This window comes from Gordonia sp. SCSIO 19800 (assembly GCF_018132775.1).
GTDB lineage: Bacteria > Actinomycetota > Actinomycetes > Mycobacteriales > Mycobacteriaceae > Gordonia > Gordonia hongkongensis.
On the sequence record NZ_JAGRQM010000003.1, the window covers coordinates 57,078 to 113,873 of the forward strand.

At 69.1% G+C, this 56,796-nt stretch carries 56 protein-coding genes and 1 pseudogene (2 of these 57 running past the window's edge); 42 read left to right on the top strand and 15 right to left on the bottom strand.

Features of this window, described 5'->3' with window-relative positions:
• Nucleotides 1-456: the final stretch of a glycosyltransferase family 39 protein gene (locus KB201_RS04295; RefSeq protein WP_137809739.1), read on the top strand. Its footprint begins 1,200 nt before the window's first position; only the last 456 of its 1,656 coding nucleotides appear in the window; the start codon falls outside the window, past its left edge; the stop codon is at nt 454-456.
• A gap of 24 nt (nt 457-480) precedes the next feature.
• Here KB201_RS04295 and KB201_RS04300 read toward each other — a convergent pair whose 3' ends face one another.
• Nucleotides 481-1,629, bottom strand: a complete 1,149-nt coding sequence (locus tag KB201_RS04300; protein ID WP_137809738.1) for a beta-mannosidase — start codon at nt 1,627-1,629, stop codon at nt 481-483.
• 13 nt (nt 1,630-1,642) lie between these two features.
• Between KB201_RS04300 and KB201_RS04305 the strand changes: the two genes are divergently transcribed.
• Nucleotides 1,643-2,188, top strand: coding sequence for a DUF2599 domain-containing protein (locus KB201_RS04305; protein ID WP_211538464.1), 546 nt, complete (start codon nt 1,643-1,645; stop codon nt 2,186-2,188).
• Between the two features lie 52 nt (nt 2,189-2,240).
• On the opposite strand, the gene KB201_RS04310 is transcribed toward KB201_RS04305, so the two are convergent.
• The 3 genes from KB201_RS04310 to KB201_RS04320 are packed head-to-tail and all read right to left on the bottom strand — an operon-like array spanning nt 2,241 to nt 4,932.
• The gene (locus KB201_RS04310; RefSeq protein ID WP_058252624.1) at nt 2,241-3,110 is read right to left on the bottom strand and encodes a metal ABC transporter permease; all 870 of its coding nucleotides are present in this window, start codon (nt 3,108-3,110) and stop codon (nt 2,241-2,243) included.
• Nucleotides 3,107-3,949 carry a metal ABC transporter ATP-binding protein gene (locus KB201_RS04315; protein ID WP_211538465.1) on the bottom strand — a complete coding sequence of 281 codons (843 nt, stop codon included), beginning with the start codon at nt 3,947-3,949 and terminating at the stop codon, nt 3,107-3,109. Before KB201_RS04315 ends, KB201_RS04310 begins: the two co-directional genes overlap by 4 nt.
• Nucleotides 3,946-4,932 (bottom strand): metal ABC transporter solute-binding protein, Zn/Mn family, encoded by a 987-nt coding sequence (locus KB201_RS04320; RefSeq protein WP_211538466.1) that lies wholly within the window; start codon nt 4,930-4,932, stop codon nt 3,946-3,948. The genes KB201_RS04315 and KB201_RS04320 overlap by 4 nt, the downstream gene beginning before the upstream one ends.
• 127 nt (nt 4,933-5,059) lie before the next feature.
• On the opposite strand from KB201_RS04320, the gene mshA reads away from it, so the two are divergent.
• The 3 genes from mshA to KB201_RS04335 all read left to right on the top strand — a co-directional run bounded on the left by mshA (nt 5,060) and on the right by KB201_RS04335 (nt 8,785).
• A complete protein-coding gene (gene mshA / locus KB201_RS04325) occupies nt 5,060-6,415 on the top strand; it encodes a D-inositol-3-phosphate glycosyltransferase (RefSeq protein ID WP_211538467.1) in 1,356 nt (451 codons plus the stop codon).
• Nucleotides 6,416-6,474: 59 nt separating this feature from the next.
• Complete coding sequence (locus KB201_RS04330; protein ID WP_065629192.1) at nt 6,475-7,095, top strand: YbjN domain-containing protein; 621 nt, start codon at nt 6,475-6,477, stop codon at nt 7,093-7,095.
• A gap of 82 nt (nt 7,096-7,177) precedes the next feature.
• Nucleotides 7,178-8,785, top strand: coding sequence for a 4-coumarate--CoA ligase family protein (locus KB201_RS04335; protein WP_058252628.1), 1,608 nt, complete (start codon nt 7,178-7,180; stop codon nt 8,783-8,785).
• Between the two features lie 71 nt (nt 8,786-8,856).
• Here the strand turns inward: KB201_RS04335 and KB201_RS04340 are convergent, their stop codons facing one another.
• Nucleotides 8,857-10,302: an APC family permease gene (locus KB201_RS04340; protein ID WP_211538468.1), complete on the bottom strand. Its 1,446-nt coding sequence runs from the start codon at nt 10,300-10,302 to the stop codon at nt 8,857-8,859.
• Between the two features lie 151 nt (nt 10,303-10,453).
• Between KB201_RS04340 and KB201_RS04345 the strand changes: the two genes are divergently transcribed.
• The 4 genes from KB201_RS04345 (at nt 10,454) to KB201_RS04360 (ending at nt 13,835) form a co-directional block, all read left to right on the top strand.
• Nucleotides 10,454-11,200, top strand: a complete 747-nt coding sequence (locus tag KB201_RS04345; RefSeq protein ID WP_058252630.1) for a phosphoglyceromutase — start codon at nt 10,454-10,456, stop codon at nt 11,198-11,200.
• A gap of 79 nt (nt 11,201-11,279) precedes the next feature.
• Nucleotides 11,280-11,600 (top strand): GNAT family N-acetyltransferase, encoded by a 321-nt coding sequence (locus KB201_RS04350; protein ID WP_058252631.1) that lies wholly within the window; start codon nt 11,280-11,282, stop codon nt 11,598-11,600.
• Between the two features lie 139 nt (nt 11,601-11,739).
• Nucleotides 11,740-13,152, top strand: coding sequence for a cell wall metabolism sensor histidine kinase WalK (locus KB201_RS04355; RefSeq protein WP_211538469.1), 1,413 nt, complete (start codon nt 11,740-11,742; stop codon nt 13,150-13,152).
• Complete coding sequence (locus KB201_RS04360; RefSeq protein WP_058252633.1) at nt 13,149-13,835, top strand: response regulator transcription factor; 687 nt, start codon at nt 13,149-13,151, stop codon at nt 13,833-13,835. The genes KB201_RS04355 and KB201_RS04360 overlap by 4 nt, the downstream gene beginning before the upstream one ends.
• A 27-nt stretch (nt 13,836-13,862) precedes the next feature.
• Here the strand turns inward: KB201_RS04360 and KB201_RS04365 are convergent, their stop codons facing one another.
• Nucleotides 13,863-14,723, bottom strand: coding sequence for a hypothetical protein (locus tag KB201_RS04365; protein ID WP_068970362.1), 861 nt, complete (start codon nt 14,721-14,723; stop codon nt 13,863-13,865).
• A 54-nt stretch (nt 14,724-14,777) separates the two neighbouring features.
• On the opposite strand from KB201_RS04365, the gene KB201_RS04370 reads away from it, so the two are divergent.
• The 11 genes from KB201_RS04370 to KB201_RS04420 all read left to right on the top strand — a co-directional run bounded on the left by KB201_RS04370 (nt 14,778) and on the right by KB201_RS04420 (nt 26,896).
• Nucleotides 14,778-15,755 carry a Ppx/GppA phosphatase family protein gene (locus tag KB201_RS04370; protein ID WP_176455923.1) on the top strand — a complete coding sequence of 326 codons (978 nt, stop codon included), beginning with the start codon at nt 14,778-14,780 and terminating at the stop codon, nt 15,753-15,755.
• Between the two features lie 54 nt (nt 15,756-15,809).
• Nucleotides 15,810-17,552: a hypothetical protein gene (locus tag KB201_RS04375; protein ID WP_211538470.1), complete on the top strand. Its 1,743-nt coding sequence runs from the start codon at nt 15,810-15,812 to the stop codon at nt 17,550-17,552.
• Between the two features lie 52 nt (nt 17,553-17,604).
• Nucleotides 17,605-18,507: a sugar phosphate isomerase/epimerase gene (locus tag KB201_RS04380; RefSeq protein ID WP_058252637.1), complete on the top strand. Its 903-nt coding sequence runs from the start codon at nt 17,605-17,607 to the stop codon at nt 18,505-18,507.
• Nucleotides 18,508-18,545: 38 nt separating this feature from the next.
• Nucleotides 18,546-19,403: a thioesterase family protein gene (locus KB201_RS04385; protein ID WP_058252638.1), complete on the top strand. Its 858-nt coding sequence runs from the start codon at nt 18,546-18,548 to the stop codon at nt 19,401-19,403.
• Nucleotides 19,404-19,409: 6 nt separating this feature from the next.
• On the top strand, nt 19,410-20,270 hold the full coding sequence (proC, locus tag KB201_RS04390) for a pyrroline-5-carboxylate reductase (RefSeq protein ID WP_065629198.1): 861 nt from the start codon (nt 19,410-19,412) through the stop codon (nt 20,268-20,270).
• A 188-nt stretch (nt 20,271-20,458) separates the two neighbouring features.
• On the top strand, nt 20,459-20,692 hold the full coding sequence (locus KB201_RS04395) for a helix-turn-helix domain-containing protein (RefSeq protein ID WP_004019963.1): 234 nt from the start codon (nt 20,459-20,461) through the stop codon (nt 20,690-20,692).
• Between the two features lie 293 nt (nt 20,693-20,985).
• A complete protein-coding gene (locus tag KB201_RS04400) occupies nt 20,986-21,087 on the top strand; it encodes a 30S ribosomal protein bS22 (protein WP_003402602.1) in 102 nt (33 codons plus the stop codon).
• Nucleotides 21,088-21,184: 97 nt separating this feature from the next.
• The gene (locus KB201_RS04405; RefSeq protein WP_058252640.1) at nt 21,185-22,237 is read left to right on the top strand and encodes an NAD-dependent epimerase/dehydratase family protein; all 1,053 of its coding nucleotides are present in this window, start codon (nt 21,185-21,187) and stop codon (nt 22,235-22,237) included.
• A gap of 192 nt (nt 22,238-22,429) precedes the next feature.
• Nucleotides 22,430-23,605, top strand: coding sequence for a lysophospholipid acyltransferase family protein (locus tag KB201_RS04410; RefSeq protein ID WP_171011610.1), 1,176 nt, complete (start codon nt 22,430-22,432; stop codon nt 23,603-23,605).
• Nucleotides 23,606-23,676: 71 nt separating this feature from the next.
• Nucleotides 23,677-24,840, top strand: a complete 1,164-nt coding sequence (locus KB201_RS04415; RefSeq protein ID WP_211538471.1) for a zinc-binding dehydrogenase — start codon at nt 23,677-23,679, stop codon at nt 24,838-24,840.
• A 361-nt stretch (nt 24,841-25,201) separates the two neighbouring features.
• Nucleotides 25,202-26,896 (top strand): HNH endonuclease signature motif containing protein, encoded by a 1,695-nt coding sequence (locus KB201_RS04420; protein ID WP_211538472.1) that lies wholly within the window; start codon nt 25,202-25,204, stop codon nt 26,894-26,896.
• A 32-nt stretch (nt 26,897-26,928) separates the two neighbouring features.
• Here KB201_RS04420 and KB201_RS04425 read toward each other — a convergent pair whose 3' ends face one another.
• Complete coding sequence (locus KB201_RS04425) at nt 26,929-28,056, bottom strand: HAD family phosphatase (RefSeq protein WP_068972464.1); 1,128 nt, start codon at nt 28,054-28,056, stop codon at nt 26,929-26,931.
• A 180-nt stretch (nt 28,057-28,236) separates the two neighbouring features.
• Here KB201_RS04425 and KB201_RS04430 point away from each other — a divergent pair, with 180 nt between their 5' ends.
• From KB201_RS04430 to KB201_RS04470, 9 genes are all read left to right on the top strand, one after another.
• The gene (locus KB201_RS04430) at nt 28,237-28,491 is read left to right on the top strand and encodes a glutaredoxin family protein (RefSeq protein WP_055475263.1); all 255 of its coding nucleotides are present in this window, start codon (nt 28,237-28,239) and stop codon (nt 28,489-28,491) included.
• Between the two features lie 150 nt (nt 28,492-28,641).
• Nucleotides 28,642-29,448 (top strand): redox-sensing transcriptional repressor Rex, encoded by an 807-nt coding sequence (locus KB201_RS04435; protein WP_078113007.1) that lies wholly within the window; start codon nt 28,642-28,644, stop codon nt 29,446-29,448.
• Complete coding sequence (locus KB201_RS04440) at nt 29,445-30,824, top strand: glutamyl-tRNA reductase (protein WP_065629204.1); 1,380 nt, start codon at nt 29,445-29,447, stop codon at nt 30,822-30,824. Before KB201_RS04435 ends, KB201_RS04440 begins: the two co-directional genes overlap by 4 nt.
• Nucleotides 30,821-31,765, top strand: a complete 945-nt coding sequence (gene hemC / locus KB201_RS04445; RefSeq protein WP_065629205.1) for a hydroxymethylbilane synthase — start codon at nt 30,821-30,823, stop codon at nt 31,763-31,765. The genes KB201_RS04440 and hemC overlap by 4 nt, the downstream gene beginning before the upstream one ends.
• A 49-nt stretch (nt 31,766-31,814) precedes the next feature.
• Nucleotides 31,815-33,506: a bifunctional uroporphyrinogen-III C-methyltransferase/uroporphyrinogen-III synthase gene (locus tag KB201_RS04450; RefSeq protein ID WP_211538473.1), complete on the top strand. Its 1,692-nt coding sequence runs from the start codon at nt 31,815-31,817 to the stop codon at nt 33,504-33,506.
• Between the two features lie 112 nt (nt 33,507-33,618).
• Complete coding sequence (gene hemB, locus KB201_RS04455; protein WP_211538474.1) at nt 33,619-34,596, top strand: porphobilinogen synthase; 978 nt, start codon at nt 33,619-33,621, stop codon at nt 34,594-34,596.
• 48 nt (nt 34,597-34,644) lie between these two features.
• Nucleotides 34,645-35,376, top strand: a complete 732-nt coding sequence (locus KB201_RS04460) for a hypothetical protein (RefSeq protein ID WP_211538475.1) — start codon at nt 34,645-34,647, stop codon at nt 35,374-35,376.
• Entirely contained in the window at nt 35,373-35,798 is a 426-nt protein-coding gene (locus KB201_RS04465) for a hypothetical protein (protein WP_058252650.1), read from the top strand. Before KB201_RS04460 ends, KB201_RS04465 begins: the two co-directional genes overlap by 4 nt.
• A gap of 5 nt (nt 35,799-35,803) precedes the next feature.
• A complete protein-coding gene (locus tag KB201_RS04470) occupies nt 35,804-36,367 on the top strand; it encodes a DUF3093 domain-containing protein (RefSeq protein ID WP_068971982.1) in 564 nt (187 codons plus the stop codon).
• On the opposite strand, the gene KB201_RS04475 is transcribed toward KB201_RS04470, so the two are convergent.
• From KB201_RS04475 to KB201_RS04485, 3 genes and pseudogenes are all read right to left on the bottom strand, one after another.
• Nucleotides 36,349-37,053, bottom strand: coding sequence for a hypothetical protein (locus KB201_RS04475; protein WP_211538476.1), 705 nt, complete (start codon nt 37,051-37,053; stop codon nt 36,349-36,351). The two genes, KB201_RS04470 and KB201_RS04475, sit on opposite strands and share 19 nt — an antisense overlap.
• A 25-nt stretch (nt 37,054-37,078) precedes the next feature.
• Nucleotides 37,079-37,243 (bottom strand): annotated as a pseudogene (locus KB201_RS04480) (catalase); the annotation flags it as partial.
• Nucleotides 37,244-37,340: 97 nt separating this feature from the next.
• The gene (locus tag KB201_RS04485; protein WP_211538477.1) at nt 37,341-39,434 is read right to left on the bottom strand and encodes an acyl-CoA dehydrogenase; all 2,094 of its coding nucleotides are present in this window, start codon (nt 39,432-39,434) and stop codon (nt 37,341-37,343) included.
• A gap of 157 nt (nt 39,435-39,591) precedes the next feature.
• Here KB201_RS04485 and KB201_RS04490 point away from each other — a divergent pair, with 157 nt between their 5' ends.
• Nucleotides 39,592-40,287: a TetR/AcrR family transcriptional regulator gene (locus KB201_RS04490; RefSeq protein WP_211538478.1), complete on the top strand. Its 696-nt coding sequence runs from the start codon at nt 39,592-39,594 to the stop codon at nt 40,285-40,287.
• A 171-nt stretch (nt 40,288-40,458) separates the two neighbouring features.
• A complete protein-coding gene (locus KB201_RS04495; RefSeq protein ID WP_211538479.1) occupies nt 40,459-41,622 on the top strand; it encodes an acyl-CoA dehydrogenase in 1,164 nt (387 codons plus the stop codon).
• A gap of 142 nt (nt 41,623-41,764) precedes the next feature.
• On the opposite strand, the gene KB201_RS04500 is transcribed toward KB201_RS04495, so the two are convergent.
• Both KB201_RS04500 and KB201_RS04505 read right to left on the bottom strand, forming a co-directional pair.
• A complete protein-coding gene (locus KB201_RS04500; RefSeq protein ID WP_254859675.1) occupies nt 41,765-42,253 on the bottom strand; it encodes a YdcF family protein in 489 nt (162 codons plus the stop codon).
• Nucleotides 42,254-42,448: 195 nt separating this feature from the next.
• Entirely contained in the window at nt 42,449-43,918 is a 1,470-nt protein-coding gene (locus tag KB201_RS04505; RefSeq protein ID WP_211538480.1) for an NAD-dependent succinate-semialdehyde dehydrogenase, read from the bottom strand.
• 135 nt (nt 43,919-44,053) lie between these two features.
• On the opposite strand from KB201_RS04505, the gene KB201_RS04510 reads away from it, so the two are divergent.
• From KB201_RS04510 to ccsB, 7 genes are all read left to right on the top strand, one after another.
• Nucleotides 44,054-44,995, top strand: coding sequence for an SGNH/GDSL hydrolase family protein (locus tag KB201_RS04510; RefSeq protein WP_211538481.1), 942 nt, complete (start codon nt 44,054-44,056; stop codon nt 44,993-44,995).
• A gap of 83 nt (nt 44,996-45,078) precedes the next feature.
• Nucleotides 45,079-46,428, top strand: a complete 1,350-nt coding sequence (gene hemL / locus KB201_RS04515) for a glutamate-1-semialdehyde 2,1-aminomutase (protein ID WP_211538482.1) — start codon at nt 45,079-45,081, stop codon at nt 46,426-46,428.
• Nucleotides 46,428-47,054: a histidine phosphatase family protein gene (locus KB201_RS04520; RefSeq protein WP_058252659.1), complete on the top strand. Its 627-nt coding sequence runs from the start codon at nt 46,428-46,430 to the stop codon at nt 47,052-47,054. The genes hemL and KB201_RS04520 overlap by 1 nt, the downstream gene beginning before the upstream one ends.
• Nucleotides 47,055-47,069: 15 nt before the next feature.
• Nucleotides 47,070-47,663 carry a TlpA disulfide reductase family protein gene (locus KB201_RS04525; RefSeq protein WP_211538483.1) on the top strand — a complete coding sequence of 198 codons (594 nt, stop codon included), beginning with the start codon at nt 47,070-47,072 and terminating at the stop codon, nt 47,661-47,663.
• Nucleotides 47,663-48,490 carry a cytochrome c biogenesis CcdA family protein gene (locus KB201_RS04530; protein ID WP_068971439.1) on the top strand — a complete coding sequence of 276 codons (828 nt, stop codon included), beginning with the start codon at nt 47,663-47,665 and terminating at the stop codon, nt 48,488-48,490. Before KB201_RS04525 ends, KB201_RS04530 begins: the two co-directional genes overlap by 1 nt.
• Nucleotides 48,491-48,501: 11 nt before the next feature.
• Nucleotides 48,502-50,259: a cytochrome c biogenesis protein ResB gene (locus KB201_RS04535; protein ID WP_211538484.1), complete on the top strand. Its 1,758-nt coding sequence runs from the start codon at nt 48,502-48,504 to the stop codon at nt 50,257-50,259.
• A 20-nt stretch (nt 50,260-50,279) separates the two neighbouring features.
• The gene (ccsB, locus tag KB201_RS04540) at nt 50,280-51,299 is read left to right on the top strand and encodes a c-type cytochrome biogenesis protein CcsB (protein ID WP_068971437.1); all 1,020 of its coding nucleotides are present in this window, start codon (nt 50,280-50,282) and stop codon (nt 51,297-51,299) included.
• A 36-nt stretch (nt 51,300-51,335) separates the two neighbouring features.
• Here the strand turns inward: ccsB and KB201_RS04545 are convergent, their stop codons facing one another.
• From KB201_RS04545 to KB201_RS04555, 3 genes are all read right to left on the bottom strand, one after another.
• Entirely contained in the window at nt 51,336-51,812 is a 477-nt protein-coding gene (locus KB201_RS04545) for a helix-turn-helix domain-containing protein (RefSeq protein WP_058252664.1), read from the bottom strand.
• A gap of 123 nt (nt 51,813-51,935) precedes the next feature.
• A complete protein-coding gene (locus tag KB201_RS04550; RefSeq protein WP_058252665.1) occupies nt 51,936-52,154 on the bottom strand; it encodes a hypothetical protein in 219 nt (72 codons plus the stop codon).
• Between the two features lie 136 nt (nt 52,155-52,290).
• Nucleotides 52,291-52,515 carry a BldC family transcriptional regulator gene (locus tag KB201_RS04555; RefSeq protein WP_058252666.1) on the bottom strand — a complete coding sequence of 75 codons (225 nt, stop codon included), beginning with the start codon at nt 52,513-52,515 and terminating at the stop codon, nt 52,291-52,293.
• A gap of 190 nt (nt 52,516-52,705) precedes the next feature.
• On the opposite strand from KB201_RS04555, the gene KB201_RS24765 reads away from it, so the two are divergent.
• The 4 genes in view from KB201_RS24765 to KB201_RS04575 are tightly spaced (at most 45 nt apart) and all read left to right on the top strand, a layout consistent with a single transcriptional unit that may run on beyond the window.
• Nucleotides 52,706-53,083: a DUF4229 domain-containing protein gene (locus tag KB201_RS24765; RefSeq protein ID WP_374193888.1), complete on the top strand. Its 378-nt coding sequence runs from the start codon at nt 52,706-52,708 to the stop codon at nt 53,081-53,083.
• 12 nt (nt 53,084-53,095) lie between these two features.
• Nucleotides 53,096-54,229 carry a PLP-dependent cysteine synthase family protein gene (locus KB201_RS04565; protein ID WP_211538486.1) on the top strand — a complete coding sequence of 378 codons (1,134 nt, stop codon included), beginning with the start codon at nt 53,096-53,098 and terminating at the stop codon, nt 54,227-54,229.
• Nucleotides 54,230-54,274: 45 nt separating this feature from the next.
• Nucleotides 54,275-54,976 carry an ABC transporter ATP-binding protein gene (locus KB201_RS04570; protein WP_065629222.1) on the top strand — a complete coding sequence of 234 codons (702 nt, stop codon included), beginning with the start codon at nt 54,275-54,277 and terminating at the stop codon, nt 54,974-54,976.
• Nucleotides 54,976-56,796: the 5' portion of an FtsX-like permease family protein gene (locus KB201_RS04575; protein WP_211538487.1), read on the top strand. Its footprint extends 744 nt past the window's final position; only the first 1,821 of its 2,565 coding nucleotides appear in the window; its start codon is at nt 54,976-54,978; its stop codon lies off the right edge, out of view. Before KB201_RS04570 ends, KB201_RS04575 begins: the two co-directional genes overlap by 1 nt.

Sequence of the window (56,796 nt, forward strand, 5' to 3'; positions counted from 1 at the left end):
ACGTCACCCAAGTACGCGCCCCAGGAGTTCGCGCTCGGATCGGTGGTCGATCCGCGCCCGGACTCGGTGGACCAGAAGTACCTCGGCGAGCAGCGCATCGTGCGGTCGTTCTCCACCGAGCGGGCGCTGGCGCAGTATCTCGACGGTCTGGACCTGCCCGACGGCGCGGTGTTGTGCGACACCGTGTACGGCTTCGCGGTGGTGGTCCAGTCCGAGCGGCCGCGCCAGTTCGTCATCCCGTCGGATCGCGACTTCGCGCAGCTGCTCAACGACCCGGTCGGCGGCGGTGTGCGCTACTTCCTCACCGTCCCACCGGAAGGTCGGGGACTCTCCGACGCGGTCAACCAGCGGTATCCGACCATCTACGAGAACGGCGCCCAGATCGGGGTTCTCGTCCTCGAGGCGCGCAACCAGGGCGCGGATCTGCCGGACTGGCGGCTGTATCAGCTGGTGTGAGCCCGAGCGGGCCGTCGCACGCGATCAGGAGGCGTTCTCGCGCACCACATTCCAGGCCGGGTCATGCAACCCGATGTCGTACGAGCACTGCGCGCCGCGCGGGTCCGGCACGAAGGACCACAGCAGCGCGCCGGCGACCCCGGCGTCGCGGTGGCGCGCGATGATGGTCTCGAACTGTTCGGCCCGGTTCGCGATCGAGACACATGAGCCGGCGTGTATCCCGATCTCGTTGACCACGAGCGGTTTTCCGAGCTCGCGAGCCTGCGCCAGTCGTGCGCGCAGATTGCTGCCCGCGGGCCCCGATTCGGGATCGACATCGGAGCGGTAGTCGTGGAAGTCGAGCACGTCCACGCCGGCCGAGCCCAGGACCTCGGCATAACCCGCGCCCGCGAGGCCGCACTGGTCGCCGCCGACCACTCCCGAGAAGATCGGACGGTCGGCGTCGTAGGCCCGGAGGTGGGCGCCGGCGCGGTCGAAGAACGCGCGCAACACGGCCGTGGCATCGTCGGGACACGTTCGCGCCTCCCAGTTGCACGAGGCCGGACCGCATTCGCTCGCCTCGGGCTCCCCGACGAGTTCCCAGCCGGCGATCGACGGCTCGTCGTGCCAGCGGGTCACCGCGATCTCGACCCACTCCGCGTACGTCAGCCCGCCGACGATCTCCTGGCTCTGCCAACCGTCGACGTAGAAGTCGCGTTCCTTGAACCGCTCGTCCTCACAGTCGCCCGAGCCTCCGGTGAGGACCGGCAGGACCATCTGGTGATGCCGGGCCGCGGCCTGGAAGACCCGGTCGATCGGCCCGAAATCGATGAGCCCGCTGCGCTTGTCGACGGCGAAGACCGAGTACAGGTTGAATCGGGTCAGCGCGCGGGGCGGGAGTCTGTCGAAGTACCCGTCGGCGTCGACCTGGGCGCCGCAGCCGCGGTTGACCGACCAGTCGGTGCTGAGCTGATACGCATTGAAACCCGCGGGCCACCAGGGTTTTCCGTCGAGTACCAGGCCGGTGGGAGTGGTCGAGGCCCGATGCGACTGGGTGATCTGGGGAGGTCCCGGATCGGGGGTGCGCGCACACCCCGCGAGGCACAGCACGACGACGGCGATCGCGGTGACGAACAACCCGACCGCCCGCTTGTGCGTGCGCCGGCGGACCACAAGGTGCAGGCTACCCGTCACCTAGGGTGTCGGTATGTCGACGGGGTTGCGCAGGGCGGGTGCGGGAGTGGCCGACGGAGGGCGGCGGCGGTGGCGCGCCGCGGCCGGTGCGCTGGCCGTCGCCGCGGTCCTGTCCGCGTGCGGGACAGACGCGGTCGACCCCGGAGCACCGGGTCCGAGCACGACCGCCTCGAGCACGACGAGCCCGTCGCCCACCCCGTATTCATCGGGCCCGTACTCGCCCACCGAGAGCGCGCCGACGATCGCCTACCGCCCGCCGTACATCGAGCGGACCGAGTGGACCGACACCGCGGTCGGTCCGAGCCTCTCGGTGTTCCCCACGAATTCCGGGCGCTACACCACCGACCCCGGCGCGATGGCGGCCGCGTGGGCGGAGGTCGTCGCTCTCGACCCCACCGCCGACACCCCCGGGATGCAGGCCCAATTCGATTGCCACTGGCGGTTCGTCCGCATCGTCGAACCCGAGAAGCCCAGCTGGAACCTCGAACCCGGCCGGCCGGTCGTCGCCGAGGAGGACATGGTCGGCGCCGGCTGCAACCCCGGCTTCGCCGAGGAATGAAAGGTACTGCGGTGCGAGCGAGGCGGCCCAGCAGTGCTTGTGTTCTGTCGGATCAGCGCGTGCGATGCACGCGGCGGTTGCCGATGATCCGGCACACGACGTAGATCGCGAACGAGATGATCGTGACGAAGACCGACACGGGCAGCTTGGGAGCGAGCGACATCAGCAACCCGCCGACCGCCGCGACCTCGGCGAACACGACCGACAGCACCAGCGTGCGCGTCGGATTCGACGTGACGCGGGCGGCTGCGGCGCCCGGGGTGATCATCAGCGACATCACCAGCAGCGCGCCGATGATCTGAACGCCCTGCGCGGCCGCAAGGCCCATGATGATCGCGAACACCACCGACAGGGTGCGGATGGGTACCCCCCGCGCCTGCGCGACGCGGGGATCGGTGGAGGCGAACAGCAGTGGCCGGTAGATGACGGCCAGCACGACGACGACGATGCCCGTGGTGATGGCGATCGCGACCAGGCCGTTGATGCCCACGCTCACGACCTGACCGGTCAACAACGCGAAGCCGGTCCCGATCCGGCCGTACAAGGCCAGGAAGAGGACGCCGATGCCGAGGCCGAACGCCATCACGACGCCGATCACCGAGTCGCGCTCCCGCGCCTTGTTGCCGAGGAAGCCGAAGACCGCCGCGGCGATGACCGCGCCGATGACGCCGCCGAGGTTCACGCTGAACCCGATCAGCAGGGCCGCCGCGGCTCCGGTCACCGACAGTTCGCTGGCGCCGTGCACCGCGAAGGACATCTGCCGGGCGACGATGAGCGGGCCCAGCAGGCCGCCCAGGAGGCCGAGCAGCACCATCGCGAGCAGTGCCTGCTGCATGAAGTCGTAACCCAGCAGGTCGATGGTGGTGGAGAAATCCCAGAGGTCGCTCAACGAACGGTCGACGGAGAGGTGGGTGACGCTCACGCCGGACCGCCTCGCCTCGCGACACCCGGTTCGCTGTCGGCGGCGCAGTGGTGCGCGTCCTCGCCACCGATCACGACCAGACGGCCGTTGACGCGCAGCACTTCGACGTCGCTGCCGTACAGCTCGCTCAGTGTCTCCGTCGTCATCACCTCATGCGGCTCGCCGATGCGGAACCGGCCGTCGACGAGGTACAGGACGCGGTCGACAAAGGGCAGGATCGGGTTGATCTCGTGGGTCACGAACACGACGGCCGTCCCGGCGTCCCGGCGCCGGCGATCGATGAGGTCCACGACCACCTGCTGGTTGGTCGGATCGAGACTGGCGAGCGGCTCGTCGCAGAGCAGCAGCGCGGGATCGCTCACCACCGCCTGGGCAACGCGTAGCCGTTGCTGCTCGCCGCCGGACAGGACGCCCAGCGGGGCGTCGGCGTACGGCAGGGCATCCACCGAACCGAGCGCGGTGTCGACGAGTGCGCGGCGTCGTGCCCGGCCCCGGAGTCCGACACCCCAGCGGCCGCCGTCGACACCGAACCCGACGAGGTCCCGGCCGCGGATGGCCATCGGGTCGGCGTCGTCCTCGGCGTGCTGCTGGGGGATGTAGCCCACGGCGTCGGTGGTGGTCACGGTACCGCGGTCGAGCGCGTACTGGTGCAACAGAACCCGCAGGAACGACGTCTTGCCGGAGCCGTTCGGCCCGAGGACCGCGACGAACTCACCGGGTTCGATCGTCAGGTCGAGGTCGTCCCAGAGAACCCGGTCGCCGAACGCTAGCCGGGCGCCGGTGAACTCCACGACCGGCCTGCCCTTGCCTGCTCCGGTCGAGTCGCCTGCCCCGGTCAATTGGAGCCGGAACCCAGCGCCGCGGTCAGGGCGTCGATCTGGGCGCCCTGCCACACGACGTAGTCGGTGACGCCGTCGGGCAGGGTCTCGGTGAACTCCACGACCGGGACGCCCGCGGAGCGCGCGACGTCGAGCATGGCCTGTGTCACCGGGTCCACGGCCTGGGTGTTGTAGATCAGCACCTTCGCCCGACGGTCGGCCAGGATGTCCTGCAGTGCCGCACGGTCGGCGGCCGCGGGTGACTGGCCCTCCTCGACGGCCTGGGTGAAACCGGCCGGCGCGATGTCGACGAGCCCGGCCTCGGTCAGCATGTAGCCCGCGAGCGGCTCGGTCTGGGCGACCTCGGTGTCGGCGTGCTGTTCCCGGATGGTGGTGAGCTTCGCGCGCAGACCGTCGATGCCGGTGGTGAAGGTCTCGGCGTTGGCGCGGTAGGACTCCGCGTTGCCCGGGTCCTTCTCGGCCAGCGCGTCGGCGACCTTGTCGGCCACCTGGGCGACGACGGGGAGGTCGTAGAAGACGTGCTCGTTCTGGTCGCCGTGCGCGTGGTCGTGGGCCCCGTCGGAGTGATCGCCGGACGCGTGCTCGTCGCCGTGGTCGGCGTGCTCGCCACCGGCCTCGTCGGCATGCTCGTCGCTCCCGAGCAGGGCGTAGGCGTCGACCGCCGTCGCGTCCGAGTTGGCCGCCGCCTCCTCCATGTAGGAGTCGTAGTGGCCGCCGTTGAAGACGAGGATGTCGGCATCGGCGATCGTCGCGGTGTCCGCTGCCGAGGGCTCGAACTCGTGCGGATCACCGTCGGCGTTGGTGTACAGCGCGGTCACCTCGGCGTTGTCGCCGGCGACCGCGGCCGCCACCGAACCCCAGACGTTCGTGGACGCGACCACGGTCGGGGGGCCGTCGGTCCCGCCGGAGTCGCTGGAGCAGGCGGACAACACCAGGGCGGCGGCGGACAGCACACCGGCCGTGGCCAGCAGGGATTTCTTCATCGACAACCTTCACGCAAATGACAATCGTTACCGAAAGCAGTCTAGGTGATCGCGGCGACGGGCGTGCAGGGTGTCCGCAGGCCGGGGGACTCCTCGCCCGACACGGCGTTTCTCTATGGTGGAGACCATGACCTCGAGCCCGTCCCCGCGGCGTGTCGCGCTGATCTCCGTGCACACCTCGCCGCTGGCGCAACCGGGCACCGGCGACGCCGGCGGGATGAACGTCTACGTCTGGCAGACCGCGACGCGGCTGGCCCGTCGGGGAGTCGAGGTCGAGATCTTCACCCGCGCGACGTCGTCGGCCGACCCGGCGTCGGTCGCCGCAGCGCCGGGGGTGACGGTGCGCAACGTCGTCGCCGGCCCGTTCGAGGGCCTCGACAAGCGCGACCTGCCCGCCCAGCTGTGTGCGTTCACGGCCGGGGTCCTGCGGGCCGAGGCCGCGCAGGCGCCCGGTCACTACGACGTCATCCACTCGCACTACTGGCTCTCCGGCCAGGTGGGGTGGCTCGCCCGCGACCGGTGGGGTGTCCCCCTGGTGCACACCGCGCACACCCTGGCCGCGGTCAAGAACGCATCGCTTGCCGAGGGCGACACCGCCGAGCCGCAGCTACGGGTCATCGGGGAGCAGCAGGTGGTCGGGGAGGCCGATCGCCTGGTCGCGAACACCCAGACCGAGGCGACCGAATTGCTCTCGATGTACGGTGCCGCCGCCGACCGTATCGACGTGGTGACCCCTGGTGCCGATCTCGACTGTTACACACCGGGTTCCGCCGCGGCCGCCCGCGCGGAGCTCGGCCTCGACCCCGACGAGATGATCGTGACGTTCGTCGGGCGCATCCAACCGCTGAAGGCCCCCGACCTCCTCGTCGCCGCGGTCGCGCCGCTCATCGGTGAGTCCGCCGCGACCGGGCGGAGGCTGCGGGTGCTCATCGTCGGCGGGCCGTCGGGGTCGGGGCTGCAACGGCCCACCGCGCTGATGGATCAGGTCGCCGAACTCGGGATCGCCGATTCGGTCACCTTCCTGCCGCCCCAGCCGGCGAACCGTCTGGTGCAGGTCTACCGGGCGTCGGATGTGGTTGCCGTGCCCAGTCATTCGGAGAGTTTCGGACTGGTCGCGATCGAGGCGCAGGCCTGCGGGACGCCCGTCATCGCCGCGAATGTGGGTGGCCTCGGGGTGGCGGTCGACGACGGCCGGACCGGAGTGCTGGTCAACGGGCATCGGGTCGGGGACTGGACGAATGCGCTGGAAAAGATTCTCGCGCAACCCGATCGACTCGTCGAGCTCGGACAGCACGCCCGCGCCCACGCCGAGCAGTTCTCCTGGGAACACACGGTCGATCAGCTCCTCGAGAGTTACGGCCGGGCGATGCGGTCGTTCGCCGCGCACCAGCGTCCGGCGTCGCCCGAGGTGTCCGCTACGGCCGCGGCCTCGGCGCGCCTTCGACGCCGCTGGCGTCGTCGGCGCAACCGGGTCACCGTCTGACGCTGCGCCGAAATCGCCCGCTGCGCAAGGGTTCCCGATACCACCGACGAGAGGATGCCGTGAGTCGCAACGAGGTCGTCGACCTGCTGGAGAAGACGCTGGGCGAGAACGAGATCGCCTTCGCACGCAAGAGCGGCGGCGGGGCCGACGTCGATCACGTGGTCGTCGAGCTGCCCGGCGAACGCAAACTGAAGACCACCGTGTTGCTGACGGCGAGCGAGCACGGCGTCCGGGTGGAGGCCTTCGTGTGCCGCCGGCCCGACGAGAACCACGCCGGCGTGTACAAGTACCTGTTGAAGCGCAACCGCCGGCTGTACGGCGTCGCCTACACCATCGACAACACCGGTGACATCTACCTCGTGGGACGGATCTCCGCCGACGGGTTGAGTTCCGGCGAGGTCGACCGGATCCTGGGGCAGGTCCTCGAGGCCGCGGACGGGGATTTCAACACCCTGCTCGAACTCGGGTTCCTGACCTCGATCCAGCGGGAGTGGGCGTGGCGGGTGTCGCGCGGCGAATCGCTGCGCAACCTGCTCGCCTTCGAGCACCTCATCGACAAGGAGTCCCTGCCGGAGGCGGGGAAACCGCTCGAAGGCCGCTACGTACCGGGTGAGTCGGTCGTCGACGGTGCGCAGAGCGTCACCGAGGATCCGTCGACCGCCGAATCGGACGAATCGTAGACTCTCTCGAGAGAGGTCCACGTCACATCGTATCAACGTGCGTTGATACGATGTGGTCGAGAAATTCCCCAATGGAGGTGTCATGAGCTTCACGAGTCCGTTCCCCGACGTCGAGATCCCGGACGTGAGTGTGTTCGAGTTCCTGTTCGGCGCGGTGGCCGAGGAGGACCTCGCCCGTACCGCGCTGGTGGACCCGAAGTCGGGGGCGACGACCACCTATGCGCAGCTGATCTCGCAGATCGAGGCGGCGGCGGGCGCGTTGGCGTCGCGGGGGATCGGCGTGGGCGACGTGGTGGGCATCCTGTCGCCCAACATCCCGGCGTTCGCGACGGTGTTCCACGGGATTCTGCGGGCCGGCGGCACCGCGACGACGATCAACGCACTCTTCACCGGGCCCGAGATCGCCAAGCAGCTGCGGGATTCCGGCGCCAAGATGCTGGTGACGATCTCGCCGATGCTGGAGCAGGCCAAGGCCGCCGCCGATGAGGTCGGGCTGGCGGATGCCGACCTGATCGTCCTCGACGGCGAGGGCCAGGACGCCTCCGGACACCCGAACGCGGCGGACCTCCTGGGCGCCGGACTGGCCGCACCGGAGGTGTCGTTCGATCCGGCCACGCACGTCGCGGTCCTGCCGTATTCATCGGGCACGACCGGGAATCCGAAGGGTGTCGCGCTCTCGCATCGCAATCTGGTCGCCAATGTCGCGCAGATCCGACCGTTGCAGGGCATGGGCGCCGACGATGTGGTGATCGCGGTGCTGCCGTTCTTCCACATCTACGGCATGACGGTGCTGCTGAACGCGGCGCTGTACAACCGGGCGTCGCTGGTCGTGATGCCGCGGTTCGACCTCGTCGAGTTCCTCGAGAACATCCAGAACCACAAGGTCACCATGGCCTACATCGCGCCGCCGGTGGCCGTGGCGCTGGCCAAGCACCCGATCATCGACAACTACGACCTGTCCTCGCTGCACACGATTATGTCGGGCGCGGCGCCGCTGGACGACGAGCTGGGCCAGGCCGTCGCCAAACGTCTCGACCTGCACATGCTGCAGGGCTACGGCATGAGTGAGTTGTCGCCGGTGAGTCACATCATCCCGGCCGACACCCCCGGCCTGCTGGGTCAGCAGGACCCCCCGCTGTCCTCGACCGGGTGGGCGGTGCCGAACTCCGAGAACAAGATCGTCGACCCCGCATCGGGTGCCGAGATCGAGCTGCCGAGCGAGGGACTGTCGGAGCCGGGCGAGCTGTGGGTCAAGGGGCCGAACGTGATGCTGGGCTACCTCAACAACGAGCAGGCGACCGCCGACACCATCGACGCCGACGGCTACCTGCACACCGGCGACATGGCGCAGGTCGACCCGACCGGATGCGTCTACATCGTCGACCGGCTCAAGGAGCTCATCAAGTACAAGGGCTACCAGGTGCCGCCCGCCGAGCTCGAGGCGCTGCTGCTCACCAACGACAAGATCGCCGACGCCGCGGTCATCGGCGTGATCGAGGCGGAGTCGGGCGAGGAGATCCCCAAGGCCTTCGTGGTGCGCCAGCCCGATGCGGAGATCACCGCCGACGAGGTCATCGAGTTCGTGGCGTCGAAGGTGGCCCCGCACAAGAAGGTCCGGGCGGTCGAGTTCATCGAGACGATCCCCAAGTCCGCGTCGGGCAAGATCCTGCGCAAGGACCTCCGCAAGTAGTCTCTGCGTCTGACATCCGTATGACGTTGTGCCCGGCAACCGGGCACAACGTCATACGGATTTCTTGTGCGTCAGGGGATCTCGTGCGGCGGGATGTCGTCGTAGTGCGCGTCGGTCGTGCCCGACCGCTTGCGCCACCAGTAGGTGATGGCCCACAGGACGACGCCGAGGAGCAGAAGCCATCCGGCGATGACGTACTGTTCCGGATCGCGCCCGGTGAACGGTAGCGTCAGGTAGCCGCAGGTCAGGGCGCCGACCACGGCGATCGGGGTGTAGGTGCGGAAGTGCTTGTACCCCACCCGGTCCTTGCGCAGTACCAGGACCGAGATGTTGACGACGGTGAACACCGCGAGCAGCAGCAGCGCGGTGGTACCGCCGAGGAGCCCGACGATCGAACCCTCGGGATCGGCGCTGACGTAGGTCAGCAGGCACAGCGCGATGACGGTGGTGAACACCACGGCGGCGAACGGCGTCCGACGCCCCGGGTGCACGTAGGCGAGGAACTTCGGGAGCACTCCCTGCTTGGCCATGCCGTACAGCAAGCGGCTCGCCATCATCATGTTGATGAGCGCGGTGTTGGCGACGGCGAACATCGAGATCCACGGCAGCAGATCCGACATCGGGAAGTCCGGGGCCGCGGTCTGCACGACGTCGACGAGCGGGGTCTCGCTCTCGGCGAGGACGCCGACCGGGACGATCGCCACCGCGCAGATCGCGATCAGTACGTAGACGACGGCGGTGATCCCGAGGCCGCTCAGCATCACCTTGGGGAAGATCCGGATGGGTTCCTTGCATTCCTCGGCCATGTTCACCGAGTCCTCGAAACCGACGAGGGCGAAGAACGCCAGTGAGGTCGCCGCGGTGACGGCGATGAAGACGTTCTTGTCGTCGGGACTCTCGAAGGCCACCACCGCATCCCAGTGGTCGGCATTGCCGCCCACGATGAACCAGTAGCCGATGAACAGCACCAACAGCAGGCCCGTCAGCTCCACAAGCGTCAGCACCACGTTGGTGCCGACGCCTTCGGCGACGCCGCGGAAGTTGATGAACATGACCAGCAGCAGGAAACCGATGGCGATGGCGAACAGCGCCGGGCTCGTGGCGTCGGGCTTGTCCCCGCTGAACGCGGTCAGCATGTTCACCGCGAACGCGCGGGACGCGGTGGTCGCCGAGGTGATACCCGAACACATCACGGTGAACAGCACGATGAAGGTGATGAAGTGGACGCCGAAAGCCTTGTGCACGTACAGGGCAGCGCCGGCGGCCTGGGGATATTTGGTCACCAGCTCCAGGTAGGAGAACGCCGTCAGCGTCGCCACCGCGAACGCGATGAGGAACGGCAGCCACGCCGCGCCCCCGACCTCGCCGGCGACCTGGCCGGTGAGTGCGTAGACGCCGGTGCCCAGGATGTCGCCGATGATAAACAGCAACAACAGCTTCCAGCCCAACACGCGTTTGAGCTCGGGCTGCTTCTCCGCATTCTGGCCGGTCGCGCCGGCGTCTGTACTGGCTGTCATGCGCTAACGCTAGACCCGCCCATGGCCGTTCGCGCGGCGAATCGACCGGTTCATTACCATTTCGTCGTCACCAGGTGCGCGCCGGGGTCCGGCCGGGGGTTCAGGCGCCGGTGAGGAGAGGGTGCGCACCGACTGTGGAAAACTATCGGCCATGAGCAACGGCACCCTGATCCTGATGCGGCACGGCGAGAGCGAATGGAATGCGTCCAACCAGTTCACCGGTTGGGTCGATGTGGCGCTCACCGACAAGGGCAGGGCCGAGGCCGAACGCGGGGGCGAGCTCCTCGTCGAGCACGACCTGCTGCCCGACGTCGTCTACACGTCGCTGCTGCGTCGGGCGATCACGACGGCGCACATCGCCCTCGACCGGGCCGACCGGCTCTGGATCCCGGTGATCCGCGACTGGCGACTCAACGAACGTCACTACGGTGCGCTGCAGGGCCTGAACAAGGCCGAGACCAAGGAGAAGTTCGGCGACGAGCAGTTCATGCTGTGGCGTCGCAGTTACGACACCCCGCCGCCGGCGATCGAGCCCGACGCCGAATACAGCCAGGTGGGTGACGCGCGGTACGCCGACCTCCCCGAGGTGCCGCTGACCGAGTGCCTCAAGGACGTCGTCGAGCGGTTCATCCCGTACTACCTCGAGACGATCGTCGCCGACGTCCGGGCGGGGAAGAACGTGCTGCTCGCGGCGCACGGCAACTCGCTGCGCGCGCTCGTCAAACACCTCGACGGCATCTCCGACGACGACATCGCCGGACTGAACATCCCCACCGGCAACCCGCTTCGGTACGACCTCGACGACGACCTGAAGCCGCTCAACCCGGGTGGTACCTACCTGGACCCCGAGGCGGCGGCCGCGGGCGCCGCCGCGGTGGCTGCCCAGGGGCAGAAGTAGCCGTCGGGGTCCGTTCGGACCCGGACGTGACACGTTTCGCCATGGCGTCGACGGTGTGGCGCGCGCTACATTAGACGGCATGGCGGACATGGGCACCCTGCGAATCGAGCACTCACCTGCCCAGGAGCGGTACGAGGCGATCCTCGTCGCCGATTCCCAGGGCGACGACGAGATCGTCGGCTATCTCGACTATGTGTCCGAGCCCTACCAGGTGGTCATCACGCACACCGTGATCCGCGAGCAGTTCAGCGGTCACGGGTATGCGGGCCAATTGGTTCAGGCGGTCCTCGAGGACATCCGGCGCGGCGGCAAGCAGGTCGTGCCGGTCTGCTCCTACGTGCAGCGCTTCATCGAACGTCACCCCGAGTTCGCGGACATGGCGGTTCCGGTCCCGCAATGACCGGTTCGGTCACGGCCGCCCCGGCACCGGGGAAGCATTCCCCCGCGTCGGCAGGGACTCCGGCCAACTCCGCGTGAACAACTGCCGAACACCTTCGTCAGATGTGCGTTCGGTGTTGGTCGAGCCGTAAGCTGCCCCTGTGACCGCCGCAATCTTCGCCGCGACGATCGCGTTCGTACTCGCGCTCTGCCTCGGTGTCGTGATCGGTCGACGCACCCGGGACCGCGACCGGTCCCGAGGGTTCGCGTTTCTCGATCGCATCCCGCGTCGTTCCGCCTCCACCGCCGCCGAGTTCGTTCCCGAGGCGACCCTCGGTCCCCGTGAGGTGCCCGCCTCGGCCGAGGTCCGTGACTCCGACGTGCAGGCGACCACCGACGACGGCCGCATGACCAAGGCCGGTCTGTTGAGCATGGTCGTGCGCAACACCGAGACCGCCATCGCCGTGGTCGACGAGTTCCGCGACGTCGTGCTGTACAACCAGCGGGCCGTCGAACTCGGGCTCGTACGCGAGATGCTGCTGGCCGACCCGGTGTGGGAGGCCGTGAAGGAAGTGCTCGACACCGGCGTCGAACGGCGCTTCGAGTTCAGCCCGCCGATGTCGAGTCTCGGCTTCGTCTCGACCGGCCGGACGCCCCGGCCCAGTGTCGAGCATGTGCGCTGTCACGCTCGGATCGTCGCGCAGGGCGAGGAACGCTATGTCGTCGCGTACGGACTCGACGACACCGAACACAAACGCGTGGAGGCCACCCGGCGCGACTTCGTCGCCAACGTCTCGCACGAGCTCAAGACCCCTGTCGGCGCGATCGGGCTGCTTGCCGAGGCGTTGCTCGAGTCGGCCGACGACACCGATTCGGTGCAGCACTTCGGTCGCCGCGTCGTCGGCGAGACCAAGCGCATGGGCAACATGGTGAGCGAACTGCTGGCGTTGTCCCGACTCCAGGACGGCGTCACACCGGAGTTCACCTGCATCGACGTCGACTCGCTCATCGACGACGCGCTGACCGCGGCGACGCTCGCCGCCGAGGCGGCGGCCATCGAACTGCGCGCCGACGGTCCGATCGGCGTCATCATCCGCGGTGACCGTCCGCTGCTTCTCACCGCATTGAACAACCTCATCTCGAACGCCATCTCGTACTCGGCGTCGGACACCGTGGTGTCGATCAGCCGCCGCGTGATCAAGATCGACGGGCGTCCGATGGTCGCCATCGCGGTGACCGACCGGGGGATCGGGATCGAGCCGGAGGACCAGCAGCGGGTCTTCGAGCGGTTCTTCCGGGTCGACAAGGCCCGGTCCCGGATGACCGGCGGAACCGGGCTCGGACTGGCCATCGTCAAGCACGTGGCCGCCAATCACGGCGGGACCATCAACCTGTGGAGCAAGCCCGGCACCGGCTCGACCTTCACGCTGTGCATCCCGGAGGACCTGTCCGACGCCGGCTGGCCGCCGGCAGCCCAGCAGGCGCTGTCGGATCCCGATGCGCCGCCCCGCGCACTTCCCTCCGCGGAGGGTGACGACCCACCTGCCCGACCCACCGAAGGAAACAAGAGTTGACCCACGTTCTGATCGTCGAGGACGAGGAATCGCTGGCGGATCCGCTGGCCTTCCTGCTGCGCAAAGAGGGCTTCGAGGCCAGCGTCATCACCGATGGCGCCCAGGCGTTGCCGACCTTCGATCGGGTCAGTCCCGACATCGTGCTCCTCGATCTCATGCTGCCCGGGATGTCCGGAACCGAGATCTGCAAGGCCTTGCGCACCCGGTCGAATGTCCCGGTGATCATGGTGACCGCGCGCGACAGTGAGATCGACAAGGTCGTCGGCCTCGAACTCGGCGCGGATGACTATGTGACCAAGCCGTATTCGGCGCGCGAGCTGATCGCCCGCATCCGTGCGGTGCTGCGGCGCGGCGGGGAGGTGCCCGACGACGGTCTGGAGATCGGGATCCTGGAGGCCGGGCCGGTCCGGATGGACGTCGAGCGACACACCGTGTCGGTCAACGGAACGTCGATCACGCTGCCGCTCAAGGAGTTCGACCTCCTCGAGTATCTGCTGCGCAACTCCGGCCGAGTCCTGACCCGGGGTCAGCTCATCGACCGGGTGTGGGGCGTCGACTACGTCGGCGACACCAAGACACTCGACGTACACGTCAAGCGCCTGCGCTCGAAGATCGAGCCCGACCCGGCGAATCCGAAGCACCTCATCACCGTCCGCGGCCTCGGGTACAAGCTCGAGGCGTGAGCCGGGCGGGCCGCGGCGCCCTGGGGACTACTCCGGGGGCTGCAGCTCGTATTTGACGTCGGTCTCGCGGCGCTGGGTCGCGGCCTGCGTCGCCGGGTGGATCGCGATGAGTCCCAGGCCGTTCCGGCGTCGGCAGGCGGCTGCCAGCGCCGCATAGGCGGCCTCGCCGAGCAGGGCGGTGAGCTCGGGGGCATACGACTCCCACACCTGCTTGGCCCCGATGTGGACGTCGGGGGAACCCGAGCAGTACCACTTCAGATCGTGGCCGCCCTCGCCCCAGCCACGCCGGTCGAATTCGGTGATCGTCGTCTGGAGCACCTGGGTGCCGTCCGGGCGTTCGATCCAGTCCTGCTCACGACGGATGGGCAGCTGCCAGCACACGTCGGGTTTGACCGTGAGCGGTTCGAGTCCCTTGCGCAGTGCCATCGAGTGCAGCGCGCACCCGACGCCGCCGGCGAACCCGGGTCGGTTCAGAAAGATGCACGCGCCCTTGTGGAGTCGCGTCTTCAGGGCGGGCTCGTCGTCGAGGTCGCTCTCCTCGAGGTACCCCTTCGGGCCGACCGGATCCTTGCCGGAGCCCTTCTTGTAGAACTGCCAGTCCTCGGGCGTCAGCATCGCGACGCCGCGGGCGAGGGTCTTGCGATCGTCCTTGTCGGACAGATACGCGCCGTGACTGCAGCACCCGTCGGTCTCCCGGCCCGGGAGGATGCCCTGGCATGCGGGTGTGCCGAACACACACGTCCAGTGCGAGAGCAGCCAGGTGAGATCGGCCCGGATGACGTGCTCCGGGTCGGCGGGATCGGCGAATTCGTACCATTCGCGCGGAAAGTCGAGTTCGACCTCCGGCGCGGGATCGATGCGAGGCGCGGACGGCGAAATGGCGGTCACCTTTACACGGTAGCCGGGATCGGGCGGGGGAGGCGGCTGCACTACCGTTGACCCGTGCGCTTAGGAGTCCTCGACGTGGGCAGCAACACAGTCCACCTCCTGGTGGTCGACGCCCATCGTGGTGGTCACCCCACCCCGATGAGTTCGACCAAGGCGGTCCTGCGCCTGGCCGAACAGATAGACGCCGACGGCCGGATGAGTGATCGCGCCGTCGCCAAACTCATCGAGTCGATCGACGAGTTCACCCACATCGCCCGGACGTCCGGTTGTGAGCAGATGATGGCGTTCGCGACGTCGGCGGTGCGCGATGCGACGAACTCCGACGACCTGCTCGACGAGATCGAACAGCGGACCGGGGTGCGCGTGCTCGTCCTGTCGGGGCGCGACGAGGCACGCTTGACGTCGCTGGCGGTCCGCCGCTGGCGTGGCTGGAGCGCCGGCCGCATCCTCGCCCTCGACATCGGCGGCGGCTCCCTGGAGATGTCCAACGGCGTCGACGAGGAACCCGACGTGGCGCTGTCGCTGCCGCTGGGGGCCGGACGACTCACCCGTGAGTGGCTGCCCGACGATCCGCCGGACCGGCGGCGGGTCGGCGTGCTGCGCGACTGGCTCGACGCCGAGCTCCGCGCACCGGCGAGCCAGCTGCTCGCACCCGGTGCGCCGGATCTGTGCGTCGGCACGTCGAAGACCTTCCGGAGCCTGGCCCGGCTGACCGGCGCGGCGCCGTCGAGTGCCGGACCGCGGGTGCGCCGCGAACTGACGACGAGCGGGCTTCGTCAGCTCATCTCCTTCATCTCCCGCATGACCAAGGCCGATCGCGCCGAACTCGAGGGCGTCAGCTCGGACCGGGCCGGCCAGCTGGTCGCCGGAGCGCTGGTCGCCGAGGCGGCGATGCGCGCGTTGCAAGTCGATACACTGGAAATCTGTCCGTGGGCACTCCGGGAAGGTGTGATCCTGCGCCGACTCGACGCGGAGCAGGCCGACGCGCTGGAGCCGACACCGGTGCAGGGCGTTCGCGAGGGCGTCGGCTGACACCCTGGTAGACCCGGACCCAAACGTTCGAGAACGAGGACGGAGAGCCACTACATGCCGAAGGATTCGGAGCCCGAATCCCGACCCATCTCGGTGTCGGAACTTCTCGCCCGCTCGCAGGGGTCCCAGGGGGACTCGCCGGCACGTACCCGTGACGGCCGCGGCCGCCGACGCGCCGGCCGGGACGGATCGTTCTCGGTGTCCGAGCTGACCGGCGAGATCCCGAAGGTCGCCGACGCGGGAGAGGGTTCCGCGGCGCCCGCGGCCCGGCCTGAACCGGCTGCCCCACCGGCGAGCACCGCGCCTGCGGAGACGGCGGCCCCGGAGAATGCAGCTCCGGAGAAGACCGCTCCGGAAACGACTGCTGCGGAGAACGGTATCCCGGAGCGGGACACGACCCCGCGGAACCGTCCGGCCGCGGCCGCCGCGCCGTTCCCGCGTTCGACGAACCCGGTCCCGCGCCGCCCGGCCGACGATCAGCCCGTCGTCGACCGGCCGCGCGCCGACCAGCAATACCAGGCACGGCCGGGTAACCGCACCGCCAGCGGGATGCCCGGTTACGGCCAGGAAGCCGTCCCGCCGATGTCGACGCGTGACTTCAGCTCCGAGGCGGTGGCACGTCGCCTCGGGCAGACGCCGCCGCGAGATTCCGCTCCCGTCGACCAGGAGTCGGCGAACGCCGTCACCGGCATCATCCCGGTGGTGGGTGAGAACGGGTCGGATCTGTCGGTCGTCGACTCCGACGACGTGGTCACCTACGACCTGACCGAGGTCGATGCGGGCACCGACGGCCCCCGCGAGCGCGGCGACGGCGGGTTCTCCGAGGTCATGGACTTCGACGCCTATCGCAACTTCGCAGATGTGGAGAGCGGGAACGACGGGCCGGGGGGCAAGGGCCGGTCCGGGGGCCCGGCCCGCAAGATCGGGGCGTCGAAGAAGACCGGTCCGTCGGGTGTCGTCGGGTTCGCGCGCAAGCTCTTCGGCGGCAAGAACCGGGACCGGAACGATCCCGATCGCCACACCGACGACCACCCGGACGCACACACCGACGGCAACGAGTCGACGCACGACTGGGCAGCCACCGCGGCCGCCGCCGCGACTGCGGGTGGCACGACGGCGGCGATCGCCGCGGCGCACCCCGAGACCCATGAGGCCGACGGTCGGTGGACCGGCTCGGACGAGACCGAGAGTCTCCAGACCGCCGACCGCCCCACCGACGACCACCCGACCGAGGCCATCGAACCGATCGAGTCCGCGTCCGAGGACGACGAGGGCCGGGTCGACCTGGTGAAGGAGCGCGAGCCGGAGGGTCCCGCCGAGCCCGAGGGCCCGGCGGAGTTCGATGCTCTGCACGACACCACGGACATCGACGAGACCTCCGATGACGACGCCGATCCCGACTCGGCAGCCGCCACGGCGGAACACGCCGGACAGGACGTCGTGCCTTCGGCCGCGGACGCGGAGTCCGCCGAGCGGACCGGCACCGTCGACACGCCGGCACCGGCACCGGACGGTCGGGCGACCGACGACGCCGAGGAGTCGCCGGTGAAGGCCTGGCTGGTGTTGTTCGGACAGGCGATCGTCGGCCTCGCGGTCGGCGTCGGCCTGTTCTGGGGTTTCACCGAACTGTGGCGATGGAATCCGTACTTCGCGCTGGTGCTCGCGGTCCTGGTGATCTTCGGCATCGTGACGCTGTCGCATGTGGTCCGGCGCACCAAAGACCTGCCGACGACGCTGCTCGCGCTCGGCGTGGGTCTGCTGGTCACCATCGGGCCGCTGGTGTTGTTGGCCGCGTGAGCCGGTGTGAACCGATGAACCCGTCGGGAGCGGAGCGAAGCGGGCGGACCGGATGAGACCCGACCTCCCGCGTCCGTCCGCCGAGATCCCGATCGGTCTGTCGACGGCGTCGGTCTATCCCCAGAACACCGAGGCGGCCTTCGCCTACGCCGCCGAACTGGGCTTCGACGGCGTCGAGTTGATGGTGTGGGGTGACGCTCTGAGCCAGGACATCCGGCGGGTCGAGTACCTGTCGGACCACTACCAGGTTCCGGTGCTGTCGATCCACGCCCCGTGTCTGCTCATCACCCAGCGGGTGTGGGGACGCGACCCGGTCGTGAAGCTGGCCCGTGCGGTGGAGGCGGCCGAGGATCTCGGTGCGTCGACCGTCGTCGTGCATCCGCCGTTCCGGTGGCAGCGTGGCTACGTCGCCGCCTTCGACGATCTCGTCGACGAACTCGAGGCGGACAGCGGGGTCGCGGTCGCCGTGGAGAACATGTTCCCCATGCGCGCCGACCGGCTGTTCGGCGCAGGGGAGCCCTCGGTCCGGCGACTCAGCAAGCGCGGCGGTGGTCCCGGTCTGGCGGCATCGGCGTTCGGCAAGTCGATCGATCCGACCGATGACGGCTACGCGCACTACACGCTCGATCTCTCGCACACCGCGACCGCCGGCGTCGACGCCCTCGCTCTTCTCGACCGGATGGGCTCGCGCCTCAACCACCTGCATCTCGCCGACGGCAACGGTGCCGCCACCGACGAGCACCTGATCCCCGGTGACGGGGCGCAGCCCTGCGCCGAGGTGTGCCGGCGCATCGCGGCGAGCGACTTCGCCGGGGCGGTTGTGCTCGAGGTCACCACGGGGAGCGCGCGCACCAAACCCGAGCGCAGCGCGCTGCTGGCCCGTTCGCTAGATTTTGCGCGGCGGCATCTCAAACGGGAGCTGCACCCCGAGCCCACCGGCCAGTTGAGCAGCTGATTCGTCGGGGGACGGGTCTCCTCGACGAAGGCGGGACGATGACCAGCAAGATCACCCAGGTGCAGGAGCTGACCGAGGTCGACCGTGGCGGTCCGGACTCGATCACCCTGCGGGCGCACATCGACGAGACGTTCACGATCGGCCCCAAGGTGCACGGCGGCACGCTGCAGATGGTGGTCGCGAAGGCGGCCCGGACCGCGCTGACCGCGCTCACGCCGGACGGCGACCGGCTCGCCGAGTCGGCGGCCGCGATGATCCCGGTGGCGATCTCCAGCGACTACCTCACCGCTCCCGATGCCGCGGACGTCGACCTGGTGATCAGTGTGCGCAAGCGCGGGCGCACCGTCACGGTCCTGTCGGTCGACGCCGTGCAACTCGGTCGGACCGTGGTGTCCTCGTCGGTGACGATGGCCCGTCCCGACAGCGGCCGGCCGCACCACTCCGGCCCCACGGTCCTCGACTCCGTGCCCGTGGAACCGTCGTCGACCGGCATCCCGCTCGACGGTTCGCCCATCGCCGAGGTCAACCACCTCGGCGCCGCCATCGACCTGGTCCTCGACTCGGAGACGTTCCCCGTCGTCCGCGGCGAGACCGGCGAGCCGCTCGTCCGCGGGTGGATCCGGCCGAAGGGCGTCGAACCCGACGAGTACTTCACGGTCCTGGTCGGTGACATCTCGCCCCCGGTCGTGATGAACCTGGCGCTGTTCGGATGGGCGCCCACGGTGCAGCTGACCACCTACGTCCGGCGCCATCCCGCGCCCGGCTGGCTGCGTTTCGCCGCGACGAGTTCCGAGGTCGGCCCCGGAATGTTCGAGGAGGACCACCTCGTGGTGGACTCGACCGGGACCGTCGTCGCACAGTCCCGTCAGCTCGCCCTCATCCCCGCAGGAAGGTAGACATCCGTGTCCGAACGCATCGCCATCATCGGCGGAGGCAAGATCGGTGAGGCACTGCTCGCCGGTCTGATCGGTGCAGGCACCCCCACCAAGGACCTCGTCGTCGCCGAGCGGGTGGAGAGCCGCGCCGCCGAGATCGCCGAGGAGTACGGCGTGCTGGTCACCGACGTCAAGAGCGCGGCCGAGTCGGCGCAGTATGTGTTCCTGGCGATCAAGCCCGACGACGTCGACTCGATCCTGCGCATCCTCGCCTCGGCGGAGGACAACGCGGAATCCGAGCGAGTGACCGTGACCCTGGTGGCCGGCCTGCCCCTGTCGCGCTACGAGAGCGCGCTGCAGGCCGGGTCGCCCGTCATCCGGGTCATGCCCAACACCCCGATGCTCGTCAACGAGGCGATGTCGGCGGTCTCGGCCGGCCGGTACGTCGGCGACGAACAGCTGCAGGCGGTGGTCAAGATTCTGCAGACGGTCGGCCGGGTGACGGTTGTGCCGGAGAAGCAGATGGACGCGGTCACCGCGGTGTCCGGTTCCGGTCCGGCCTACGTTTTCCTGCTCGCCGAGGCGATGATCGACGCCGGCGTCGGCTTGGGGCTCACCCGTGCCCAGGCCTCGGAGATGGCGGTGCAGACCATTCGCGGCGCGGGCATCCTGCTGAGCGACTCGGGGCTGTCCGCGGTCGACCTGCGTGCGGCCGTCACCTCGCCCGGCGGAACCACCGCCGAGGCGATCCGGGAGTTCGAGGCCAACGGTCTGCGGCACGCGGTCTACCAGGCGACTCGTGCCTGCGCGGCCGCCAGCGCCCGCGGCGGACGTCGAGTGGAAGTCGAGGGTTTGGCGCAGGGACACGCCGTCACCGACACCCCATGAATTGTGGTCGAACGGCCGACAAACCCCAGCATGTTGGGGTCGAGTCACAGGAATCTCAGAAATACCGGTCTCTCACGTCGCTTTTTTCACATCTGCCACGCTAAGCTTCTTTAAGCACGTGCGTGTCTGATGTCCGCAGGAGGGGAAGCCTGCGGCCGCGACGCGTGCACCGGAGGTATGAGTGATTCATGGCACCTGCAGACACTCCTGGTGACAGGACAGGCGCAGTGAGCAACGCGGCTTCGGCGTCGCAGTTTCTCACCGTCGCCGAGGTTGCATCGTTGATGCGCGTTTCGAAGATGACCGTCTACCGTCTCGTCCACAACGGCGAACTGCCCGCGGTTCGGGTCGGACGCTCGTTCCGTGTGCACGCGAAAGCGGTCCACGACTACCTGGAGACGTCGTACTTCGACGCCGGCTGATCCGGCTTTCGCACCACGCCTGAACAGCAGTTTCTTCGAAAGGTCTCCGTGACCGGCCCACGCCGGTCACGGGGCCTTTTGCGTGTGGGCGTCCCCGGCCGCCGCTCGTTGGCCATCGCGATTTCCCGATCCGGCGTGCCGCCCGGTAGGCTCGGTGGTCGCGTACCTGGATGCGCCGGTGAGCCCTACGTGACACACCGCCGCTCGTCGCTTCGCTCCCGGCGCCGTACCCGGCTGAAGTGCAGACCAGGGCCGAACAAGTACATCAGTGTCAATCGTGAGGAAGCGCCCCGATGGGTTCAGTGATCAAGAAGCGCCGCAAGCGCATGTCGAAGAAGAAGCACCGCAAGTTGCTGCGTCGGACCCGGGTGCAGCGTCGCAAACTCGGTAAATAGGCTTTTCTTCGGCATCAGGACCCGCTACGGCGGGTCCTTTTGTCGTCCCGGGCCTCCTCGGTGCGCCGGAACGCCCGACTGGCGATAGCCTCGGGGCATGGCCGAATCCACCTCCGCACCCCCCAGGGTGGTCCTGGTCACCGGGGCGTCGACCTTCCTCGGCGGCTACCTGGTGGCCCGTCTCGCGGCCAATCCGGACATCGAGAAGGTGCTCGCCGTGGACTCGCGGGTGCCGCGCAAGGATCTCCTCCGCCGGATGGGGCGAGCGGAGTTCCTCCGGGTGGACATCCGGCGTCCCACGATCGCGAAGGCGCTCGCCGCCTATGACGTGGACACGGTCGTCCACGCCGCGACGTCGATCGCCGACACCGCCCCGCACTCCCCTGCGATCAAGGAGTTCAACCTCGTCGGGGCGATGCAGGTGTGCGCGGCCTGCCAGCGCACACCATCGGTGAAGCGTCTCGTGCTGCGTTCCACCGCCATGGTGTACGGCGCGGGCAGCCGCGACCCGTCGCACTTCGCCGAGGAGACGCGCGCTCCCCGGGAGCCGAAGCGGGGATACGGTCGAGATCTACTCGACGTCGAGGGTTACGTCCGCGGCCTCGGTCGGCGGCGTCAGGACATCGACATCACCATCGTCCGCCCGCAGGCCATGTTGGGTCCGCGCATCACCACCCGGATGAGTTCGTACCTCTCCCTGCCGGTCGTGCCGACGGTGATCGGATTCCAGCCGCGCCTGCAGTTCCTGCACGAGGAGGATGCGCTTGCGGCGATGGAGCACGTCACCCTCGCCGGGAAGGTCGGCACCTACAACATCTCGGGCGAGGGCGTGGTGACGCTCACGCAGGCGATCCGACGCGTCGGGCACATCGAACTGCCTGTTCCGAGCAGTCTGCTGGCGCCGATCGCGGGGGTGTTCCAGGACCTGCGGTCGGCGAAGCTGCGGTCGTCGCAGACGGAGTTCCTCACCTACGGCCGGGTGCTCGACACGACCCGCATGCGGACCGAACTCGGCTTCGTCCCGCGGTACACGACGCTGGAGACGTTGGACGACTTCATCGAACGCAGCGGGGTGACGCCGGTGATCGGGTCCGATTCGTGGAGATCGTTCGAGCGACGGGTCGTGTCGGCCGCCCACCAGTTGCAGTGAAATTCAGGGTCATGATGGCGGCGAAGTCGCCGTGAGCATGCGCAACGTGGGTGCAACCTCTAGACTTGGACGCCAGACCCACATCGCGCCCAGCGCTCCTACGCCGCGACTCGTTCGCCCCGGCGGTCCGAGTGCCGGCAGCAACCCGAGCCCAGACCCGGCCCGGATTTCGAACCCAGGACTCAGCTAGGGGTGAGCACTTTGGCAGGTGGCGGAGCGACAGATGCACGTACCGCGAAAGTCATTCAGCTCTACACATCGCCGACGGGTCCCGATGCCCGGGGTGTCCGGGAATCGGGTCGCCGACGCCATCCGAGTCAGCAGGTCGGTCGTGAACGATCGAAAAGCGCAGCGGCGCAACGGGGATCGTCGACGCTCGGACACCCCAACACCGATGGGTTCGGCCGCGCGCCCGCGCAGGTGACCCCGATCAGCGACGAGATCACCCTTCCCGACGAGGCGCTGGGCGTCGAACATCGCGGTCCGTCGAAATCGAGTCCGCTGTTCAGCCTGGGCGGTCTGCGCGGCGCGGTCGCCGACACCCTCACCTCGACCGCCGGGTTCATCCGGGAACGGATGGCGGGGGAGTACGAGGTCGACGAGTTCGGATTCGATCCCCACTTCACCGAATCGGTGTGGTTCCCGGCGATCCGGCAGGTCTACGAGAAGTGGTTCCGCGTCGAGGTCACCGGTGTGGAGAACCTGCCGCGCGAGGGTGGGGCGCTCCTGGTCGCCAACCACGCGGGCACGATCCCGGTCGACGCCGTGATCACCTCGCTGGCCGTGCGCGACAACCACCCGGAGGGCCGGTACCTGCGGGTCCTGGCCGCCGACATGGCCTTCGACACGCCGGGCGTCAGTGAGGTCGCGCGGCGGATCGGTGCGACGCTGGCGTGCAACTCCGACGCCGACCGTCTGCTGCGCGCGGGTGAGCTGACCGCGGTCTGGCCCGAGGGGTACAAGGGCATCGGCAAGCTGTACAAGGACCGCTACAAGCTCCAGCGGTTCGGCCGCGGCGGGTTCGTGACGACCGCGCTGCGCAACGCCGCGCCGATCATCCCGGTGTCGATCGTCGGCTCCGAGGAGATCTACCCGATGCTCGCCGACCTCAAGCCGCTCGCCAAGATCCTCGGCCTGCCGTACTTCCCGGTGACCCCGCTGTTCCCGTGGCTCGGGCCGCTGGGCATGGTGCCGTTGCCGTCGAAGTGGCACATCCACTTCGGCCGGCCCATCGAGACCGGCTCCTACGACGAGGCGTCCGCCGACGACCCGATGGTGGTCTTCGATCTCACCGACCACGTGCGCGAAGAGATCCAGCAGACCCTCTTCCGGATGCTGAGCCGGCGCGGAAGCGTCTACTTCGGCTGAGCTCGGTGTCGCGCGGGGGCGTGGCGCGCGTTCGACGCCCGTTCCGGTCCGTCAGCTGATACTCATGGAGCATGCGTGCAGTCGTGTGCCGGCAGGGTGAGCTGACGGTCGAGGAGATCCCCACCCCCGAGCCCGGTAAGGGCCAGGTCCTGCTCCGCGTTCTCCGCGCGGGCATCTGCGGTTCGGACCTGCACGCCCGGGTCCACGCCGATGCCACGGCCCAGGTGTCTGCCGAGGTCGGCTACGACGCATTCATGCGGTCCGGGCAGTCGGTGGTCATGGGACACGAGTTCGCCGGCGAGGTGGTCTCCTACGGGCCCGGTTGCCGTAAACGCTGGACTCCCGGGACCCCGGTGGTGTCGGTCCCGATGATCCGGCACGGCGCCGACGCCCACCTGACCGGACTGTCGGAGTCCGCGCCCGGCGGGTACGCCCAGTTCGTCCTGGTGTCGGAGGACATGACCTTCGAGATCCCGGAGAACCTGCCCGCCGAGCATGCCGCGCTGACCGAGCCGATGGCCGTCGCCCATCACGCGGTCCGACGCGGGGAGGTGGGACGCCGGGATGTCGCGGTCGTCGTGGGTTGCGGCCCGATCGGGCTGGCCGTCATCACGATGCTGAAGGCCGACGGAGTTCGCACGGTCATCGCGAGCGACCCGTCACCCGGCCGCCGGGTGCTGGCGCACCGCGTAGGGGCCGACATCGTCGTCGACCCGGCGGCGTCGTCGCCGTTCGAGCGGTGTGCCGAGGTCGGCAAGTACATCACTCGCGCCCAGGATCTGCTGGGCGCGGCGTTCGACGCCATGCGGACGCTGCGGCGAATCCCCTTGGCGCCGTGGTCCTCGGTCTTCCGCATGGCCGACCGCCTGGGTGCCACACCGAAGGGCCCCGTCGTCTTCGAATGTGTGGGGACGCCCGGGATGATCGAGCACATCGTGACCGAGGCGCCGTTCCGGTCGCGGATCGTCGTGGTCGGGGTGTGCATGGAGCCTGACACCTTCCGTCCGGCGATGGCTCTCAACAAGGAACACGAGTTGCGGTTCGTGTTCGCCTACGACCCCGCCGAGTTCCACGACACGCTGCACATGATGGCCGACGGCAAGGTCGACGTCGCACCGCTGATCACCGCGACGGTCGGTCTCGACGGCGTGGGAGCGGCATTCGATGCCCTCGGCCGCGCCGAACACCACGCCAAGGTCCTCATCGACCCGATGAGTGAGGTGGACTCGCTGTAGGGGGAGGTTCGTCGATCGTGCGCAGGATTCCGTCGACTGTGCGGCCCCTCCGCTGGTTGAGCCGGCCCCGTTAGGCGAGTCGCCGTGTCGAAACCACCTGGCGACCACCCCCACCCCCCGCTGGTTGAGCCGGCAACGAGCCGTTAGGCGAGTCGCCGTGTCGAAACCACCTGGCGACCCGCACAACTCAGCTATCGGCGAACCTCGCCGACCTCAGACCGCAACGCTCAGAGTCTATTTCGTCTACGACGGTGACGCGCTGTGGAGGCTCATCCGGAATTGTCGGTGGTCGGGTTTAGATTGGTTGGTATCAGAACACGCCCCGGAAAAGGGGTGGGTCGGACAGGCGTCGGGGGGCGTTGTGAAGGCGTGGACCGATCTACCGAGCGAGTACATCGCCGGGGTCGATCCTGCCCACACGGCCGAGACCGACATGGTCATGTTGATGGCCGGCCTCGACGCCACCCGGCGAGGCGAGTCCTACCTCGCCTGGCACCGCTATCAGACGATCGCGGCGATGACCGACCGCCTGATCACCACCAGCGCGTCCGGGTTCGTCATGGACGGTCACGCCGACTGCGCCGCCCGTATCGCCCGCCAAGCCGGGGTGTCCCGCCGCCACGCCGAAACCCTCATCGACGAGGCCCTCGCACTACGGGATCGGCTCCCCGAGGTTGCTGACACCCTGCGTGACGGGGTCCTGTCGCAGTGGCAGATCCGGTTGGTCATCTCCCGCACCGAGCTGATCCCCGCCGATGACCCGATCACCCCCGCGTTGGATGCCGAGATCGCCGACACGGTGCGTCGCCGTACAGGTGTGTGGGATCGGGCGCGGTTGCGGGACATGGTCGACCGCCTGGTGTTCCGCCACGATCCGGATGCGGTACGCCAACGCCGCAAAGACGCCATGGACCAACGTGGGGTGTGGACTCACGAACTGCCCGACGGCACCGCCGAACTCACCGCCGTGATGTCGGCGGAGAACGTGCGGATCTCGGCCAAAGCCGTCGCCATCCTCGCCGACTCGGTCTGTCGGCGGGATGGCCGCACCCAGGGGATACGACGATCCGATGCGATGTTCGCGCTGTTGACCCGCACCAGCTTCGACTGCCAATGCGACGATGAACAGCCCTGCACCGCCGACATCCCCGACCCACAGAGTGTGCTCGACGCGGTCCGCGCCGAGGTCGTGATCCATGTGGTGACCGATGCCGCGACCCTGGCCGGGGCACCTTGGGTGGGGTTTCTCGACGAGCACGGCATCATCAGCGACGAGCATGTCCGTGACCTCGCCGCCCGCCCCGACGCCACCCTCACCCCGGTCACCCCCGCCCGCACCCAACCCACCTACCTCGCCGACACCGCCGATACCGCCGACGATGACCAGCGGCGGAGCGCGCAACGCCCGGCACCAGCCGAGGACACCCGAGCCGACGACGCCACGACCGGCGCACACGGCGAAAACGAAACGGACGCAGCCGAACCCGATCGACCCGTCGAGACCACCGCGAGTGTCGCAGTGATCTACCCGGCCACCCATCCCGGCAACGGATACCGGCCCACCACGTCGTGCGCCGACTTCGTGCGGGTGCGGGACGGATACTGCACCGAACCCGGCTGCACCCGTTCAGCATTCGCCTGCGATCTCGACCACGTCACCGAGTACGACCACACCGACCCCGCCCGCGGTGGGGCGACGTCGAGTGAGAACCTCAACGCCAAATGCCGCCCCGGTCACCTGTTCAAAACCCACGGGGACTGGGTCGATGTGCAGTACCGCGACGACGACGGCCGCCTTGTCACCGAATACGAGACCCCCGAAGGGGTCACCCTGCCCGGCGACGCCGAAACCCTGGAAGACACCTTCCCCAACCTGCGGCGTATCCGGTTCGAACAAGCCGCCCAAGCTCCACCTACCCCACGGGTCATCGCCTCCGACAACCCGGAGCGCACAACCAGCCGACTGGACGCCAAACTGGCCCGCCGGCGACAAGAACGCGCCCGCAACAAACGAGCCCGCGAAGAACTCGATCGCCTCGACCCACCGCCCTTCTGATCCGGGGAGCCAGGGCCGTCGGCGTCGAACGGTCAGCGCTGCCGGAGGAACCGCGCCGCGGCTGCGGCGCCACCGCCCGCGGCGCCCAGCACGATGGCGGTGCCGGCGCCGTACTTCGCGGCCTTGCGCGCGGTGCGGAAGTCGTACATCTCCCAGCCGCGGACCTTGGCGACGTCGCGCAGGTCCGTGTCGGGGTTGATCGCCACCGCGCGGCCGACGAGCGACAGCATCGGTACGTCGTTGTGTGAATCCGAGTACGCCGTACAGCGTTTCAGGTTGAGCCCCTCGCGGATCGCGAGCGCGCGCACCGCATGGGCCTTACCGGGGCCGTGCAGGATGTCGCCGACGAGCCGCCCGGTGAAGACCCCGTCGACGCTCTCGGCGACGGTGCCCAGCGCACCGGTCAACCCCAGCCGGTCGGCGATGGTCTGCGCGAGTTCGACGGGTGTCGCGGTCACCAGCCAGACCTGCTGTCCGGCATCGAGGTGACGCTGTGCCAACGCCCGCGTACCCGGCCAGATCTTGTCCGCGATGTAGTCGTCGAAGATCTCCTCGCCGAGCTCGACGAGTTCGGAGGTCGGCTTGCCCGCGATGAACGACAACGCCTTCTCCCGGCCCTCCGCGACGTCGCGCGCATTCTCCTTGCCGGTGATCCGGAACTTCGCCTGCGTCCACGCGAAATCCATGATGTCGCCGTAGGTGAAGTACTTCCGCGCGGCGAGACCGCGAGCGAAGTGCACGATCGACGCGCCCTGGACCAGGGTGTTGTCGACGTCGAAGAAGGCGGCGGCGGTGAGGTCGCGGCGGGGTTCGCCCGGGATCTCGGCCGTCGGGCGCGAACGCAGCGAGTCGACGGCGGCCTTCGCGCTCGCCTCACCGGCCAGGGTCTGGCGGAGTTCGTGCGCGGTCTGCCGGAAGCGGCCGGTCGCGGCGGTCGCTCGCTGGGAGATCCAGGTGGTGACCCGGTTGGTCTCGTCGTCGACGAGTTCGTGGAGTTCGGCGTCCTCGTCGAAGTCGTCGGTGAACTCCACGCTCGCGGCGTGGGCCTCCCAGTCGTCGCCCGTCGGGCCGTCGCCCTGCATCGGATTCGGCGGGAGAAGTGCGGCGTCGTCGGGCGTCTCGTCGTCCTGCCGGTCTTCCGGGCCCGGGGTCTCGCCCACTGCCCACCTCCCACGCGTAGCGCCAGCACTGCTTGCCGGGTACAGCCTAGTGGTGCGCCTGGGAACCGGGCGACTGGTCTCCGGCGTTCGATCCCCACGCCCGGTGACGGACCGCACACCGTCGGCGGGGGAGGGTCACCCGGCTGATCCCGCGGGCGCTGCGCTGGGAGGATGGTCGGCATGACGGTGGAACTGTTGACCCGTGCGGGGTGCGCGGCGTGCGCGGCGGCCCGCTCCGAACTGACCCGGATCTGCGCCGACATGGGCGTGGAGTTCACCGAGGTCGACGTCGACGAGGCGGCCGAAGGGGGTCGGCCGGACGTGCGCGCCGAGTTCGGCGACCGGCTCCCGGTGGTCCTCCTCGACGGTGACGAGCACAGCTACTGGGAGGTCGACGAACCGCGTCTGCGGGACGATCTCGCGGCGCGGCGGTGATCGGCGCCCACGTTCGACGAGACGTTTAACACAGCTCGGCCGATCCCGAGGGGCCGTGTGAACAGATTCACAGGGAAGTTATATCCTCCCTTGGTCGGGAAGAGTCGGGTCCCGGTGTCTGGTGACGCCGGCAGATGTGTGGGAGTGCGAGTGGGCGCGGAGAGTGCGAAGTCGGCCGACGCCGACCCTCCTGCGTCCGCCGTCCCTCCGGTCGACGGCCCCGCCACCGACATCCCCGGCCCCACGGTCGCCCGGTTGGCCACCTACCTGCACGTACTGCGCTCGTTCAGCCGTCGGGGCATCCTGCTGGCGTCGAGCGGCGAGCTCGCGACGGCAGCCGGGGTCAACCCGGCCATCCTGCGCAAGGACCTCTCCTACGTCGGCGCCAACGGCGTGCGCGGCGTCGGATACGACGTGGGCAAGCTGACCGCCCGGATCTCGATGACGCTGCACACCGACAGCATCCACACCGTCGCGCTCGCGGGCGCCGGCTCGCTCGGCCGTGCGCTGCTGTCGCACGCCGGCTTCGGACGCGGCTTCCGGGTCGCCGCGATGTTCGACGCCGATCCGGCCCTGACCGGCGCGGTTCTCGAGCCGGGCGGCCCGCGGGTCGCCCCGCTGACCGACATCGCCGCCGTCTGCGCACAGGTGGTCCCGGCCGTCGAGATCGCGGTGATCGCCACCGCCGACGACGACGCCCGACGCGTCTTCGATGCCTTCGTGGCCGCGGGTGTCCGGCAGGTGCTCAACGTCACGCCCGTGTCGCTTCCGGCGGAGTCGGATGTTGTCGTCAGACAAGTTGATCTAGCCTTGGAACTACAGGTGTTGGCTTTCCAGGCCTCTCGCGGGCCGCGCGACGACGTCAAGGAGCCGCGCGAGGCGAAGCCGACGCGGGGGCACCGGGGAAGTGCCGGACACCAGGGAAATGTGATGGGTGAAGAAACGGTGACAGCGTGAGTGTTCTGTTGTTCGGGGTATCGCACCGCAGTGCTCCCGTCGAGGTGCTCGAGCGGTTGGCGGTCTCCGACCACGACCGCCCCAAACTGATCGACGAACTGCTCTCCTCGCGGGCGATCTCCGAAGCCATGCTCGTCTCCACGTGCAACCGCGTGGAGATCTACGCCGTCGTCGACGCCTTCCACCCGGCGCTCGAGGCGGTCGGCTCGGTCCTCGGCGACCACTCCGGCATGACCGTCAACGAGATGACCCGCCACGCCTACGTCCGTTACTCCGAGGCCGCCGTCGAGCATCTCTTCACCGTCGCGGCGGGCCTCGACTCGCTCGTCGTCGGCGAGCAGCAGATCCTCGGCCAGATCCGCAACGCCTACCTCAGCGCCGACGCCAACGACTCCGCCGGACGAGTGCTGCACGAACTGGCGCAGCAGGCGCTGCGGGTCGGCAAGCGCGTGCACACCGAGACCGGCATCGACCGCGCGGGTGCGTCCGTGGTCTCCGTCGCGCTGCACCGTGCGAAGTCGCTGCTCACCGATCCCGCGACGGGCGCGCATCGCCTGCGCCGCGCGGTGGTCGTCGGTGCCGGCGCCATGGGCGGTCTGGCGACCGCGCAGCTGGCCCGTGAGGGCGTGACCGAGATGGTCGTCGTCAACCGGACCGTCGACAAGGCCGACCACCTCGCGGGCAACATCGCCGCCAACCACGGCATCAGCGTCCGCGGCGTCGGGCTCGACGACCTGCCGGAGGCGATGGCCACGGCCGACGTCGTCGTCACGTGTACGGGCGCGATCGGCGCGGTCGTCGGCGTCGGGTCGGTGCACTCGGCGCTCGCGGCCCGTACCGGGGACGCAGCACCGCTCGTCATCTGCGACCTCGGGCTCCCGCGCAACGTCGACCCCGCCGCGGCCCGCCTGCCCGGCGTGCACATCGTCGACATCGAGGGACTGCGCGGCGACTCCGAGACCCAAGCCGCCGAGAATGACACCCTCGCCGCCCGGTCGATTGTCGCCGCCGAGCTCGCCGACTACCTCACGCACCAGCGTCAGGCCGAGGTCACCCCGACCGTCGCGGCCCTGCGCCAGCGCGCGGCCGACGTCGTCGAGGCCGAGATCCTGCGCCTCGAGACCCGCCTGCCCGACCTCGAGGGCGCACAGCGCGACGAGGTCGCCAAGACCGTCCGCCGCGTCGTCGACAAGCTGCTGCACGCACCGACCGTGCGCGTCAAGCAGCTCGCCTCGACCCCCAACGGGGATCACTACGCCGAGGCGCTGCGTGAGCTGTTCGAACTCAAACCCGGTGCAGCCGAAGCGGTTTCGGCTCCCGACCATCTCGGTGGCCTGCCTTCGGGCGACGCGGCCGGCGATCTGGGTGACCGATGAGCGAACCCTCCACCGCGCCGATCCGGATCGGTACGCGGGGCTCGCTGCTGGCCCGGACCCAGTCGCAGACCATCGCCGACGCCCTGACCGCCGCCGGACATCCCGCCGAACTGGTCATCATCAAGACCGCCGGTGACGCCTCGGCGGCCCCCGTCACCGAGATCGGCGTCGGGGTGTTCACCACGGCGATCCGCGTCGCGCTGCGGAACAACGAGGTCGACGTCGCGGTGCACTCGTACAAGGACCTCCCGACCGCCCCCGAGAACGACCTCACGATCGCGGCCATCCCGCCGCGCGTCGATCCCCGGGATGCGCTGGTCGCACGCGACGGAATGGTGCTCGGCGAACTGCCGCCCGGCTCGGTGATCGGTACCTCGGCCCCGCGGCGGGCCGCGCAGCTTAGAGCACTGGGTCTCGGTTTGGAAATCCGCCCCCTACGAGGCAACCTAGACTCTCGGTTGGGCAAAGTCGCCAGCGGCGAACTCGACGCAGTCGTGGTCGCCCGCGCCGGACTCGTGCGGATCGGACGGACCGACGTGGTCTCCGAGGCGCTCGAACCGGTGGTCATGCTGCCGGCGCCGGCGCAGGGTGCACTCGCTGTGGAGTGCCGCTCAGACGATGCCGAACTGGTGAGAATTCTCGCCGAGTTGGACGACCAGTCCACCCGCGCGGCCATCGAGGCCGAACGGGCGGTACTCGCGGCTCTCGAAGCCGGATGTACCGCACCGGTCGGTGCGATCGCCGAGGTGGTCGAGTCGATCGACGAGGACGGGCGCATCTTCGCCGAACTGTCGTTGCGTGCGGCGGTGGCGGCCGAGGACGGGTCGGACGTGATCCGCGCTTCGGTGGTGGGTCCGGTCGATCGTGCCGTTCAGCTGGGCAAGGACCTCGCCGCCGAACTGCTGGAGCTGGGAGCGGGCGACCTCGTCAACTCTCCCTAGCAGAGAACGAACTGCAGCCCTCGCCGAGAGGGCAGGAGAGTGCGAACCCATGAGCCGTACGAAGAAGGCAAATCCCGGACGGATCCTGTTCGTGGGGTCGGGTCCAGGGGACCCAGACCTGCTCACCGTGCGGGCACGCACCGTGATCACCAACGCGACCACCGCCTACATCGATCCCGATGTACCCGCGCCGGTGGTGTCGCTGATCGGCAGTGCGCATCGCGACGAACCCGCCGCCGATACTCGCCGATCCACCAAGAAGGCCGAGAAGCCCGCTGACGACGCCGCGTCGACGCCCGCCGCATCGGCCGACGATTCGCAGGCCGCCGGTGACGAGGCCGGCGCGACCGATGCCGGGCAGACCGACGAGGAGTCGGTGGTCCGGCCGGCGCTCGGCGATCCGGCCGAGGTCGCCAAGACCCTCGTGGCCGCGGCCCGCAACGGCGACGACGTCGTGCGCGTGGTCGCTGGCGATCCGCTGACCACCGATTCGGTCCTCGCCGAGGTCAACGCCGTCGCCCGTACGACCGTCACCTTCGAGGTGCTGCCGGGCCTGCCCGCCGCATCCGTGGTCCCGAGCTACGCCGGCATGCCGCTCGGTTCCACCCACACCGAGGCCGACGTGCGCGGCGAGGTCGACTGGGCCGCGCTGGCCGCCGCCCCCGGCCCGCTGGTGCTGCACGCGACATCGGGCCACCTGGCCGAGACCGCCAGCGCGCTCACCGAGCACGGCATGGCCCCCCAGACCCCGGCCGCCATCACCATCAACGGCACCACCTGCGCGCAGCGCACCATCGAGGCCACGCTCGCGACGCTCAACGAGCAGGGCAATGCGCTCACCGGTCCGCTGATCGTCACGGTCGGCAAGGTCGTGGGTGCGCGCGGCAAGCTGTCGTGGTGGGAGTCGCGCGCCCTGTACGGCTGGACCGTCCTGGTGCCGCGGACGAAGGACCAGGCCGGCGACATGAGCGAACGCCTCGTCAGCCACGGTGCGATGCCCAAGGAGGTGCCGACCATCGCGGTCGAGCCGCCGCGGAGCCCCGCGCAGATGGAACGCGCCGTCAAGGGTCTTGTCGACGGGCGGTACCAGTGGGTGGTGTTCACCTCCACCAACGCGGTGCGCGCGGTGTGGGAGAAGTTCGCCGAGTTCGGGCTGGACGCCCGGGCGTTCTCCGGCGTCAAGATCGCCTGCGTCGGTGAGGCCACCGCCGAGAAGGTGCGCTCCTTCGGCATCAACCCCGAACTCGTGCCGTCGGGTGAGCAGAGCTCGCTCGGTCTCCTCGAGGACTTCCCGCCCTACGACGACGTCTTCGACCCGGTGAACCGAGTTCTGTTGCCGCGCGCCGACATCGCGACCGAGACACTGTCCGAGGGACTGCGCGACCGCGGCTGGGAGATCGACGACGTCACCGCGTACCGCACCGTGCGCGCCGCGCCGCCGCCCGCCGAGACCCGCGAGATGATCAAGACCGGTGGTTTCGACGCGGTCTGCTTCACCTCCAGCTCGACCGTGCGCAATCTCGTGGGCATCGCCGGAAAGCCGCACGCGCGCACCATCGTCGCGTGCATCGGACCCAAGACCGCCGAGACCGCAACGGAATTCGGGCTCCGGGTGGATGTGCAGCCGGAGAACGCATCGGTGCTCGAACTCGTCGACGCGCTCGCCGAGCACGCCGCCCGACTTCGGGCCGAGGGCGCACTTCCGCCCCCGCGCAAGAAGTCTCGACGCTCGCGTTCCTGAGCTGCTCCTGCTCCCTGAGGTGCGAGGAGCGATAGCCGCCGGGCCGAGCAAGCGACGAAGGAGCGCGTCGAGGTCGACGAGCCTCGAAGGGCCCGTGAGACGAAGGAGACCCATGCCACCCGTGATCCGGCCCCGACGACTGCGGACCACCCCGGCCATGCGCCGGCTGGTCGCCGAGACCTCGCTGGAGCCGCGACATCTGGTGCTGCCGATGTTCGTCGCCGACGGCATCGACGACCCGGCTCCGATCTCGTCGATGCCGGGCGTCGTGCAGCACACGATGGATTCGCTGCGGACCGCCGCGGCCGAGGCCGTCGACGCCGGTGTCGGCGGGCTCATGCTGTTCGGGGTGCCGCGCGCCGAGGACAAGGACGCCACCGGGTCGGGTGCGGATGCCGACGACGGAATCCTCAACCAGGCTCTGCGTACCCTCGGCGACGATCTCGGGGACGCCACGGTCCTGATGGCCGATACCTGCCTCGACGAGTTCACCGATCACGGGCACTGTGGCGTCGTCGACGGTCGGGGTCGCGTCGACAACGACGAGACCCTCGCACGCTACGTGTCGATGTCCCTGGCGCAGGCGCGGGCGGGTGCGCATCTCCTCGGGCCGAGCGGGATGATGGACGGCCAGGTCGCCACGATCCGGGCCGCCCTCGACGCGGCGGGCTTCACCGACACCGGGATCCTGGCCTACGCCGCGAAGTACGCCTCGGCGTTCTATGGCCCGTTCCGCGAGGCGGTCGGCTCGTCGTTGCAGGGCGACCGGCGCACGTACCAGCAGGACGCGGCCAACCGGGTCGAGGCGCTGCGCGAGGTCCGGCTCGACCTCGAGGAGGGCGCCGACATCGTGATGGTGAAGCCGGCGATGAGTTACCTCGACATCGTGCGCGACGTCGCCGACATGAGTGACGTGCCGGTCGCGGCCTACCAGATCAGCGGTGAGTACTCGATGATCTCCGCCGCCGCCGAACGCGGGTGGATCGATCGCGACGCGGCGATCCTGGAATCGCTGACCGCCATCCGACGGGCCGGTGCGTCGATCGTCCTGACCTACTGGGCGGCCGAGGTGGCGCAGCGCCTGTCCTGACCTGAGCGTGTAGGGCTCGTCGTGCTGCCCGTTCACTAGGCTGGTCCCATGTCCGCACCGTACGACCCCGCGTCCGACCCCGGCGCGCCGTCGCGACCGAAGATCCCCGACTCCGTCTCCATCGCCGTCGAGCTGTGGGTGGTGGTGATCGTCGGGCAGATCGTGGCGATGTTCGCGCAGACCGGCACCTTCGTCGACATGATCCGCGATCAGGTGAGTTCTGCTCCGCAGGAAGGGGTCCCGCCCGAGCAGATCGACTTCATGACCTCGTCGGGGTTCGTGGTCGGTGTGCTGGTCGTGACGTCGCTGTTCCTCACCGCGATCACGGCACTGGTCGTCTGGTTCACCCGTAAGGGCTACAACTGGGCGCGGATCGTGCTGTCGGCGATGGGTGTCTACGTCGTGGTCAGCCTGCTCTTCTCGCTGTTCGGTGGCGACACGTCGCCGGCGTGGGCGATGGTCCCGCAGGTGATCAGCGGCGTCGCGGCGCTCGGTGCGACCGTGCTCCTCATGCGCGGGGACTCGGAAAAGTACTGCCGGGAGATGGCCGCGGCGCGGAAGCCGCAGCCGGTCCACCCGCCGTCACCCCCGTACCCGTACGGCCAGAACCCGTACGGCCAGAACCCGTACGGCCAGAACAGGCCGTATGGTGACAGCGATCATCGCGGCGCGCCCGGCCCGTACTCCGACGACGCCCGATCCGAGCCCGTTCACCTCGACAAGCCGCATCCGGAGAACCGGGGCACCGACAACCAGAACGAAGGACCGAAGAACCAGTGACAAGTCCTGATCCGGCGCTGCGTCCGAAACTCGTCGTCTGGGCCTACCGGTGCTGGCTGACCTCCGGCGCACTGCTGATCGCGCTCGGTGCACTGGTCATCGTCGTGTCGGCGGCCAGCGACACCGGGACCGTCACGTCCGGGGTGCTCGGCGCCATGGTCGCCGTCGTGGGTGTCGGGTACATCCTGCTGGGCAGCAAGGCCTACACCGGCGATGTGCGGTGGCGGTCGTCGCTGGCGGCACTGACCCTGGTCGTCGTGGCCATGCTGCTGTTCCTGAGCCTGGGGATGAACTTCTTCGCGTTCCCGTTGCTCGCGGGCCTCATCGGTTTGTTCGGGTCGTTGCTCGCCTACCGTCCGCCCGCCGAGACCTGGTACACCGGCAAGGAGCCGGAGCCCAAGACGCCGCGGTCGCGCAAGTAGGGCACATGACCGACGACGATCCGGAAGGTCACGACTCCGTCGAGCCGGCGGGCGAGGTGCTGTTCGCCGAGTCCGGCGGCAGCTGGTGGGTGGTGCTGATCGGTCCGGTCCTGGTGGGCGCGGTCCTCGCGATGGAGATCGCCGGGCCCGGTCAGGTGCACTGGCCGGTGCTGGCGATCTTCTTCGTGCTGCTGCTGGGGTTCTCGCTCGTGCAGGTGTCGGCAGCCCGTCGGCATGTCAGCGTCGAGCTCACCGAGACCACGCTCCGCCAGGGTGCCGTCACGACGCCGCTGGCCGACATCGCGAAGATCTTCCCGCCCAATCACAGCCACACCCCCGAGGACTGGGAGAGTGCGTCCGCGTTGGGCGAGCTGCACGGTGTACCGCGCCGCCGCAAGGGAATCGGTGTGCAGCTGACCTCCGGGCGGATCGCCCAGGCGTGGGCCCGCGACGTCGAGCGGTTGCGCAGCGAGCTCACGCAGGCGCACGAGGCCGTCCGGCTGGGGCTACCGCCTCGGGGGACGTCGAGGACCGAACCGTCCTCGGAGGATCAGGACACGACGGAGTGACGTCCCGCCCGGCTGTCGCGGTAGGCGCGGCGCCGTAGATCCCCGAGCCACGACGGGGCGAACTCGACGCCCTCGGGCCGGTGCAGGATGGGGTCGAAATCGACGTCGAGTCCGGTGAGGACATGGTCGAGTTCGATCCGGACGACCGGCACGAACCGTCCGGCGCCGGCTTCTAAGACGATGACGATCGGTTGGTTGCGGCGGAGACGGGCAGCCAGGTCCTCGATCGACAGGCCCGATGAGTCCGACGGTTCGAGGATGCGGGCCCGAATCCAGTACAGGTCACCGTCGTACCGGTACGGCGTCAGGCTCGACACCGCGGTGGCCCAGTGCGTCGTCGGCAGCGGGACGGGCAATCGGCCGTCGAGCGGCGCCGGGCCGGCGAGCAAAAGATCCCACGCGCCGGTGGCGTTGGTCGACGGCGACACCCCGCCGCCGCCGACGGCGCCGGGGTCGGTCGACGGGAAGCGGATGGCCAGCCCGACGATGTCTGGTAGGCCGCCGGGTGTGCCGATGCCCTTGGACACCCGCACCGACACCGGGCCGCTGTGGAAGGGGAGTGGGTGGTCAGCTGACAGCGCGGCCGCGCCCCCACACAGCAGACCGTCGGGGTGGAACACCCGGGCGTGTCTGAGGGCGGCCAGCCAGCGGAACGGGGTCGTGATGAGGTCGGGTAGTGCGCTCATGAGAACTCTGGTTGTCGGTGCGTTCCTAGCCGGACGGGTCCGGATCGACGACGTCCTTGATCTTGCCCATGACACCCTTCTCGGTGCCGAACTGCGGCTTCTGCGGGGTGCCCATCGCGCCGTCGTAGGTCGCGTAGAGCTTCGGGTCCGGCGGCGGCCCCGACTGCCGATCGCCCAGCGGCTGCGGGTCAGTATGCCCGTGGTGCGCAGGCCCAAACACCAATGCCGAAACGACAACGCGGCCACCGTCTGTTCGACGGTGGCCGCGATGGTCTCGAGAGCGGGGCTCAGCCGTTCTGGAGCATGGGTGCGCGCAGCAACTCTTCCGGGACGCCGAAGGCGTCGACGAGCGACCGGGCATGCGGTCGCAGTTCCTGGCAGAGCTCGTTCACGCCGCGGCGGATCGCCTTGGCGCGCTCCACCGAGATGTGCCGGTGCATCATGAACCAGGACAGGTCGTCCTCCAGTGCCGAGTAGACGAACAGGTCGCACACCTTGCCCAGAAGCTCTGCCGCCGAACGGGAATCGCAGTTCTCGATCGCCTCGACAAAGGCCTCGAGTACCACGCGTTCGATGTGCGCGTGCCCGACCTTCAGCAGGTGGTCCTGCGCGTTGTTGAACACCTCGAAGGCGTCGTTGTCGTCGTCGAGCGCGCGGCGTAGTCGTTGCGCGCACGTCCGGACGAGGTGGTCCTCGCGGTTGCGGAACAACCGGATCTGGGTGCTGCGGTCGGTGAGCGCCGACTTCTCGGTGTCCTCGTCGGAACCGTCGAGCAGGGTCTGCACGACCTGCCGGACCGCGGTCTTCTCGGCCACCACGTCGCGGGCCATCCCCGCGATGAAGCGCACCCAGCCGCCCGCCGAGAGTCCTTGGACATCTTCGGAGTACGCCGACAGCAGCTCCTTGGCGATGAGCTGCGTCATGATCGTGTTGTCGCCCTCGAAGGTGGTGAAGACGTCGATGTCACCCCGCATGATCGACAGCTGGTTCTCGTCGAGATAGCCTGCGCCGCCGCAGGCTTCACGGCTGACGTTGATCGCGTGGGAGGCGTGCCACGTGGCGTAGGCCTTGAGGCCGGCGGCCTGCCCCTCGAGCTGGCGCTGGCGTCCGGCGTCGGAGTCGTCGGGTGCGACCGACTGGACCTCGTGCAGTTCGTCGACGATCTCGTTCTGCGCGAATCCGATCGCGTACGACTTCGCGATGAGCGGCAACAGCTTCCGCTGGTGACCGAGGTAGTCCATCACGGTGATCTCGTCGGTGCCCTCGGGCGCCTCGAACTGCTTGCGGATCAATCCGTAGCGGGTCGAGAGTGCCAGCGCCTTGCGGCCGGCGGCACCCGCGGTCGCCGCCACGCTGACGCGGCCGCGGATGAGGGTGCCCAGCATGGTGAAGAAGCGGCGGTTGGTGTTCTCGATCGGCGAGCTGTAGCTGCCGTCTTCGGCGACGTCGGCGTAGCGGTTGAGCAGGTTCTCCGCGGGGATGCGGACGTTGTCGAACATGATCCGGCCGTTGTCGACGCCGGCGAGTCCGCCCTTGTACCCGCAGTCGCTGGTGGTGACGCCGGGCAGGTCGGCGCCGTCCTCGTCCCGGATCGGCACCACGAAACAGTGCACGCCACGGCCTTCGGGCTCCTCGTCGGGCCCGCCGGTGACGAGCTGGGCGAACACCGCGGCATACCGGGCGTGGGCGGCGGCGCCGCCGATGTAGTCCTTGCGGGACGACGGGGTGGGGGAGTTGATCACGAACTCGCGGGCCTCACGGTCGTAGGTCGCCGTGGTCTCGATGGCCTGCACGTTCGAGCCGTGCCCGGTCTCGGTCATCGCGAAGCACCCGAGGACGCTCAGGTCGATGATGCCGGGCACGTACTTCTCGTGATGCCGTGCGGTACCGAGGTTTTCGACGGCGCCGCCGAAGAGGCCCCATTGCACGCCGGCCTTGACCATGAGGGACAGGTCCGCGTAGCCGAGCATTTCGATGGCGGTGATCGACGCGCCGATGTCACCGCTGCCGCCGTGGTCCTCGGCGAAACCGGCGGCCGCGAAGCCCTGCGAGGCGAGCTCGCGCATCACCTCGAGGGTGTGGGCGCGCGCCTCGTCGAGCGTCCGGGACGGGTCGGGCAGGAGGTCGGCGCGGTTCGAGTTCTCCCGCACCGTCTCCCTCGTCGCGCGCCAGCGTCCGTCGAGGACGAACCGGAGGTTGTCGACGAGCAGGGCCCGCTCGTCCGCGGACAGTTCGTCGTCGGCGGAGACGTCGGCTGGGGCGACCGGGTCGTCGACCGTCGGTTCGGTCGCGATGGGTGTCGGGCTCGTCGTCGACGGGGTCTTCTCCGTAGAGCTCTTCTCAGCCGGGGTCTTCTCGGTGGGAGCGGTGGGGGTTGCCATGGCTCCACCGTACGTAGTGACCACGCGTCGGACCCAGCTTTTGTGGCGGTCGCTACTGACGAGTAATGCGCACCGATCCGTTACGCAGGTCGGCGCCGAACTCCTGCTTCGGGAAGGCCCGAGGGTCTCGTCGCCTCCATGTGGTGATACTTGACCCATGTCAGTCGCGGACACCGATCCGACCGCCTTTCGCACGCGTGTCGTCGCCGAGTCCATCCGTCTGTTCAGCGAGCACGGCTACGAGTCGACGACCGTCGAGCAGCTCGCGGCCGCCGCCGGGATGTCCCGGCGCACGTTCTTCCGTCAGTTCGGGTCCAAGGAAGATGTCATCTTCGCCGACCATGAGTCGCTGCTCGCGCAGGTCGGAGACCGGCTCGCGGTCGAGCACGACGACCCGTGGCTGGCCGTCTGCGCCGCTGCCGAACTGGTCTTCGCCCACTTCGTCCGGGATCGCGAGCTCGCGGTTCGGCGCGCACAGGTGGTGCAGGAGGTGCCTGCACTGCGCGATCGCGAGCTGGTGACGACGTACCGCTACCAGGGTGCGTTCGAGGAGTTCCTGCGCGCACGGTTGCCCGACGAGTCGCCGGTGCGCGTCGTGGCCTACGTGGCGGCGGTCACGGGCACCCACAACTTCCTGCTGCGGCAGATGATCCGCGGCGACACCGAGGCCACCCCGGAACGACTCCGGGAGGAGTTGCGGCGGGTGACGTTGGCACTCGGTGCCGTGGATGCGGGTGGTGCGACGTCCCCGGCGGGCGGGTCGGGCAGACAGGTCACCGTGGTCACCTATCCGGCCGGTACGTCTCCGACGGAAGTCGCACGTCGGGTGGTCGAAGAGCTGGGCGAGGGCTGAGTCCGGCGGAGGGTTGCGGGACATCGGCGTCGGTTTCGAGGAGAATCGGCGGAGACGGGGTCTGCATCGATTGACATGGCACTCAGTGCCGTGCTGAACTGGTTGTCAACATCTGCCGGCACCCCGCGTGCCGGGAACGAACAGGCACTCGCTGTGCCGTGAGGAGTTGTCATGGGCTACGGAAATCCCGACTTCAACGTCTTCGAGCTCCCGGAAGAGCACCTGGCGCTGCGTGAGGCCATCCGCGCGCTCTCGGAGAAGGAGATCGAGCCGCACGCCGCCGACGTCGACGAGAACTCGCGGTTCCCGCAGGAGGCGCTCGACGCCCTCGTCGCATCGGGTTTCAACGCCATCCACGTGCCCGAGGAATACGGCGGCCAGGGTGGCGACTCCATCGCCGCCTGCATCGTCATCGAAGAGGTCGCCCGCGTCGACGCATCGTCGTCGCTCATCCCCGCGGTCAACAAGCTCGGCACCATGGGCCTGATCCTCAACGGCTCCGACGAACTCAAGCAGCAGGTGCTGCCCGGCATCGCCTCCGGTGAGGACATGGCGTCGTACGCCCTGAGTGAGCGCGAGGCCGGTTCGGATGCCGCGGGCATGAAGACCCGCGCCCGTAAGGACGGCAACAACTGGGTCCTCAACGGCTCCAAGTGCTGGATCACCAACGGCGGCAAGTCGAGCTGGTACACCGTGATGGCCGTGACCGACCCGGAGAAGAAGGCCAACGGCATCTCCGCGTTCATGGTTCACAAGGACGACCCCGGCTTCACCGTCGGACCGCTGGAGAAGAAGCTCGGCATCAAGGGTTCGCCGACCGCGGAGCTGTACTTCGAGGACTGCACCATCCCGCTCGACCGCATCATCGGCGACGAGGGCACCGGCTTCAAGACCGCCCTGCAGACCCTCGACCACACCCGCCCGACCATCGGCGCGCAGGCCGTCGGCATCGCGCAGGGCGCGCTCGACCAGGCCATCGCATATGTCAAGGACCGCAAGCAGTTCGGCAAGCCGATCAGCTCGTTCCAGGGCGTCGAGTTCATGATCGCCGACATGGCGATGAAGGTCGAGGCGGCTCGCCTCATGGTCTACACCTCGGCCGCTCGCGCCGAACGCGGCGAGAAGAACCTGGGCTTCATCTCCTCGGCGTCGAAGTGCTTCGCGTCCGACGTCGCGATGGAGGTCACCACCGACGCCGTGCAGCTGTTCGGCGGTGCCGGGTACACCCGCGACTTCCCGGTCGAGCGCATGATGCGCGACGCCAAGATCACCCAGATCTACGAGGGCACCAACCAGATCCAGCGCGTCGTCATGAGCCGCGCGCTCCTGCGCTGATCGCCCCTGAAGCACCACGATCTCGCCCCGTCGGCTTCGGCCGGCGGGGCGAGCTGCGTTCTCGCGGTGCCGTTTCCGTCCCGCTGATGGGATCGAATCAGCGGGACGGAATCGGCGACGCGAGAAGGGTATTCGCGAGGTGCTAGGCGTACGCGGACCGGAACTCGATGCGCGCGCCCTGTTGCCGGGCGGCGTCGCGGAAGTTCTTCATCGCGCGTTCCATGTGGAAGCCGTTGGTGACGATGAGCGCGCCGGTTCCGCCCATCCGTTTCAGCATCGCCACCGTGTTCTGGGCGTTCTGCACCGTCGAGGTCGACGCGACCTCGTTCACCATCTGCCACGGCGGGATTCCGCGCCGGATCAGTCCGAGGTTCATGAACTGGGCCTCGGTGACGGGCAGCCAGTGGGTGTCGCCACCGGAGACGATCATGCGGTTGAACGGGTGCTTCTTGCCGAGGTTCGCCGCGACGTCGAGACGACGCTTGAGGACATCCGGAGTTTGCCCGAGAACGCCGAACTTGGCGCCGAGTACGACGATGTACCGGGTCCCCGGACTCTGCCAGAGGAAGTTGCTGTTCGGGGTCCCGAGTTCGGAGCTACCGAGGTCGACGCTGCCGAAATCGGTACTGATCGCGGCGTTCTCGACCTACGCCACCGGTTCGGACGGTGCGACGGCGACCGCCACCGAGGCGGCAGTTGCGATTGCGGCCGCGGCTGCCGCGGTCGTGAGGGTTCTACGACGCATGGTGACCGAGTGTAGGGATCAGTACTGTCGTACAGGTATCGGATCGATAACACCTGTATCACTAGTCACATACGTAACACGCTAGGTGAGCGCGATGTACTTCACCGAGAGGTACTCGTCGATGCCCTCGCTGCCGCCCTCGCGTCCGATCCCGGACTGCTTGATGCCGCCGAACGGTGCTGCGGCGTCGGAGATCACGCCGCGATTGACCCCGACCATGCCGGAGTCCAGGGCGCCCGCGACGCGCATGCAGCGCTCGAGGTCGCGGCTGTAGAAGTACGACGCCAGGCCGTATTCGGTCGAATTCGCGGCCTCGATCCCCGCGGATTCGTCGTCGAAGGTGCTGATCACCGCGACCGGACCGAAGATCTCCTCACGCGTCACCGGTGCGTACGGGTCGACGTCGTCGAGAACCGTTGCTGGATAGAAGAAACCCCGACCTTCCGGACGTTCGCCGCCCAGTCGCACACGGGCACCGTCGGCCACCGCCTGCTCGACCGCGTCGGCGACCTTGTCCCGCTGGTCGGCGTTCACCAGCGGCCCCAGGGTCACCCCGTCGTCGTAACCCGGTCCCATCCGGACCTCCGACATCTTCGCCACCAGCTTCTCGGTGAACTCCTCGGCGACAACGGACTGCACCAGGAACCGATTGGCGGCGGTGCATGCCTCGCCCCCGTTGCGCATCTTGGCGGCGAAGGCGCCCTCGACCGCGGCGTCGACGTCGGCGTCGTCGAAGACCAGGAACGGGGCGTTGCCGCCGAGCTCCATCGACGTGCGCAGGACGCGGTCGGCGGCCTGACCCAGCAAACTGCGACCCACCGGCGTCGACCCGGTGAAGCTGATCTTGCGGATGCGATCGTCGGTGATCAACGTCGACGACACGTCGCCGCTCGACGTGGTGGGCAACACCGACAGCACGCCGGGCGGCAAACCGGCTTCGGCGAAGGCCTCGGCCAGAGCCAGCATCGTCAGCGGCGTCTCGCGGGCCGGCTTCACGAGCATCACGTTGCCCGCGGCGAGCGCGGGTCCGATCTTGCGCGTCCCCATCGCGAGCGGGAAGTTCCACGGGGTGATCGCCAGGCACGGCCCGACGGGCTGGTGGGCCACCAGGATGCGCCCGTTGCCGGCCGGCGCCGGACTGAACCGACCGCCGATCCGGACGGCCTCCTCGGCGAACCACCGCAAGAACTCGAGTCCGTAAGTTGTCTCCGCCCGGCTGTCGGGGAGGGCGCGGCCCAGCTCGAGGGTCATCAGCATGGCGATGTCGTCGGCGCGATCGGTGAGCAACCGGAAGGTCCGGCGGAGGATCTCGCCGCGCTCCCGTGGTGCGGTGGCCGCCCAGTCCGCCGACGCGGCGACGGCGGAATCGAGAGCGCGGCGGGCATCGGCGACCCCCGCGTCGGCGACCGAGACGAGCGACTCCTCGGTCGCGGCGTCGTAGACCTCGAAGGTCCCGCCGTCGGCTGCGGGTGTGGACCGGCCGTCGATCCAGAGTCCGGTCGGCACACCGTCGAGCACGGCCTGCGGGTCGAGAATCTCCTTGTCGCTCATGCGCATTCACATCCTCGTGACTCGGTTGCGGGACTCCGCGCGGAGCGGCGATCCCCTCGGCGAACCACGCTACCCGCGTGGGCGGGCGGCCGGCCGGTGGTTGCCGACGGGCTTCACCGGACGCAGGATGGCGGCATGACGGCACGCAGGTTCGACGATCGACGTCCACGGCGGCTCATCCGGTCCGGGCTCGTGCTGCTCGCGGCGGGAGCGGTCCTCGCCGGCTGTGCCCAGTCGACGCAGAACGACGCCCAGTCGACGGAAACACCTGCACGGTCGACGCAAACGCCCGCCCAGTCGACGGAAAACGACACCCGGTCGACGGAGTACGTGAACCTCGGCGACAGCTTCAGCGCCGGGACCGGCGTGCGGCCGCTGGAGGAGGACTCACCGATCTACTGCCTGCGGTCGGCGAGGAACTACGCGCACGTCGTCGCGGCGGACGAGGACTTCGACCTCACCGACGTCAGCTGCGCGGGCGCCGACACCGACGACTTCCGCGAGTCACAACATCAGGGCGTGCCGCCGCAGCTCGACGCGCTCGACGACGACACCGACGTGGTCACGCTGATGATCGGCGGCAACGACGAGGAGACCTACGGTCGCGCGATCCGGCTCTGCGGCGAACTGGCCGACTCCGACCGCACCGGCTCGCCGTGCACGGACCGTTACGGACGGGCGCTGATCGAGCCGGTCGCCACCGACATCTATCCCGCCGTGCGGCAGGCCCTGCGCGACGTCCGGGACCGCGCGCCGAACGCGCGCATCCTGCTCGTCGGCTATCCCTGGCTGGTCCCGCCGACGACCGGCTGCTATCCCGAGATGCGACTCGCCGCCGGGGACGTACCGATGATCCGCGAGCTCCAGACCGCGCTCAACACCTACGGGCGGCGCGCGGCGCAGGACGAGGGCGTCGAGTTCGTCGACATGTCACAGGTCTCCGAGGGCCACGACGCGTGTGCCGGCGAGCAGCGCTGGATCGAGCCGATGACCACTCCGGGACCCGGCGCGGTGCACCCCAACGAGGCGGGTCAGGCGGCGATCGCCGACCAGGTGCGCACCGCGCTCGCGAGCTGACCGGGTCCGGTTCGAGCCGGGTCGCACCCCCTCCGACCAGCGAGGATTTGGGTCACCCGGTGCCGTTTGGAACACTGTAGGCCGTGACCCCTTCCGCTGCTGCCACGCCCGCTCCCGGCACGGCCGCCTCCGCCGCGCTGTTCACCCGCGCGACCCAGGCCATCCCGGGCGGCGTCAACTCCCCGGTGCGCGCGTTCTCCGCGGTCGGCGGGACCCCTCGCTTCATCTCCTCGGCGTCCGGATGCCGGCTGACCGACGCCGACGGCAACGACTACGTCGACCTCGTGAGCTCCTGGGGTCCGATGATCCTGGGGCACGCGCACCCGGCCGTCGTCGAGGCGGTGCGTGAGGCGGCCACCGGCGGCCTGTCGTTCGGCGCCCCGACCGAGGCCGAGATCGAACTCGCCGAGGAGATCATCGGCCGCGTCGACCCTGTCGAGCGCGTCCGGCTGGTGAACTCCGGCACCGAGGCGACGATGTCGGCGATCCGGCTGGCCCGCGGCTTCACGGGCCGGTCCAAGATCATCAAGTTCGCCGGCTGCTACCACGGTCACGTCGACGCGCTGCTGGCCGCGGCCGGCTCCGGCGTCGCCACGCTCGGGCTGCCGACGAGCCCCGGCGTCACCGGTGCGTCGGCGCACGACACCCTCGTGCTGCCCTACAACGACCTCACCGCCGTCGCCGACGCCTTCGCCGAGTTCGGCGACGACATCGCGGCCGTCATCACCGAGGCGGCGGCCGGGAACATGGGCGCGGTCGCGCCGGTCGAGGGCTTCAACGCCGGACTCCGCGACCTGACGCGCCGCCACGGCGCGCTGCTGATCATGGACGAGGTCATGACCGGGTTCCGGGTGAGCCCGAGTGGCTGGTACGGACTCGAGGGCGTGGCCGGCGACCTCTACACCTTCGGCAAGGTCATGAGCGGGGGACTGCCCGCGGCGGCGTTCGGTGGCCGCGCGGACGTCATGGAACGTCTCGCGCCGACCGGGCCGGTGTACCAGGCGGGCACGCTGTCGGGGAATCCCGTCGCCGTCGCCGCCGGCCTCGCGACCCTGCGCAACGCCGACGTCGAGGTCTACCGCACGCTCGACGCGAACGCCGACCGCCTCGCGACCCTGCTGCACGAGGCCCTGTCGGCGGCGGGGGTGGCCCACCGCGTGCAGAAGGCGGGCAGCCTCCTGAGTGTGTTCTTCACTACCGATCCGGAGATCCCGATCTTCGACTACGACGGCGTCGCCGCCACCGAGACCTGGCGGTTTGCGCCGTTCTTCCACGCTCTGCTCGAACGCGGCGTGTACGCGCCGCCGAGCGCCTACGAAGCCTGGTTTGTGTCCGCGGCGCTCGACGAGGATGCTTTCTCGCAGATCGCCGATGCGCTGCCCGCGGCAGCGCAGGCGGCCGCGACCGCAGCCACCCCGGGGGACAACGCCTGATGCACACGATCGTCCACATGATGCGCCACGGAGAGGTCGACAACCCCGACGGCATCCTGTACGGCCGTCTCCCCGGCTTCCGCCTCTCCGGCGACGGCCAGGCGCAGGCCCGTAAGGTCGCCGACACCCTCGCCGACCACGACGTCAAGGCCGTGTTCGCCTCGCCGCTGCAGCGCGCGCAGGAGACCGCCACCCCGATCGCCGCCGCGCACGGCGTCCCGATCCTCACCAACGACGACCTCATCGAGGCGGACAACGTCTTCGAGGGTCTCAAGGTCTCCGTCGGCGACGGCGCGCTGAGCAAGCCCCGGCACTGGCCCAAACTCCGCGACCCGTTCACGCCGTCGTGGGGCGAGCCCTACATCCAGCTCGCGCACCGCATGCTGGCCGCGGCGAACAAGGCCCGCGACGCCGCCCGCGGTCACGAAGCCGTCTGCGTCAGCCACCAGCTGCCCGTGTACACGTTGCGCCGGTTCCTCGAAGGTCAGCGCCTCTGGCACGACCCGCGTCGCCGCCAGTGCTCGCTGGCCTCGCTGACCAGCCTCATCTACGACGACGACGCCCTCGTCGACATCATCTACTCCGAGCCGGCCGGGTCCTCGGACCCACTGGCCACCGGTGCGTGAAGAAAGCCTGACGTAGTGCGCAAGTTCCTCCTGCCGACGATGTTGTCGGCCCTGATCCTGCTGGTCGCCGGATGCAGCACCGGCGACGACGCGGTCGCGCAGGGGAACACCTTCCAGTTCGTGTCACCGGGCGGGCAGACCGTCATCACCTACGCGCCCGACGAGCGCAAGCCGATCGCCGAACTCGCCGGCGAGGACCTCGTCACCGAGCAGCCGCTGTCGCTGTCCGACGAGCGGTTCGCGGACAAGGTCGTCGTCGTCAACGTGTGGGGTTCATGGTGCGGACCCTGCCGCGGTGAGGCCGACGACCTCGAGCGCGTCTACGAACGCAATCGCGCCGACGGAGTGGAATTCCTCGGCATCAACCTGCGCGACGACCGCGAGTCGGCCAAGGACTTCGTCATCGACCGCAAGGTCGGGTTCCCGTCGATCTACGACTTCCCGGGGATGTCACTGGCCGCTCTGACCACGCCCACCTCGGTGGTGCCGACGACGATCGTCCTCGATCGGCAGCACCGGCCGGCGGCGGTGTTCCTCAAGGCGGTCTCCGACAACGAGCTCGACGAGGTCGTCAAGCGCGTCGCGGCCGAGCCGGCGGGGTCGATGTGATGGACCCGTTCACCCAGGACTCGACCACCCTGGTGCTCGCCTCCTCGATCGGCGACACGTTCGCCGACACCGTCTCCAGCGGACCGCTGCTGCTCGCCTTCGCCGCCTGCCTGCTCGCCGGGCTCGTATCCTTCGCCTCCCCGTGCGTCGTGCCCCTGGTCCCGGGCTACCTGTCCTACCTCGCGGGTCTCGTCGGGGCCGAGGCGCCCGCGGTGAAGGTGGGGGAGAGCGCCAAGAGCGGCCGGTCGCGGGTCGCGCTGGCCGCCGGCCTGTTCGTCCTCGGCTTCACCGTCGTCTTCGTCGCCGCCACCGCCACCGTCCTCGGGGTGACCAGTACCTTCGTGTTGAATCGCGAACTGCTGCAACGCATCGGCGGGGTCGTGACCATCGCCATGGGCCTGGTGTTCATCGGCCTCATCCCGGCTCTGCAGCGCGAGGTCCGCTTCGAACCGCGGCGGGTCTCCAACATCGTCGGGGCGCCGCTGCTCGGAGCGGTCTTCGCGCTCGGCTGGACGCCGTGCCTCGGGCCGACCCTGGCCGCGGTGATCGCCACCGTCAGCGGGACCGAGGGGTCGACGGCGGCCAAGGGCGTGACCCTCATCGTCGCGTACTGCCTCGGCCTGGGCCTGCCCTTCGTGATCCTGGCCTTCTCCTCGGCCTGGGCCCTGCGCAGTCTCGGCTGGCTCCGCCGGAACGCCCGCACGATCCAGGTGATCGGGGGCGTCCTGCTGATCGGGGTCGGCGTCGCCCTCCTGACCGGCTGGTGGGACCAGTTCATCGTCTGGGTCCAGGTCCGCTTCGTCACCGACACCCAACTACCGATCTGAGTGCTGTCCTGATGACCGATGTGACCGACCGCCCGCAGGTGGACACCCCCGAGCCGGCCCCGAAGCCCCACTGGGCCCGCCGCCGGGTGCTGTGGCCACTACGCAACCTGTGGCGTTCGCTGACCTCGATGCGGACCGCGCTCATCCTGCTCTTCCTGCTCGCCCTCGCCGCGATCCCCGGTGCCCTGCTCCCGCAGCGCGAGCTCAACGAGCAGAAGACCCTGGAGTACATCGCCGCACGCGGTCAGCTCGGCGTGTGGATGGACCGCCTGCAGCTCTTCGACGTCTTCTCCAGCGCCTGGTTCACCGCGATCTACGTCCTGCTGTTCATCTCCCTCGTCGGCTGCCTGACGCCGCGCATGGTCGAGCACTTCCACAGCCTGCGCGCGAAACCCGTTGCCGCACCGCGCAACCTGTCGCGGTTGCCGCGGCACGTGACCCACACCGTCGACGGGGATCCGGAGACGGTCGCCCGACGGATCGACGGCCGGTTGCGCGGGTGGCGTCGCGAGGTCGTGGTCCGCGAGCCGAGCAAGGCGTATCCGGACGGGTGCGTCGAGGTCTCGGCGGAGAAGGGCTATCTGCGCGAGTTCGGCAACCTGGTGTTCCACTTCGCGCTGCTGGCGCTGCTGGTGTCGATCGCGCTGGGCAAGATGTACGGCTACGAGGGCACCCGCAGCCTCGTCGCCGACGGCGAACAGGGACTGTGCAACACCTCGACCGCTGTCTACGACTCGTTCCGCGCCGGCAACCTGGTCGATGGCACCGACCTGTCGCCGTTCTGCTTCCGCGTCGACGACTTCTCGGCGACCTTCCTGCCCAGCGGTCAGCCCGACATGTACGACGCCACCATCCGGTACGCCGCGGGCAGTGACGGCAGCGTGGGCAACCTCGGCGATCCCGCCGGCTGGGACACCGCGTCGGTGCGCGTCAACGAACCGCTTCGCGTCGCGGGCGACCGGGTCTACGTCCTCGGCAACGGTTTCGCACCGACGTTCACGGTGACCTTCCCCAACGGGGAGAAGCGCACCCAGACCACCCCGTTCGTGCCGGACGAGCTCCAGACGATGCTCTCCTCGGGCGCGGCGCGCTTCGACACCCCGGCGGGTCTGTACCCCGACGCCGACGACCGCCGGAAGAACCAGATCGCGCTGGAGGGCCTGTTCGCGCCCACCGCGTCGTTCCACGGCTCGCTGCTGACGTCGTCGTCGCCGACCCCCGACGACCCCTTCGTCGCGATCCGGATCTTCAAGGGCGACACCGGTCTGGACACCGGCAGACCGCAGAACGTCTACTCGCTCGACCAGGACCTCATCGAGCAGGGCCGCCTCCAACGTCAGGCGCAGGTCAACCTCGCGGTCGGCCAGAGCCACACCCTCGCCGACGGCACGACGGTGACCTTCGACGGCTACGAGCGGTGGGTGTCGGTCCAGGTCTCGCACGACCCCGCCCAGATCTGGGTGCTGGTGAGCTCGATCGTCATGCTCGGCGGTCTGCTGGTGTCGCTGCTGATCCGCCGTCGGCGTATCTGGGCCCGCCTGGTCCCGGTGCCGGCCGCGAGCGCACGTGCCGACGGCGATGGCCAGGACACCGATGGCCCGGACACCGATGGCCCGGACACTGGGCAACGACGTACTGTAGTAGAAATCGCCGGGCTGGCGCGTACCGATCAGGCCGGTTGGGGTGAGGGCTTCGACGAGCGGGCGGCCAAGTTGGTGGCCGACGACGCCGACGGACCTGCCTCGCGGCGGACGACCCGGCGGCTCTAGCGGCCGGCGAAAGGAAGCACATGAACACCGACGCTCCGGCGATGCCGATCGACGAGACTCTCGCGCGGTACTCGGACCTGCTCTACGGCACGGCCATGACGGTCTACGTCGTCGCGGTCATCTTGTTCCTGGGCGCCCTCGCCGCGGTCCGCGGACGACGCCTCGAGCAGAAGCAGCTGGTCAACGCCGGGGTGAACGGAACCGACACGCGGGTGCCCGGGCGGGTCGACGAGTCGTCGCGCCGGACCCTGGGCGAGAAGCTCGGCAACATGGCGCTCCCGGTCGTCGTCGTCGGCCTCGCCGCGCACATCGGTTCGATCGTGCTCCGCGGCATCGCGACCGACCGTGCGCCCTGGGGCAACATGTACGAGTTCATCTCGATGACGTGTGCCGCGGGTGTGCTCGCCGCCTTGATCATCCTGCGCAAGCGCGAGCACCGGCCGCTGCTCTCGTTCGTGCTGTTGCCCGTCATCCTGCTGATGTTCATCGCCGGCCGCTGGCTCTACACCCAGGCCGCACCCGTCGTCCCGGCCCTGAAGTCCTACTGGCTGGCCGTGCACGTCTCGATCATCTCGGTGTCCTCGGGCATCCTGCTGGTGTCCGGTGTGGCGAGCATCCTCTATCTGGTCAAGATGCGCTGGGCTCCGACCTCGTCCGACGACTCCGCCACGGCCGCGACCCGTCCGGGTCTGGGCGGCGCGGTCCGTCGGGTCGTCGACCATCTGCCGTCCGTCGAGCAGCTCGACCGCCTGGCCTACAAGTGCGTCGTGATCGGCTTCCCGCTGTTCGGCCTCGGGGTGATCTGCGGTGCCATCTGGGCCGAGGCGGCCTGGGGCCGGTTCTGGGGCTGGGACCCCAAGGAGACGGTGTCCTTCATCGCCTGGGTGATCTACGCGGCCTACCTGCACGCACGCGCGACGGCGGGCTGGCGCAGCAATGCCGCGGCCTGGATCAACGTCGCCGGTTTCGTGGCGATGCTGTTCAACCTGTTCATCATCAACCTGGTCGTCTCGGGACTGCACTCCTACGCCGGCCTGTGAGTACCGCCCGGTTGTGAGGGCGGGCCGGCGGAACCGTCAGCCGGACGCCTCGCTCGGGGAGTTCTCCTCCGCCCGCTTGGCGATCGCCTGGGCCTTGACCAGTTTGAGCAGGTCGATGAGTGCGTCGATGGTGTCCGGGCACAGCGAACCCATGTCGATCCCGGACAGGTGACTCCCGGTGACCTGGAGCATCTCGACGTAATTCTGTTGCTGCCGAACGCGTTCGAGGTCTTCGTCGGGGTTGGACAGGAAGTAGGTGACGCTGACGTCGAAGGCGCGGGCGATGGCCTCGACGGTGCGGAACGACGGCGTGCGGGCCTTGCCGGTGCGTAGCTGGGAGATGTACGCGTCAGACAGCGAGTAGCCGAGACGGTTGGCCTTCTCGGCGATCTTCTTGCCGGTATATCGGATGCCGTTCTCGTCACGGCTGTGTTCGAAGAGGTATCCGATCTTCTCGGCGAAGCTCAGGTCGTCATCGGTCGACGCCCCTCGCGGAGATCGTCCCGGGTTCAACGGCGCCTTCTCTCGGTCCGGCCATCGGGGAGTCGATGGTGAAGTGGACAATACCCTACCCACGGGTATGTTCCGCAGAGACGTTCTGAACCTGGTCTCAGCTTTTCGGCCGCGCGTCACGCCTCAGATCTCATCACCGTCGGTGCCGTTGGTGCCGCGGGTGCGATTGTCCAGGTCGCGCAGGAAATCGGGGTCGTCGTCGGGGCCGAGCGGGCCGCGGGGACGGGATCGACGCGGGCCGGGCGAAGGGGTGTCGCCGGACTCGTCGGAGTGGGGCCCGAAGGCGCGCCACATGAGGAAACCGATGGCCAGCAGACCCAGAACGGCGAACAGATAGATCATGACAACCTCCCGACGACCAGCGTACGTGAGACGCCTGAGAGGTCAGGGCGAAAGCCGACCTGACCCGCACTTCTCCCCTGATCGGATGAGGTCCGGCCGGGCGTCGGGTCGTCGGGAGAACTACAGGGCCGCCGGGTCAGTGGGCGCGGCGGTTGAGCAAGGCTACGACGTCCTCCTCGCGGAAGCGTCGGTGGCCGCCCGGGGTGCGGATCGAGCCGAGGATGCCGGAGCTCGCCCAGCGGGCGACCGTCTTGGGATTCACGTTGAACATCGCGGCGACCTGGCCGGGGGTCAACGTGTGCTGGCTGGCCAGTCCCGGGGTGATGTAGGTCGTGGGCGGTGCGGTCTCGATGCTGGTCATGATTCCCCCTGTGCGTGTTGGAGTGCTCGGTCGGTACGCCGAGATGGCGAAGCGGCTCTGCACGGTGGTGGACGAGTTCCTTATGAATACACGCAAATCGCCCAGGTACTCGAACCGTCAGTGGGAGGTAAAGAGCATGCAAAGGCCCGCGACCTGCGGGAGCGCCGAGACCGCCCAGTACGCTGAGGGGGTGAGTGAAACGCCCGACCCCACCCCCGGCAAGAAGGCCACACCCGACGCGGCCACCCGCGAGACCACGGCCGGCGGCGCCACGCCGCAGGCGGGTGGTCGCCCGATGACCCTGGCGTTCGCCCTGTTCGCGTACACGTTCGCGCGTCTGCTGCTCGTCACCGCGGTCGTGGTGATCATCATGGTCGGCGGCAACCTGGTGGGCGTCGAGGTGCCGTTCCTCGTGGCGGCGGTGTTCGGGGTGCTGATCGCGCTCCCGCTCGGCATGGTCCTGTTCAAGACCCTGCGTCTGAAGGTCAACAGCGAGATCGCGGCACTGGAGGCCGGTCGCCGTTCCAAGCACGACGACCTGCAGGCCCGGCTACGCGGCGAGAAGTGAGTTCGGCGCCCCGTGGAACCCACGCGAGTCGTCGACCGGCGCGCTGATCGGGCCTGGACCCAGAACGCCGTCCGCCTCATCGAGGCCGACGGCCGGCGCAGTGCCGACACCCATCTCCTCCGCGTTGCGCTGCCCGCATGGTCGCGCTGGACCGTCGCCGACGGCGACACGAGCCGCGAGGTCGGCGTGGACCTCTATGTCAAGGACGAGTCGACCCATCCGACGGGGTCGCTGAAGCACCGGCTCGCGCGTTCGCTGTTCCTCTATGCGCTGTGCAACGGGTGGGTCGTCGAGGGCACACCGGTGATCGAGGCGTCGTCGGGGTCGACGGCGGTCAGCGAGGCCTACTTCGCCGAACTGATCGGGGTCCCGTTCATCGCGGTGATGACGCGGAGCACCTCGCCCGCGAAGACGGCACTCATCGAACGCCACGGCGGGCGGTGTCATTTCGTCGAGCACCCCGGTGAGGTCTACGCCGAGGCGTTGCGTCTCGAGTCCGAACTCGGCGGCCATTTTATCGACCAGTTCACGATGGCCGAACGGGCCACCGATTGGCGCGGCAACAACAACATCGCCGAGTCGATCTTCGCCCAGCTGGCCGAGGAGGAACACCCGATCCCCACCTGGATCGTCGTGGGGGCGGGTACCGGTGGTACGTCGGCGACCCTTGGACGGTATGTGCGCTACCGGCGCCACGACACCTGGCTGGCCGTCGTCGACCCGGAGAACTCGGTGTTCCTGCCGGCCTACGCGTCGGCGGACGGCACGCTGACCGCCCAGACCGGTTCGCGCATCGAGGGCATCGGCCGGCCGCGGGTCGAACCGTCGTTCATCTCGCAGGTCATCGACCGCATGATCGGGGTGCCCGATGCGGCGTCGATCGCGACCGCGCGGCGCATGAGCGACCTCCTGGGTCGTCGGGTCGGTGGCTCCACCGGCACCAACATGTGGGGGGCCTTCTCGCTCGTCGCCGAGATGGTCGCCGCGCGCACGCCCGGCAGCATCGTCACCCTGCTGTGTGACTCCGGGGATCGGTACGCGACGACCTACTTCGACGACGACTGGCTCGCCGCCGGTTCGTTCGACCTCGGCCCCGCCGAGACGGTGCTCGACCAGTTCCTCGCCACCGGTCGCTGGACTACCTGAGAGCCGGGCCGGCCGCCGCGGGTGGGTTACGATCCGGGAGTGTCGATGGAACCCGGGCGGACGCCCGGCACCGGAAGTGCCCTGGTGGAAGCGGTCGATCTGGTGCGCGAGTACCAGATGGGCGAGGAACGGGTTCGCGCCCTCGACGGTCTGAACCTGTCGATCGACGGCGGCCAGTTCGTCTCGGTGGTCGGCCCGTCGGGAGCGGGCAAGAGCACCCTGCTGCACGTACTCGGAGCTCTCGACACCCCGACGTCGGGCCGGATCAGCATCGACGGCGTCGACCTCGGGGCACTCGACGACACCGCCGCCTCCGAGTTCCGGCGCAACCGCGTCGGGTTCATCTTCCAGTTCTTCAACCTCGTGCCGACGATGTCGGCGTGGGAGAACGTCGCGCTGCCGCGACTGCTCGACAACCAGTCGCTCCGCAAGGCGAAACCCCGTGCCGTGGAACTGCTCCGGCGGGTCGGACTCGGCGATCGAATCGACCATCGGCCCTCGGAGCTGTCCGGCGGCCAGATGCAGCGCGTCGCGATCGCCCGCTCGCTCATCATGGACCCGACGATCCTGCTCGCCGACGAACCGACCGGCAACCTGGACTCCAAGACGGGTGAGGCGGTACTCGAACTGCTCTCCGAGGTCGCCCATGACACCCCCGACCGGCTGGTGGTGATGGTGACCCACGACCCGAAGGCCGCCGCGGTCGCCGACACCACCATCACGGTCCGCGACGGGAAGATCGCCTAGTGGCGGGACGGGGTTCTCGGGTTGCCGCCCTAGCCGCCGGTCTGACCCGCATCCGCCTGCTGAACCTGCGCGAGATCCGTACCCACCGGCTGCGCCTGCTCACCTCGCTGGCGGTGGTGGTCGTGTCGTCGGCGTTGCTGATCGCGGTGCTCGGGACCTACGGGTCGGCGTCGGAGTCGGTGCGGGACTTCAACAATGCGGTGTCGGGGGTCGCCGACATCGAGGTCGCCGGCATCACCGACACCGGCGTCGACGAGTCGCTGGCCGGCGAGATCCGTCGCGACGTCGACGCGGCGGCGGCCGTCGTGCCGATGATCCGCGGGTCGGTCGTCGTCGACGGTTCGGCAGTGCCGCTGCTCGGCTCCGATCAACGCGTCACCCAGCTCTCGGGCAGTCTGCGCGGCGCCCTGCAGCAGGGGCAGGCCGGGACCGGTCCGGGCACCGTCGACCTGGACCGACTGCGCACCGGCGTGTTCGTCGGCCCGGGACTCGGGCTCGACCGCGGAGACCGATTGACCGTCAACGGGATCGAGGTCGAGGTCCTCGAGGTCGTCGACAACGAACAGGCCGCCGGTCTCAACAACGGCCGCTTTCTCTTCGCCTACGTCGACCTCGCGCAGCGACTCGTCGGACTCGAGGGCCGGCTCGACTCGATCCTCATCGTGACCGAGCCCGACGCCGATGTATCCGCCGTGCGCTCGCAGGTGCAGGGCATCGTGGACGGCCGTGCGGTGGTGGTCGATCCGGACTTCCGCGCCAAGCAGGCCGAGGTCGCGAGTTCGGTGACCCGCGATGCGACCCTGCTGGTCTCGCTCGTGTCGCTGGTGATCGCCGCCTTCCTGGTGTTCAACACGATGAACATGGCGGTGGCGTCGCGGCGGAGGTCGCTGGCGATGATCCGGGCGTTGGGCGCCAAGCGGTCTCACCTCGTCGGGGACATGCTCGGCGAGGCCGCGCTGATGGGTTTCGTCGGCGGCGTACTCGGCATCCCCCTCGGAATCCTGGCCGGGCGGGCGGTGATCAGCAGCCTGCCCGAACCCCCGGCCGATTCCGTCGGCACCGTCATCAACTACCACCTGCCCGGGTACGCGCCCGCGGCGGCGGTGATCGCCTGCGTGGTCGCGTGTGTCGCGGCGACGACGCTGGCCGCGCGGGCGGTGTTCGCGGTCTCGCCGGTGGAGGCGATGGCTCCGGTCGAGGTGTCGGACTCCGCCGCGCGGCGTGGTCCCGCGGTGGTGATCGCCGCGGTGCTCGGGGTCGCCGGCCTGATCGCGTCGTGGGTGGTCGTGGCAACCGTGCCGGGCCGCCCGGCCATCGTGGCCGGCGTCTTCTATCTGGTCGGCGCGCTGCTGCTGTGCTTCGCGCTGTCGAAACCGCTGGCCTGGGCGGTGGTTCGGGTGGCGCGCTGGTTCGGTGGCCCCGGACAGCTCGCCTCGGTGAACAGCGAGCGCGCCCCGCGGCGCGCGTGGGCGACGCTGATGACGGTCGCGGTGGCCATCGCGGTCGGCATGGGGACGTCGGGAGCACTGGACAACCTCGTCTCGTCGATGTCGAAATCGCTCGACGGACTGGGGGATCCGGACTTCTACGTGTCGTCGACGTCGGCCGCGAGCCTGCCCCTGGGTCCGATCCTGCCGCCCTCGGTGGCCGAACGCGTTGCGGCGGTTCCCGGGGTCACCGAGGTCGTCGGTGGTCAGTGGGCCGCGGTCAACATCGGCGAGAGCAAAGCGAATGTGCAAGGGCTCGAGCCGGGTTCGCGCGCACCGTTCATGCGCAAGGCGTCGCCGGAAGCGGTGGCGAGCGTCCTCGCCGGCGACGGC

Coding starts and splice junctions, on each gene's coding strand:
- KB201_RS04305 (WP_211538464.1), top strand. CDS start 1,643: ATGTCGACGGGGTTGCGCAGGGCGGGTGCGGGAGTGGCCGACGGAGGG.
- KB201_RS04320 (WP_211538466.1), bottom strand. CDS start 4,932: ATGAAGAAATCCCTGCTGGCCACGGCCGGTGTGCTGTCCGCCGCCGCC.
- mshA (WP_211538467.1), top strand. CDS start 5,060: ATGACCTCGAGCCCGTCCCCGCGGCGTGTCGCGCTGATCTCCGTGCAC.
- KB201_RS04335 (WP_058252628.1), top strand. CDS start 7,178: ATGAGCTTCACGAGTCCGTTCCCCGACGTCGAGATCCCGGACGTGAGT.
- KB201_RS04340 (WP_211538468.1), bottom strand. CDS start 10,302: ATGACAGCCAGTACAGACGCCGGCGCGACCGGCCAGAATGCGGAGAAG.
- KB201_RS04345 (WP_058252630.1), top strand. CDS start 10,454: ATGAGCAACGGCACCCTGATCCTGATGCGGCACGGCGAGAGCGAATGG.
- KB201_RS04350 (WP_058252631.1), top strand. CDS start 11,280: ATGGCGGACATGGGCACCCTGCGAATCGAGCACTCACCTGCCCAGGAG.
- KB201_RS04375 (WP_211538470.1), top strand. CDS start 15,810: ATGCCGAAGGATTCGGAGCCCGAATCCCGACCCATCTCGGTGTCGGAA.
- KB201_RS04380 (WP_058252637.1), top strand. CDS start 17,605: ATGAGACCCGACCTCCCGCGTCCGTCCGCCGAGATCCCGATCGGTCTG.
- KB201_RS04385 (WP_058252638.1), top strand. CDS start 18,546: ATGACCAGCAAGATCACCCAGGTGCAGGAGCTGACCGAGGTCGACCGT.
- KB201_RS04395 (WP_004019963.1), top strand. CDS start 20,459: ATGGCACCTGCAGACACTCCTGGTGACAGGACAGGCGCAGTGAGCAAC.
- KB201_RS04400 (WP_003402602.1), top strand. CDS start 20,986: ATGGGTTCAGTGATCAAGAAGCGCCGCAAGCGCATGTCGAAGAAGAAG.
- KB201_RS04405 (WP_058252640.1), top strand. CDS start 21,185: ATGGCCGAATCCACCTCCGCACCCCCCAGGGTGGTCCTGGTCACCGGG.
- KB201_RS04415 (WP_211538471.1), top strand. CDS start 23,677: ATGCGTGCAGTCGTGTGCCGGCAGGGTGAGCTGACGGTCGAGGAGATC.
- KB201_RS04430 (WP_055475263.1), top strand. CDS start 28,237: ATGACGGTGGAACTGTTGACCCGTGCGGGGTGCGCGGCGTGCGCGGCG.
- hemC (WP_065629205.1), top strand. CDS start 30,821: ATGAGCGAACCCTCCACCGCGCCGATCCGGATCGGTACGCGGGGCTCG.
- KB201_RS04450 (WP_211538473.1), top strand. CDS start 31,815: ATGAGCCGTACGAAGAAGGCAAATCCCGGACGGATCCTGTTCGTGGGG.
- hemB (WP_211538474.1), top strand. CDS start 33,619: ATGCCACCCGTGATCCGGCCCCGACGACTGCGGACCACCCCGGCCATG.
- KB201_RS04460 (WP_211538475.1), top strand. CDS start 34,645: ATGTCCGCACCGTACGACCCCGCGTCCGACCCCGGCGCGCCGTCGCGA.
- KB201_RS04470 (WP_068971982.1), top strand. CDS start 35,804: ATGACCGACGACGATCCGGAAGGTCACGACTCCGTCGAGCCGGCGGGC.
- KB201_RS04475 (WP_211538476.1), bottom strand. CDS start 37,053: ATGAGCGCACTACCCGACCTCATCACGACCCCGTTCCGCTGGCTGGCC.
- KB201_RS04485 (WP_211538477.1), bottom strand. CDS start 39,434: ATGGCAACCCCCACCGCTCCCACCGAGAAGACCCCGGCTGAGAAGAGC.
- KB201_RS04490 (WP_211538478.1), top strand. CDS start 39,592: ATGTCAGTCGCGGACACCGATCCGACCGCCTTTCGCACGCGTGTCGTC.
- KB201_RS04495 (WP_211538479.1), top strand. CDS start 40,459: ATGGGCTACGGAAATCCCGACTTCAACGTCTTCGAGCTCCCGGAAGAG.
- KB201_RS04505 (WP_211538480.1), bottom strand. CDS start 43,918: ATGAGCGACAAGGAGATTCTCGACCCGCAGGCCGTGCTCGACGGTGTG.
- KB201_RS04510 (WP_211538481.1), top strand. CDS start 44,054: ATGACGGCACGCAGGTTCGACGATCGACGTCCACGGCGGCTCATCCGG.
- KB201_RS04520 (WP_058252659.1), top strand. CDS start 46,428: ATGCACACGATCGTCCACATGATGCGCCACGGAGAGGTCGACAACCCC.
- KB201_RS04530 (WP_068971439.1), top strand. CDS start 47,663: ATGGACCCGTTCACCCAGGACTCGACCACCCTGGTGCTCGCCTCCTCG.
- KB201_RS04535 (WP_211538484.1), top strand. CDS start 48,502: ATGACCGATGTGACCGACCGCCCGCAGGTGGACACCCCCGAGCCGGCC.
- ccsB (WP_068971437.1), top strand. CDS start 50,280: ATGAACACCGACGCTCCGGCGATGCCGATCGACGAGACTCTCGCGCGG.
- KB201_RS04550 (WP_058252665.1), bottom strand. CDS start 52,154: ATGATCTATCTGTTCGCCGTTCTGGGTCTGCTGGCCATCGGTTTCCTC.
- KB201_RS04555 (WP_058252666.1), bottom strand. CDS start 52,515: ATGACCAGCATCGAGACCGCACCGCCCACGACCTACATCACCCCGGGA.
- KB201_RS04570 (WP_065629222.1), top strand. CDS start 54,275: ATGGAACCCGGGCGGACGCCCGGCACCGGAAGTGCCCTGGTGGAAGCG.